The 57671-nt window shown below is 39.7% G+C and carries 44 protein-coding genes (1 of these 44 running past the window's edge); 40 read left to right on the top strand and 4 right to left on the bottom strand.

Features of this window, described 5'->3' with window-relative positions:
* The 16 genes from ABS917_RS10460 to prfB all read left to right on the top strand — a co-directional run.
* Nucleotides 1-205, top strand: the end of a protein-coding gene (locus tag ABS917_RS10460; protein WP_350478918.1) for an NAD-dependent 4,6-dehydratase LegB. Its footprint begins 791 nt before the window's first position; the window shows 205 of its 996 coding nt (coding positions 792-996); the start codon falls outside the window, past its left edge; it ends in the stop codon at nucleotides 203-205.
* Nucleotides 202-1356 carry a LegC family aminotransferase gene (locus ABS917_RS10455; RefSeq protein ID WP_350478917.1) on the top strand — a complete coding sequence of 385 codons (1155 nt, stop codon included), beginning with the start codon at nucleotides 202-204 and terminating at the stop codon, nucleotides 1354-1356. The genes ABS917_RS10460 and ABS917_RS10455 overlap by 4 nt, the downstream gene beginning before the upstream one ends.
* Nucleotides 1357-2490, top strand: a complete 1134-nt coding sequence (gene neuC / locus ABS917_RS10450) for a UDP-N-acetylglucosamine 2-epimerase (RefSeq protein ID WP_350478916.1) — start codon at nucleotides 1357-1359, stop codon at nucleotides 2488-2490.
* Entirely contained in the window at nucleotides 2487-3551 is a 1065-nt protein-coding gene (gene neuB / locus ABS917_RS10445) for an N-acetylneuraminate synthase (RefSeq protein ID WP_350478915.1), read from the top strand. Before neuC ends, neuB begins: the two co-directional genes overlap by 4 nt.
* The gene (locus tag ABS917_RS10440) at nucleotides 3544-4173 is read left to right on the top strand and encodes an acetyltransferase (protein WP_350478914.1); all 630 of its coding nucleotides are present in this window, start codon (nucleotides 3544-3546) and stop codon (nucleotides 4171-4173) included. The genes neuB and ABS917_RS10440 overlap by 8 nt, the downstream gene beginning before the upstream one ends.
* Before the next feature lie 3 nt (nucleotides 4174-4176).
* Entirely contained in the window at nucleotides 4177-5223 is a 1047-nt protein-coding gene (locus ABS917_RS10435) for a nucleotidyltransferase family protein (RefSeq protein ID WP_350478913.1), read from the top strand.
* A complete protein-coding gene (locus ABS917_RS10430) occupies nucleotides 5220-5912 on the top strand; it encodes an acylneuraminate cytidylyltransferase family protein (RefSeq protein WP_350478912.1) in 693 nt (230 codons plus the stop codon). Before ABS917_RS10435 ends, ABS917_RS10430 begins: the two co-directional genes overlap by 4 nt.
* 191 nt (nucleotides 5913-6103) lie before the next feature.
* Nucleotides 6104-6493, top strand: a complete 390-nt coding sequence (locus ABS917_RS10425) for a flagellar protein FlaG (RefSeq protein ID WP_350478911.1) — start codon at nucleotides 6104-6106, stop codon at nucleotides 6491-6493.
* 27 nt (nucleotides 6494-6520) lie between these two features.
* A complete protein-coding gene (gene fliD, locus ABS917_RS10420) occupies nucleotides 6521-9052 on the top strand; it encodes a flagellar filament capping protein FliD (protein ID WP_350478910.1) in 2532 nt (843 codons plus the stop codon).
* Nucleotides 9053-9070: 18 nt separating this feature from the next.
* Nucleotides 9071-9430 (top strand): flagellar protein FliT, encoded by a 360-nt coding sequence (gene fliT, locus ABS917_RS10415; protein WP_350478909.1) that lies wholly within the window; start codon nucleotides 9071-9073, stop codon nucleotides 9428-9430.
* 29 nt (nucleotides 9431-9459) lie between these two features.
* The gene (gene fliS, locus ABS917_RS10410; protein ID WP_350478908.1) at nucleotides 9460-9864 is read left to right on the top strand and encodes a flagellar export chaperone FliS; all 405 of its coding nucleotides are present in this window, start codon (nucleotides 9460-9462) and stop codon (nucleotides 9862-9864) included.
* A gap of 632 nt (nucleotides 9865-10496) precedes the next feature.
* Complete coding sequence (locus tag ABS917_RS10405) at nucleotides 10497-11039, top strand: competence protein ComK (protein ID WP_350478907.1); 543 nt, start codon at nucleotides 10497-10499, stop codon at nucleotides 11037-11039.
* Nucleotides 11040-11277: 238 nt separating this feature from the next.
* Nucleotides 11278-11655, top strand: coding sequence for a PilZ domain-containing protein (locus ABS917_RS10400; protein WP_350478906.1), 378 nt, complete (start codon nucleotides 11278-11280; stop codon nucleotides 11653-11655).
* Between the two features lie 284 nt (nucleotides 11656-11939).
* Nucleotides 11940-12497, top strand: coding sequence for a ribosome hibernation-promoting factor, HPF/YfiA family (gene hpf, locus ABS917_RS10395; RefSeq protein ID WP_350478905.1), 558 nt, complete (start codon nucleotides 11940-11942; stop codon nucleotides 12495-12497).
* A gap of 154 nt (nucleotides 12498-12651) precedes the next feature.
* On the top strand, nucleotides 12652-15162 hold the full coding sequence (gene secA, locus ABS917_RS10390) for a preprotein translocase subunit SecA (protein ID WP_350478904.1): 2511 nt from the start codon (nucleotides 12652-12654) through the stop codon (nucleotides 15160-15162).
* 317 nt (nucleotides 15163-15479) lie between these two features.
* A protein-coding gene (prfB, locus tag ABS917_RS10385) for a peptide chain release factor 2 (RefSeq protein WP_350478974.1) occupies nucleotides 15480-16584 on the top strand; the annotation gives its coding sequence in 2 pieces (ribosomal slippage) (nucleotides 15480-15551 and nucleotides 15553-16584; 1104 coding nt in all).
* A gap of 296 nt (nucleotides 16585-16880) precedes the next feature.
* On the opposite strand, the gene ABS917_RS10380 is transcribed toward prfB, so the two are convergent.
* On the bottom strand, nucleotides 16881-18212 hold the full coding sequence (locus tag ABS917_RS10380) for a hypothetical protein (RefSeq protein WP_350478903.1): 1332 nt from the start codon (nucleotides 18210-18212) through the stop codon (nucleotides 16881-16883).
* A gap of 110 nt (nucleotides 18213-18322) precedes the next feature.
* Between ABS917_RS10380 and ABS917_RS10375 the strand changes: the two genes are divergently transcribed.
* The 4 genes from ABS917_RS10375 (at nucleotide 18323) to ABS917_RS10360 (ending at nucleotide 23119) form a co-directional block, all read left to right on the top strand.
* A complete protein-coding gene (locus tag ABS917_RS10375) occupies nucleotides 18323-19843 on the top strand; it encodes an AbgT family transporter (protein WP_350478902.1) in 1521 nt (506 codons plus the stop codon).
* An 18-nt stretch (nucleotides 19844-19861) separates the two neighbouring features.
* Complete coding sequence (locus tag ABS917_RS10370) at nucleotides 19862-21136, top strand: amidohydrolase (protein ID WP_350478901.1); 1275 nt, start codon at nucleotides 19862-19864, stop codon at nucleotides 21134-21136.
* A 14-nt stretch (nucleotides 21137-21150) separates the two neighbouring features.
* Nucleotides 21151-22602: a M20 family metallopeptidase gene (locus ABS917_RS10365; RefSeq protein ID WP_350478900.1), complete on the top strand. Its 1452-nt coding sequence runs from the start codon at nucleotides 21151-21153 to the stop codon at nucleotides 22600-22602.
* A 163-nt stretch (nucleotides 22603-22765) separates the two neighbouring features.
* Nucleotides 22766-23119: a YhjD family protein gene (locus ABS917_RS10360; protein ID WP_350478899.1), complete on the top strand. Its 354-nt coding sequence runs from the start codon at nucleotides 22766-22768 to the stop codon at nucleotides 23117-23119.
* 5 nt (nucleotides 23120-23124) lie between these two features.
* On the opposite strand, the gene ABS917_RS10355 is transcribed toward ABS917_RS10360, so the two are convergent.
* Entirely contained in the window at nucleotides 23125-23616 is a 492-nt protein-coding gene (locus ABS917_RS10355) for a competence protein ComK (protein ID WP_350478898.1), read from the bottom strand.
* A gap of 187 nt (nucleotides 23617-23803) precedes the next feature.
* On the opposite strand from ABS917_RS10355, the gene ABS917_RS10350 reads away from it, so the two are divergent.
* From ABS917_RS10350 to ABS917_RS10320, 7 genes are all read left to right on the top strand, one after another.
* Nucleotides 23804-24043: an IDEAL domain-containing protein gene (locus tag ABS917_RS10350; protein ID WP_350478897.1), complete on the top strand. Its 240-nt coding sequence runs from the start codon at nucleotides 23804-23806 to the stop codon at nucleotides 24041-24043.
* Nucleotides 24044-24399: 356 nt separating this feature from the next.
* Nucleotides 24400-26382 carry an excinuclease ABC subunit UvrB gene (uvrB, locus tag ABS917_RS10345; protein WP_350478896.1) on the top strand — a complete coding sequence of 661 codons (1983 nt, stop codon included), beginning with the start codon at nucleotides 24400-24402 and terminating at the stop codon, nucleotides 26380-26382.
* A 5-nt stretch (nucleotides 26383-26387) separates the two neighbouring features.
* The gene (gene uvrA, locus ABS917_RS10340; RefSeq protein WP_350478895.1) at nucleotides 26388-29255 is read left to right on the top strand and encodes an excinuclease ABC subunit UvrA; all 2868 of its coding nucleotides are present in this window, start codon (nucleotides 26388-26390) and stop codon (nucleotides 29253-29255) included.
* A gap of 85 nt (nucleotides 29256-29340) precedes the next feature.
* Complete coding sequence (locus tag ABS917_RS10335; RefSeq protein ID WP_350478894.1) at nucleotides 29341-30555, top strand: DUF4097 family beta strand repeat-containing protein; 1215 nt, start codon at nucleotides 29341-29343, stop codon at nucleotides 30553-30555.
* Nucleotides 30556-31070: 515 nt separating this feature from the next.
* Nucleotides 31071-31757: a cell division ATP-binding protein FtsE gene (ftsE, locus tag ABS917_RS10330; RefSeq protein ID WP_350478893.1), complete on the top strand. Its 687-nt coding sequence runs from the start codon at nucleotides 31071-31073 to the stop codon at nucleotides 31755-31757.
* Complete coding sequence (gene ftsX / locus ABS917_RS10325; protein ID WP_350478892.1) at nucleotides 31747-32643, top strand: permease-like cell division protein FtsX; 897 nt, start codon at nucleotides 31747-31749, stop codon at nucleotides 32641-32643. The genes ftsE and ftsX overlap by 11 nt, the downstream gene beginning before the upstream one ends.
* 122 nt (nucleotides 32644-32765) lie before the next feature.
* Nucleotides 32766-34076 carry a murein hydrolase activator EnvC family protein gene (locus tag ABS917_RS10320; RefSeq protein ID WP_350478891.1) on the top strand — a complete coding sequence of 437 codons (1311 nt, stop codon included), beginning with the start codon at nucleotides 32766-32768 and terminating at the stop codon, nucleotides 34074-34076.
* A gap of 24 nt (nucleotides 34077-34100) precedes the next feature.
* Here the strand turns inward: ABS917_RS10320 and ABS917_RS10315 are convergent, their stop codons facing one another.
* The gene (locus tag ABS917_RS10315; RefSeq protein WP_350478890.1) at nucleotides 34101-35801 is read right to left on the bottom strand and encodes a diguanylate cyclase domain-containing protein; all 1701 of its coding nucleotides are present in this window, start codon (nucleotides 35799-35801) and stop codon (nucleotides 34101-34103) included.
* Nucleotides 35802-36433: 632 nt separating this feature from the next.
* On the opposite strand from ABS917_RS10315, the gene ABS917_RS10310 reads away from it, so the two are divergent.
* The 10 genes from ABS917_RS10310 to ABS917_RS10265 all read left to right on the top strand — a co-directional run bounded on the left by ABS917_RS10310 (nucleotide 36434) and on the right by ABS917_RS10265 (nucleotide 52973).
* Entirely contained in the window at nucleotides 36434-37006 is a 573-nt protein-coding gene (locus tag ABS917_RS10310) for a peroxiredoxin family protein (protein ID WP_350478889.1), read from the top strand.
* A 117-nt stretch (nucleotides 37007-37123) separates the two neighbouring features.
* Nucleotides 37124-38551, top strand: coding sequence for a S41 family peptidase (locus ABS917_RS10305; RefSeq protein WP_350478888.1), 1428 nt, complete (start codon nucleotides 37124-37126; stop codon nucleotides 38549-38551).
* Nucleotides 38552-38627: 76 nt separating this feature from the next.
* A complete protein-coding gene (locus ABS917_RS10300; RefSeq protein WP_350478887.1) occupies nucleotides 38628-39905 on the top strand; it encodes a PDZ domain-containing protein in 1278 nt (425 codons plus the stop codon).
* A gap of 139 nt (nucleotides 39906-40044) precedes the next feature.
* Nucleotides 40045-40668 carry a TVP38/TMEM64 family protein gene (locus ABS917_RS10295; RefSeq protein ID WP_350478886.1) on the top strand — a complete coding sequence of 208 codons (624 nt, stop codon included), beginning with the start codon at nucleotides 40045-40047 and terminating at the stop codon, nucleotides 40666-40668.
* Nucleotides 40669-40795: 127 nt separating this feature from the next.
* Nucleotides 40796-44437 (top strand): helicase-exonuclease AddAB subunit AddB, encoded by a 3642-nt coding sequence (gene addB / locus ABS917_RS10290; RefSeq protein ID WP_350478885.1) that lies wholly within the window; start codon nucleotides 40796-40798, stop codon nucleotides 44435-44437.
* The gene (gene addA / locus ABS917_RS10285; protein ID WP_350478884.1) at nucleotides 44412-48131 is read left to right on the top strand and encodes a helicase-exonuclease AddAB subunit AddA; all 3720 of its coding nucleotides are present in this window, start codon (nucleotides 44412-44414) and stop codon (nucleotides 48129-48131) included. The genes addB and addA overlap by 26 nt, the downstream gene beginning before the upstream one ends.
* A gap of 11 nt (nucleotides 48132-48142) precedes the next feature.
* Entirely contained in the window at nucleotides 48143-49321 is a 1179-nt protein-coding gene (locus tag ABS917_RS10280) for a DUF418 domain-containing protein (RefSeq protein ID WP_350478883.1), read from the top strand.
* 139 nt (nucleotides 49322-49460) lie between these two features.
* Complete coding sequence (locus ABS917_RS10275) at nucleotides 49461-50363, top strand: fumarylacetoacetate hydrolase family protein (RefSeq protein ID WP_350478882.1); 903 nt, start codon at nucleotides 49461-49463, stop codon at nucleotides 50361-50363.
* Nucleotides 50364-50565: 202 nt separating this feature from the next.
* The gene (locus ABS917_RS10270; protein WP_350478881.1) at nucleotides 50566-50934 is read left to right on the top strand and encodes a YisL family protein; all 369 of its coding nucleotides are present in this window, start codon (nucleotides 50566-50568) and stop codon (nucleotides 50932-50934) included.
* A 596-nt stretch (nucleotides 50935-51530) separates the two neighbouring features.
* Nucleotides 51531-52973, top strand: a complete 1443-nt coding sequence (locus ABS917_RS10265; RefSeq protein WP_350478880.1) for an alpha-amylase family glycosyl hydrolase — start codon at nucleotides 51531-51533, stop codon at nucleotides 52971-52973.
* A gap of 59 nt (nucleotides 52974-53032) precedes the next feature.
* On the opposite strand, the gene ABS917_RS10260 is transcribed toward ABS917_RS10265, so the two are convergent.
* Nucleotides 53033-53839, bottom strand: a complete 807-nt coding sequence (locus tag ABS917_RS10260) for a Cof-type HAD-IIB family hydrolase (RefSeq protein WP_350478879.1) — start codon at nucleotides 53837-53839, stop codon at nucleotides 53033-53035.
* A 111-nt stretch (nucleotides 53840-53950) separates the two neighbouring features.
* Between ABS917_RS10260 and ABS917_RS10255 the strand changes: the two genes are divergently transcribed.
* The 3 genes from ABS917_RS10255 to ABS917_RS10245 all read left to right on the top strand — a co-directional run bounded on the left by ABS917_RS10255 (nucleotide 53951) and on the right by ABS917_RS10245 (nucleotide 57377).
* On the top strand, nucleotides 53951-54706 hold the full coding sequence (locus ABS917_RS10255) for a serine aminopeptidase domain-containing protein (protein WP_350478878.1): 756 nt from the start codon (nucleotides 53951-53953) through the stop codon (nucleotides 54704-54706).
* A gap of 61 nt (nucleotides 54707-54767) precedes the next feature.
* On the top strand, nucleotides 54768-55076 hold the full coding sequence (locus ABS917_RS10250; protein WP_039966323.1) for a metal-sulfur cluster assembly factor: 309 nt from the start codon (nucleotides 54768-54770) through the stop codon (nucleotides 55074-55076).
* Between the two features lie 171 nt (nucleotides 55077-55247).
* Nucleotides 55248-57377: an ATP-dependent Clp protease ATP-binding subunit gene (locus tag ABS917_RS10245; protein ID WP_350478877.1), complete on the top strand. Its 2130-nt coding sequence runs from the start codon at nucleotides 55248-55250 to the stop codon at nucleotides 57375-57377.
* The last annotated feature ends 294 nt before the right edge of the window (nucleotides 57378-57671 follow it).

Here is a 57671-nt window from a genome sequence, read left to right as displayed (position 1 = left end):
TGAAACGGATGAACAACGTCTACGCCCAGATAAAAGTGAAGTAGAGCGTCTGTGGGCTGAAAATAAAAAGGCAAAAGAACTGCTTGGCTGGGAACCGAAATACGGTGGAAAAGAAGGTTTCCGCAAAGGTTTAGAAGAGACAATCGAATGGTTTACAAATCCCGAAAACTTATCTCAATATAAGGCAGATGTTTATAATATATGAATGAACAATGGATACAATTTGCAGAACGTGTGAAAGAAATGTACGGAAAGGATTTTGTTCCTTTACATGAACCGACATTCAACAAAAAAGAAGTAGAATATGTTACAGACTGTGTCAAAACAGGGTGGGTTTCTTCTGTAGGTGCTTATGTAACTCGTTTTGAAGAGGATTTAGCGAAGTTCGTTGGAGTGAAGCGTGCTGTAGCGGTTGTAAATGGTACAGCAGCACTGCATATTGCATTAAAGGTGGCGGGGGTAAAGGCAGATGACGAAGTGCTGATGCCGTCGCTTACTTTTATTGCAACTGCAAATGCGGTGAGCTACTGTGGAGCTATTCCTCATTTTGTTGATGTACATGAGGAAACTTTAGGGATGGATCCGTTTAAGTTAGATGCTTATTTAGCAGATATATCAGAAGTGCGTAACGGGGAGCTTTATAATAAAGAAACGAAACGACGTATAAAGGCGCTAGTACCCATGCATACCTTTGGCCATGCTGTACATTTAGAGGAACTTTTAGTTTTAGCGGAAAAGTATTATCTAGTAATAGTTGAAGATGCTGCAGAATCTTTAGGGACATATTATAAAGGAAAGCATACAGGTAGTTTTGGTAAAATAAATGCCATGAGCTTTAATGGCAATAAAATCATTACAACTGGCGGTGGCGGTGCGATTTTAACTGATGATGAAGCGCTTGCTGATTATGCAAAGCATTTAACAATAACAGCTAAGGTTCCACATAAATGGGAGTATGTTCATGATGAAATCGGCTATAATTATCGAATGCCAAATATAAATGCAGCACTTGGTTGTGCCCAGCTTGAAAAAATTAGTGAACTTTTAAAGCACAAAAAACAACTGACGTCTAAGTATGATAAGCTTGTCGCTAATTTAGATGGCGTATGTCTATTTAAACAGCCTAAGCATAGTGATAGTAACTATTGGTTACAAACATTGGTTTTAGATGAATCATTAAATCGTGAGGAGGTCTTAACATTTCTGAATGAAAAGGGTGTAATGAGTCGTCCGATTTGGCGCCCTATAGATAAGTTGGAAATGTACAAAGCTTGTCCGAAAATGGAGTTATCGGTGACGGATATATTGAATAAGAATATTGTTAATATTCCAAGTACGCCTATTGAGGTGAATTAAATGAAACGAAAAATATGTATAGTAACTGGCACGAGAGCAGAGTATGGTTTGCTTTCTAATCTGATGAAGTTAATACAAAATGATGAACATTTTGAACTTCAAATTCTTGTAACAGGTATGCACTTATCGCCAGAGTTCGGCCTTACATACAATCAAATTGAGGTAGATGGTTTTCACATTAACGAAAAGGTTGAAATGCTGTTATCAGCAGATACTTCAACAGCTGTTGCAAAATCAATGGGACTAGCCACAATTGGTTTTGCGGACGCATTAGCAAGATTAAATCCAGACTTACTTATTATATTAGGAGATCGTTTTGAAATGCTAGCTGTTGCACAGTCAGCGTTAATTATGCAAATTCCAATTGCACATATTCATGGGGGAGAATGTACATTCGGTGCGTATGATGATGCGATTCGTCATTCGATTACGAAGATGGCAACATGGCATTTTACGAGTACAGAAGGACATCAGAAGCGCGTTTTACAGCTAGGGGAGACTCCAGAACGCGTATTTAACGTTGGCGCGATTGGCATTGACAATACGCTTCGATTAAATTTAATGAGTCGTGAGATGATATGTAAAGAGTTAGCAATAGTTGATGATAAGCAGTTCTTTTTAATTACGTATCATCCGGAAACAAACGGTGAATTTGGTGGAATTGTAAATTTATTAGAGGTGCTAGCTAGCTATCAGCAACAGTACCATTTAATTTTTACAAAATCAAACGCGGACAATGGTGGTAGGGAAATTAATGAGCGTATACTACAATTTGTAGCAGCGAATCCACAAACAGCGCAGCTTTATGATTCACTAGGCCAAATACGTTATTTAAGTGCAGTTAAGGAGGCGGCACTTGTTGTCGGTAATTCATCAAGTGGTTTAATTGAAGTGCCTTATTTACAAACTCCGACGATTAATTGCGGTGATAGACAAAAGGGAAGAGAGCGTCCTGCATCTGTCATTGATTGTGAGTTATCTACTGGGTCAATTAAAAGTGCTATTGATTATGCTTTATCGGCCAATATAAAATATGAGAGAATATTTGGTAACGGAGATACTGCTAATAAAATTTATGAGCAAATAAAAACAATTCCAAATTTTAAAGTTCAAAAGGAGTTTTATGACTTATGAAAACATATATCATAGCTGAAGCTGGCGTAAATCATAACGGCTCTTTTGAAATGGCTATGCAGCTTATAGATGTGGCAAAAGAAGCAGGTGCTGATGCAGTAAAATTTCAGACATTTAAAGCAGAAAATTTAGTGACAAAGAATGCAAAGCAAGCAGATTATCAAGTAGAAAATTTAAAGGAATCAACTTCTCAATTAGACATGTTAAAAAAGCTTGAGCTAACTTTTGAAGAATTTGCATTACTTAAGCAATATTGTGAGGATAAAGGAATAGAGTTTTTATCGACACCTTTTGACTATGAAAGTGTCGATTTTTTATTCGATGAATTACAAATTAAAACTGCAAAGATTCCATCGGGTGAGCTTACAAATGCACCTTTTATATATGCAATTGCTAAAAAGAAAAAGCCGATTATTTTATCTACAGGAATGGCTACTTTAGAAGATATTCATGAGGCACTGTCCTATATTGTTTTTGGGATAGCAAATAAAAGTGAGATGGAGCAGGCTCAAGCATTTTATCAAACTGACGAAGCAAAGCAGCTACTTCAGCAATATGTGACAATTTTACATTGTACAACGGAATATCCCGCACCGTTTGATACAATCAATTTAAAGGCGATGGCTACTTTACAGCAAGAATTTCAAGTTCCTGTGGGCTTGTCCGATCACTCATCAGGCATTGCCGTTCCAACAGCTGCGGTAGCACTTGGTGCAAAGGTTATAGAAAAACACTTCACATTAGATAAAACACTGGAAGGACCAGATCACGTTGCTTCTTTAGAGCCTTTTGAACTAAAACAAATGATTGAGCAAATTAGACAAATTGAACAAGCTTTAGGTAATGGATTTAAGCAGCCTTCTTATGTCGAATTAAAGAATCGAATTCCTGCTCGAAAAAGCTTAGTAGCAAATAAAGCAATATACCCGGGAGAAACCTTTAGTGCAGAAAACTTAGTTGTTAAGCGTCCAGGTAGCGGAGTAGCTCCTTCGAAATATTGGGATTATATTGGAAAAAAAGCGCAGTATTCATATGATAAGGATGAATTAATTCATGAGTAAATCTTTAATCATACTTGGAAATGGTGGACATGCTTCTGTTTTAATGGAAACTTTACTAAAGCAAGAGCAAGGCTATGAAATAATAGGTTTTACAACTCCAATTATGGAGGACAATGTTTTTGGATTAGTATACTTAGGACCTGACGAAGTTATTTACAATTATAACCCTGAAGAAGTAAATCTTGTTCTTGGATTAGGTATGCTTGGACCATCCTCTGCACGTGAAAAAACCTTTAAACATTTCAAAGAGAAAGGCTATTACTTTAAATCAATCATTCATCCAGCCGCGATTATTTCACCTTCTGCACAGTTAGGAGAAGGTGTTCAAATAATGGCAGGTGCAATTGTTCAAACGGGAACAAGTATTGCCGATAATACTATTATAAACACGGGCGCAATAATTGATCATGATGGTCAAATTGGTGCAAACGTACATATCGCACCAGGTACAAAAATCTCAGGTGCTGTTAAAATTGGAAATGGTACACATATCGGTACAGGCACAACAATTATTCAAGGTATTCATATTGGCGAAAAATGCTTGATTGGAGCTGGATCTGTAGTGGTGAAAGAATTGCATCATCATGCAAAGGCGTATGGTGTACCAGCAAAGGAAGTGTAATAAATGATTAAATGGGAAAATATCGTCCTTCATACCAGACAAACGTTGTTTGAAACAATGAAAATTATTGATGAAACATCTTTACAATTTGCGGTGGTTGTAGATGAAGACAATCACTTACTTGGTACAGTGACAGATGGTGATATTCGACGAGGTATTCTACGTGGTGAGGGGCTTGAAGTTCCGATAAATTTGATTATGAATTCTAACCCATTTAGTGCGAAATATGGGCTGAAAACGAATACTTACAAACAATTGATGAAATCTAAAAACCTAAAGCAGTTACCAATAGTGAACGATCAAAATCAAGTCGTTGATATTTTATTTATTGATCATTTACAAACACCTACAAATAAAAATCAAGTCATTCTAATGCTTGGAGGGTTAGGAAAGAGATTACGCCCGCTAACAAATGACATTCCAAAGCCGATGCTTAAGGTTGGAAATAAGCCGATTGTTGAATCAATTATTGAGGGATTTAAACAGTATGGCTATACAAATTTTATTTTCTCTGTGAATTATAAAAAAGAAGTTATCCAAGACTACTTTCAAAATGGTAATATAATGGGCATTTCGATTGACTATATTGAAGAAAAAAAACGCATGGGGACAGCCGGTGCATTATCATTACTTGAAAACCGCCCAACAGAGCCGTTTTTTGTGATGAACGGTGATTTACTAACTCAGGTAAACTTTGATCAGTTAATGCAGTTTCACCAAGAGCAAAATGCTGTTGCAACGATGTGTGTACGAGAATACGAATATCAAGTCCCTTATGGGGTTATTGAAACTGATGGCGTAGAGTTAATATCGATCAAAGAAAAGCCAATCAATCGAAGCTTTGTAAACGCTGGGATATATGTGTTAAGCCCAGAAGTGTTTGAGTACATACCTGTAGATACATTTTTTGACATGCCATCGCTTTTTGAAGCATTAATTAATCAAGGAAAAAAAACATCAGTTTTCCCAATTCATGAATATTGGTTAGATATTGGGCGTGTTGATGATTTTAACCGTGCTAATGAGCAGTATAAGGGGCTTGTAGAATGAATTCGAAAATTTTAGCAATTATCCCAGCCAGAGGAGGATCTAAAGGTATACCACGTAAAAATATCCGTGAGCTTGCTGGAAAGCCTTTAATTGCATGGACGATTGAAGAGGCTAAAAAATCCAAGTATATTGACCGCTTGATTTTGTCGACTGAGGATGATGAAATTATTGAAGTAGCAAAACAATACGGATGTGAAGTACCATTTAAAAGACCCATAAAGCTAGCCCAAGATGATACACCTGGAATTGATCCAGTACTACATGCTATTGAGCAATGCCCAGGATATGATTATGTCGTTTTATTGCAGCCAACATCGCCATTAAGAACAGTGGATGATATTGATGGTTGTATTGAACAGCTTTTATCAAGTGATGGTACTAATTTTTGTGTTTCAGTAACCGAGCCAGAGAAATCCCCTTACTGGATGTATACTCTCGAAGATGAAAGAATGGTACCTTTATTACCGAAGGATACGTTAGTGACTAGACGTCAGGACTTGCCAAAAGTTTATGCGCTGAATGGTGCGATTTATGTGGCTAAAACAGAAAAACTGATTGAAGAAAAATCACTTTTATCAAGTAATACATCGGGATATATTATGCCGCAGGAGCGGTCTTTTGATATTGATACTCTTATTGATTTTTCTATTTGTGATTTGTTAAAAAAAAGAGGTTTATTAAATAGTTAAAGTGTAACTTAACAGACTTGTTTTACCAATTTATGGATAATATTTTCTAAAGTAACTCTTATCCTAATACAAAATTAAACTTTGAATTTCAGTATTCCATTCATTTGATTGTGTTAAAACTGAAATTCTTTTTTTTCTGTCCGATATTAAAACTAACAATGCATTTAATGAATTCAAGGAGGATGGAAAATATGCGTATTTCAGGAAATGCTAATATTGAAACAACTGTAACGAACAAAGCTAACTTAATAAATAGCGTTACTAAAGAATCTCTAGAAAAGCAAGTGAGCGACAATACTACTAGAAAAGAAATAGCTTTAATTGAGCCTATGATGCAATTTAAAAATTTAGATGAAACTAAGACGAAAGTCCAAGAGGCTGTTAATAAGATGAACGAGATGCTTGAAGTAAATAACAGTACTTCTAAGTTTATGTTCCACGAAGGACTTGAACGCTATTATGTAACAGTTGTGAATAGAGATACGGAAGAAGTTGTAAAAGAAATTCCTCCGAAAAAATTGCTAGATGCTTTCTATGAGATGCAGAAAATGCTTGGAATGGTAGTGGATGAAAAAATTTAAGTGAGATAATTAGAGGAGGAAATAAAAATGGTTATGCGAGTTGGGGGATTGGCATCAGGTATGGATATTGATGCTTTAGTAGAAAAATTAATGAATGCTGAACGGGCACCTTTAAATAAATTGACACAAAAGAAACAAACATATGAATGGCAACGCGATGCTTATCGTAGTGTAAATACAAAATTAAAAACGTTTGATACGTATATTGCAGATAATTTAGTATTAAAGTCCTTAAATTCTAAAACTGCTTCAACTTCAAATTCTAATCTTGTTAGTGCAACAGCAACAGGTTCAGCTACTGGTTCACTATCGATTGAAGGGGTTTCACAATTAGCAACTTCAGCACGAGCTGTAGGGAACCAAGTAAGTGCAGTAGGGTCAACAAAAATGAGTGACTTAATTGGTACGGGAACTAAAACAATCGAATTGAAGGCAATTAAAGCTGATGGGACAATGCCTTCTGAAGCAACGAAAATTGAAATCACTGATGGTATGACGGTTAATCAATTTGTGAGTAAAGTAAATGCTAGTAATGCTGGAGTATCAGCCGTATTTGAAAATGGGCGTTTCTCATTTACAGCTAAAAATTCCGGGGATAACAAAGCCGGGGAAGAAATTAATGTTGTAAGTGGGAAAGATATTTTTACGAGTTTAGGTTTTTACCAGCAAAAGGATGAATTGGGTAATGTAATCGACAAATTTCAAACAACAGATGGAAAAAATGCAATTTTCCAAGTAAACGGCATTGCGACAGAGCGCCCTTCTAATACCTTTAATCTTTCAGGATATAACGTTACATTAAAAGATACATTCAATTCCACTCAAACAATTGCAGACAAATATAAATCCGCACAAAAGGAATTGCAATTGGCGACAGAAAATGAAGCAAACAAAGCTTTAGCTCTCACAAATGCGCTTTCAGCCTATTATGGAGATGGTTCAAGTGATACACCAAACTATACGAACACACATAACAATAGTTATAATGCAGCATTTGGAAATACGTTATCATTAACAGAACAAGCAGAATACCGTAAACTAACTACGTCAGACTGGAAAAACTTGACGGCTGAAGAATTTGAAACAGTCAAATTGGCAAGCTCCAATAGTAAAGAAGATGTAATAGCTGCAATAGACGCAAGCAACTTATCGGATGAATCAAAAACAAAGCTAAAAGCATTTTCTGCTGAAAAATTACAAACAGTCTACAAGGCTTCTGAAAATGAATTTGATCATTTTAAAGTACAGGCAGATTATGTTTCATTTGGCGGCTCGAAATTAAAGGATTTATCGGGTGAAGCTATTACAGCTTTAAAAGGTCTAACAATCGATGAAACAACCGATTTAAGTGAAATTCGTACAGCTATAAGTGAAAATGAATATTTCTCTGATGATCTAAAGTCAGCTTTAAAGGCATTAGACAAAGAAACACTTTCAGCACTGCAAAATTCAGATGAGGCTATACTTAATGAATATGCTGCAAAAGCGCAGTCCGATGAATTAAAATCTCAGTACAGTAAATTAGGGGATGCAAAAATTTTAGAAGTGATTGCAGATCCTTCAAAAGTATCTTCATTAACAGAGGAACAACAAACAATTTGGAATAGCTTATCTGCAACTGAGCAAACAGCATTTAAAAATTTGGCTGAACAAAACCAACTGCGATCTGCTTATAATACTGCAAAAGCTGAAGATACTGCGGCAGATGCACGATTGGCAAATGCAGTAAGTTCTTTAAACACGGCTAAAGCAGATGCTCAAAACGCAGGATTACTCAATGGGGACGGTACGGTTAATGATGATTTAGTTAATGCAGCGCCATCAGCTCAACCGGTAACAATGTCATCCACTACAAACGTAGACGATATGGTGAACAAAATTAAAGAATTCGTTACGACATACAATGGTTTAATTAAAGATTTAAACGATCAAACAAAAGAGACAAAATATCGTGATTATGCTCCACTTACACCCGAGCAGAAAAAAGATATGGATGAAGATGAAATAAAGCTCTGGGAAGAAAAGGCAAAAAGTGGCTTGCTTCGTAATGATTCGGTAGTGCGCAATGGCTTATCAAATATGCGATCACTTATATACCAGTCAAATCCTGGCTTAGAGGGTACAAAATATAATACATTATTTAATATCGGTATCACTTCTTCTAAGAGCTATAATGACGGTGGAACACTTGAAATTGATGAAGCTAAGTTACGAAAAGCAATAGAGGAAGATCCAGATGCAATAGAGCGATTATTTAAGAACAGTGGTGGGCAAAAGTCGGATCCTACTTATGGTGGTTCAGATACTCGTGGCTATCTCGAAAAACTACGTGAATCAATGAAATCATTAGAAGTTAATATAGAGAAAAAAGCTGGTCGTTCTACAATGACAGATGCACAATATGCAATTGGTAAAAGCTTAATTGATAACGAAAAGCGAATTGATACATGGCAAAATAAATTGAAAAATATCGAAGCTCGATACTGGAAACAATTTACAGCTATGGAGACAGCAATCAATAAAGCGAATCAACAGTCTTCTATGTTCATGCAAGGCTAAGAGTTGGAGATGAGTTTTATGGAAAATATACAGCAGTTACTGCAAATCTCAGCGAAACTTTATCAGCATTTGGCAATCATTCCAGAGGGAGAACAGAGAGATGCTTATATCGAAAAAACGAATAACTTATTAGATGAGCGCGGTATTATCATTGGAAAGATGCAACATGATGGTTTTCAGGTTGATATGCGACAGAAATCCCATGCCATGTTAGTTGAGTTAGATAAAGGAATTCGCGAGCGTTTAAATAGTACAATGAAAGTAATAAAAAACGATTTAAAAGATCTGCAATATTCCAAAAAGAATGAGCAGCAATACATGAATCCGTATGCAAATGTTCAGGTAATGGACGGCCGTTATTATGATAAGAAGAAGTAATATTAACAGTAATAAAAGGAGTGTCTTCATTGACAGTACAAGCGAATGCATTTAATGCATATAAACAAAACAGTGTGACAACTGCCTCCCCTGGTGAACTAACGCTAATGTTATATAACGGGTGTTTAAAGTTTTTGAATAAAGCGAAGCAGTCTATTGCCGATAAAAATATAGAAGAGCGCAACAATTACATTCAAAGATCTCAAGCAATTATCGGTGAATTAATGTCCACACTTAATATGGACATCGAAATTTCAAAACAAATGTTACCGCTATATGAATATATGAGTCATCGATTAACGGAGGCGAACATAAAAAATGACCCTGCCATCATCGTAGAAGTCGAAGGTCTCGTAACAGAATTCCGCGACACATGGAAAGAAGTTATCAAAATTACACGTCAGCAGCAATATGGTACAGCTGGACAAGTTTAAAATATAGAAGCCGATGTGAGGAGGAGGATCCAATCTTCTCACATCGGCTTTTTCATATGTAACTTTTCTCCCTATTTCGACTTCTTTATTTATAAAATTTAAAATAGTCAAAATAGTATTGATTATATTGTACTATTTTGTATAATGTAAATAATTAGCAATTTTTACTTGGGAACATCTAGTTTAGATTAAACAAACATAACCCATAGACCGCCATTAATCTAAAAACATCCTACGACCGTCAGCATCAATAAGTTAATATTCGCCTTTTACTAAATAGAAAACGGTAATATTAAACCCCAAAATACCACTACATCCTATGAATCCAAAAATTCCATCCGTTTTCCAATACATAATCAATCGGTTAGGCATCTATCACAATTCTGTTCCGTTTCGGTATTGTTTTTGTCTGGAAAAATTCTATTACTTTTATTCATCGAAGAAAGCGGTTACCAGATCATGTTAACCGGTAAAGGGGGTGAGTGAGTATGTGAAATGGCAAATTAAAAACCCCAAGTGAGCATCCTGCATAGATATCACCTGAGGTTTGGTTGGTCGGAGTATACCGACATATTGTTAGTATACTCCTTTTTACTAAAAATGATAACTACAAATTGGAAGGAGTATGGAAAATGTATAGAAATTCCTTGTTAGATGCGTGTGTATTAAAGCCTCAATTTGATCAGTTCAATAATCTTTATACGCTTATGATTACTCCGAATGGTTATAAAAAAGTCCCATTTACACCGATGCAATTCCTGGATATGGAGCTGAAACAACATGGGTCAAGCCTAAAAGGGGCGAAGGAAGCGGCAAAAGCGGTCCTTAAGTCCAATTCGGTCAATCCAATCATGATTCCAAGGTCTCCGCTTGTTCATATTTGGTTTCCGACAGAGGCGATGCGCAATAGTGGGCATTGTATGTACTTTGCATTGCATCATGTCGAAGATGTTAAACCGTATATGGAAAATCGTTCTATTGCCGTTTTAACGAATTACGAAGAAATAAAAGTTCCTGTACCTCACAGTAAACTGAAAAAACAATGGAGTAAGGCGAAAGATTACTTATCGACCGCCTTATTAAAACAATTTTACAAGGATCCTTTATATTCTAAAGCCGAGCAACAAATTATGTTAAAATGTGCAGAAATAAATGAAGAGTATGTAATCAATTAACAAGCATACAGTTTTACGCAACGGAGCAACCCAATGTGTGAAACTCTTTTTGTTTCTCAATTTTTTATCGAATGCTCAATCTTTTATTGCAAGGGGAAAAAATTCCGGTTCATTTGTCATGAGTTTGAAGTCACAAATTCTTCTTAAAATAGCAATTAAGCACATAGACATTCAATCATGTAATGCATCATAATGTGGGTATATAAATCGTAGCACTGAATGGCTAGGGGGAACAATTATGGCGTTTAAACGCACAGAAGGATTTCGCTTTACTTTTGGGGTCCCAATCGAAGCAAATTTTACCGAATTGATCAATGGAAAACAGGAACAATTAGAGGTGATAAAATACCCTTGTGAAATCATCGATGTGAGCCCGCATGGCATGAAAATGTTTTCTTCTCGGGAAATTGGTGAAAATAATAATAACCTGGTGCAGTTGGAACTGGAATTCATTTTAGACGAGGTATTGATTAAGGCCATTGGAGACATCGTATGGAAGAAGAAATACGGCGATAAGTTTCAATATGGTTTGATCTTCGAAAATCAGCCAGGTATTGAAGAACTGATCGTCAGTGAATTGAAAGTACGCCGCAGAAAAGAAGTCGGACGTAAATAAAATTGGTTGGTTACCATTGAATTTTCCCGCATTAACGGGTAGTAAGACTCCCGCTTCTTGGCGGGAGATCAACTACCCGTAAAAGCCCGATTGGTTCAACTAACAATCAGTGGGGATGAAGAACCCCCACTGATTGAAGTTTCACTTTATATAACGATGCGATGTCTTTCTTATCAATATGTAGGACAACTTGTCGAAATATGAAAAAAGTTTCAAGTCGTAACAGGATTTTATTGATGTATGTAGAATTAGATAAGTAGAGCAGTAATGAAGGAGGAGTTCACATGCTAAAGTTTAACATTCGTGGTGAAAATATTGAGGTAACTCCAGCGATTCGTGATTACGTGGAGAACAAAATTGAAAAGGTAGAACGCTATTTCAATGAAGATCTGAACGCGAACGCTAACGTCAATTTGAAAGTTTATAATGATAAACAAACAAAAGTAGAAGTGACGATTCCGATGAAAAATTTAACATTGCGTGCAGAAGAGCGTCATAATGATATGTATGCGGCAGTTGACTTAATTGTCGACAAGCTAGAGCGCCAAATCCGTAAACATAAAACAAAAGTAAATCGTAAATTCCGTGATCGCGAAGGTACAGGTATCTACTTCGCCAATGTGACATCCCAAATGGAAGCGAACGCAGATTCTACAGAGGATGAGTATACAATCGTCCGTACGAAGCAATTTGATCTGAAACCGATGGATCAGGAAGAAGCTGTTCTACAAATGAACATGCTTGGCCATGATTTCTACATTTTCACAGATGCTGAAACAGACGGCACAAATATCGTTTACAAACGTAAAGACGGTAAATACGGTTTAATCGAAACTAACTAAATGATTGGCTGCAAGCGGATTGCCTTAAATAGGCAGTCCGTTTTTTGATTGGATTGTTCCTAAAATTACCATTTTGCTGCAGTCTATTTGCACCACCGGTATATATAATGCTAAAATATACTTTGAGACTATTTATTGGGAAGTGACCAATTCGATGGCAAACATATTAAATAAATTATTTGATTTCAATAAAAAAGAAGTAAAGCGTTTAGAAAAGATTGCAGATAAAGTAGAAGCATTGGCGGGGCAGTTTGAAAGCCTTTCTGATGATGCGTTAAAAGCGAAAACAGAAGAGTTTAAAAACCGTTATCAAAATGGCGAAACAGTGGACTCATTGTTGCCAGAAGCATTTGCGACTATTCGTGAAGCATCCCGCCGTGTTCTTGGCATGTTCCCGTTCCGCGTTCAGATTATGGGGGCGGCTGCATTAAATGAAGGTAATATCGCGGAGATGAAAACCGGTGAAGGTAAAACTTTAACATCGACAATGTCCGTTTATTTAAATGCGCTTACTGGTAAAGGTGTTCATGTCGTAACGGTCAACGAATATTTAGCAAGCCGTGACGCGACTGAAATGGGAGAGTTATATAATTGGTTAGGCTTAACGGTCGGACTGAACCTGAACAGTCTTTCAAAAGACGAAAAGCGTGAAGCTTATGCTGCGGATATTACATATTCGACGAACAATGAGCTTGGTTTCGACTATTTACGTGACAACATGGTGCTTTACAAAGAAGACCGTGTACAGCGTCCGCTTTATTATGCGGTAATCGATGAGGTTGACTCGATTTTAATCGATGAAGCGCGTACACCGTTGATCATTTCCGGACAAGCAGGGAAATCTGCACAGCTTTACGTACAGTCAAATGCATTTGCCCGTATGTTAAAGCAGGATGAAGACTACAACTATGAAGAATCAACAAAAGGCGTAACGTTGACAGAGCAAGGAATCGAAAAGGCGGAGCGTGCGTTTGGCATCGACAACCTATTCGATTTAACACATGTCCGTTTAAACCATGCGATCAACCAAAGCTTAAAAGCACATGCATCAATGCATAAAGATGTCGACTATGTTGTGCAGGATGGGGAAGTTGTAATCGTTGACGGCTTTACTGGTCGTCTAATGAAAGGCCGTCGCTATTCGGATGGCTTACACCAGGCGATTGAAGCAAAAGAAGGCCTTGAGATTCAAAATGAATCGATGACAATGGCAACCGTTACTTTCCAAAACTATTTCCGTATGTACGAGAAACTGTCTGGTATGACAGGTACAGCGAAAACAGAGGAAGAGGAATTCCGAAACATCTACAATATGCAGGTTGTAGCGATTCCGACGAACAAACCGATTGCGCGTGATGACCGTCCTGACCTTATTTTTGCAACGATGGAAGGCAAGTTCAAAGCTGTTGCGGAAGATATTGCAGAGCGTCACCGTTTAGGTCAACCGGTACTAGTTGGTACGGTTGCAATCGAAACATCTGAAATTATTTCAAAATACTTAACGAAATTTAAAATTCCGCATAACGTTTTAAATGCGAAAAACCATGAACGTGAAGCAGAAATTATTTTAAATGCCGGTCAAAAAGGTGCCGTAACGATTGCGACAAACATGGCCGGTCGTGGTACGGACATTAAACCGGGTGAAGGTGTACTTGAAATCGGCGGTTTAGCGGTAATTGGTACAGAGCGTCATGAATCCCGCCGTATCGATAATCAGCTTCGTGGTCGTTCTGGTCGACAAGGGAACCCGGGGGTAACGCAATTCTATCTTTCTTTAGAAGATGAACTAATGCGTCGCTTCGGTTCAGATAAAATGAAGTCGATGATGACAAGACTTGGTATGGACGATACACAGCCGATCCAATCGGGCATGGTTTCAAAAGCAGTGGAATCAGCGCAAAAACGTGTTGAAGGGAATAACTTCGATGCACGTAAACGACTACTACAATACGATGATGTACTTCGTCAGCAACGTGAAGTGATTTACAAAGAGCGTGAAGAAGTATTGGATTCGGAAAACATGCGTGCACTAGTAGAGTCGATGATTTCTCAGGCAATCGAAAATCAGGTAGCCCTTCATACACAAGGCGAGAAGGAAAACTGGACACTGGATGCACTTGAAGACTATATCGCAGCAAATCTTTTAGATGAAGGCGATATTACGAAAGAACAGCTTGAAAATAAATCACCTGAAGAAATGATCGCGATCATCTCACAAAAAGTGACAGCACGCTATGATGAAAAAGAAGAAGCGATGACACCAGAGCGTATGCGTGAATTCGAAAAGGTTATTTTACTGCGTTCAATCGACTCGAAATGGATTGATCATATCGATGCAATGGATCAGTTACGTCAAGGGATTCACTTACGAGCTTACGGTCAAAACGATCCATTACGCGAATATCAGCAAGAAGGTTTTGCAATGTTCGAAGACATGGTCGCAGCGGTACGTGAAGATGTGGCGAAGTACGCATTAAAAGCGGAAATCCGCAGTAACCTGCAACGTGAAGAAGTAGCAAAAGGCCAAGCTGTTAACCCGAAAGAAGAAGGCGCAGCTAAACCGAAAAAACTACCGACACGCAAAGCGGAAAACATCGGACGCAACGATCCATGCCCATGCGGCAGCGGCAAGAAATACAAATCATGCCACGGCGTAGGCCAATAAAAGCAATAAAACCGAGGTCATTGAAACTATGCTCAATGACCCGGTTTGTTTTATAAGGATTTATAATGAACTAGCGTAAATAAAGAAATGGTTTATTCAATTTACTCTAGTTGGTCGGAGTGGAAGGGTGGCGACTCCTGGGGGAATAGCGTGACGCCTGAGACTAGGAACAAAAGCTAAGAACGCCACGTCCTGTGGCAACGCTTTTGTGACCAACATCGTATTGGCCTCACGCCCCAGGAAAGCGTCCGCCGAAACGGAAATCAACTTTATGAGAAGACCAAACTTTAACACCCAACTACGGAGGAAAATATATGATGGAATTAGCAGATGTGCGCAATGCACTCGAAAATACAGCTACAAAACTAGCGGACTTCAGGGGGTCTCTTTGACTTAGAAAACAAAGAGGCTCGCATCCAGGAACTAGATGAACTTATGCTTGAACCCGAATTCTGGAACGACCAGAACGGTGCACAGGCAATTATTAACGAAAGCAACGGCATTAAAGCAGTTGTCAATGAATACAAAGAATTAGTCGATACACAGGAAAACCTCGAAATGACGCTGGAGCTTTTGCGTGAAGAACCAGATGCAGAATTGCAGGAAGAACTAGGCAAAGAACTTGTTGAATTCCAGACAAAAATGGAAGAGTTCGAACTGCAAATGCTTTTATCAGAACCATACGATAAAAACAATGCCATTCTGGAACTGCATCCAGGTGCAGGCGGTACAGAGTCACAGGACTGGGGCTCGATGTTATTACGTATGTATACGCGCTGGGCAGAGAAGCGCGGCTTTAAAGTTACGACAATCGACTATTTGCCTGGCGATGAAGCCGGCATTAAATCGGTTACACTGCAAATTTCTGGTCATAATGCATACGGCTATTTGAAAGCGGAAAAAGGCGTACACCGCTTAGTTCGAATTTCACCGTTCGATTCTTCAGGCCGCCGCCATACATCGTTCGTATCATGTGATGTTATGCCAGAGTTTAATGACGAGATCGAAATCGATGTGCGAACAGAAGATTTGAAAGTCGATACGTACCGCGCAACTGGTGCCGGTGGTCAGCATATTAACACGACCGACTCTGCAGTACGTATTACCCATCTTCCAACAGGTGTCGTTGTACAATGTCAGTCTGAACGTTCGCAAATTAAAAACCGTGATGCAGCAATGAAAATGCTGAAGTCGAAGCTGTATCAGCTGGAAATTGAAAAGCAGCAAGCACAGCTGGATGAAATTCGTGGAGAGCAGAAGGAAATCGGCTGGGGCTCGCAAATTCGTTCATATGTGTTCCATCCGTATTCAATGGTAAAAGATCACCGTACAAGTGCAGAAACAGGGAATGTAGGCGCTGTAATGGACGGCGATCTTGATATATTCATTACTGCCTATTTACGATCTAAAATTTCATATTAATATTTTAAAGCCATTCGGAACAATTTTTTAGTTGTTCCGAATGGCTTCGTTTTTTATTTTTCAGGTAATTTTTTAATATCGCATTGTGGATCGTCATAAGTAGAACCCGCTGTTTTTATTAACCAATGCGGGTTCTAAAGTAGAATCTTCTTTGTCGAAAGTGGAACGTTTCCCATGAAATGTAGAACCTTTCATGCATAAAGTAGAACTCTTCCCATCAAAAGTAGAACCCGCTGCTTCTATTAGCCACTGCAGCTTCGAAATTAGCCCCTTTTTATCAGCGTGCCACTATTATCCTAATCTGTTTCATCTAGTTGTTCGAGACGTAGATCAAACAAGTTTTTGGGACGCCCCTTTCCTGATGGGGTCGCTAAAGTTTCGATAATTACTGCATAGGAATATTCGGTCAATTTTTTCAATAGCCGGTTCGCTGTGCGTGTTGAAACCGATAAATGTACACTCACTTCTTCTGCTGTGAATGTATTTTTATCGTAAGTCCGCATCATATCGTATAGTTTTTCGAGCTGGAAAACTGAAATATTTGTTTCTTTGGCGATTTCTTCAAGGAAACTATGTGTCTGTTCCACAATAGAGGATACATTCGTGCCATCGAGTGGTCCGAGTAGTTTATCTTCTTTATTGATGCGATAGCTTTCTGTAAATGGTTTTTGGCAATAGCTTGAAGCTTTTTCCGCCTGTGCTTGGGCAATGGCCAATGTTTTGCCGATCCCCCAGCCGATTTTTACTTTAAATGGGACATGTTCATGTAAGAAGGAGGCCAATGAGCATTTTGTTTCATCATTCGTAATGCGTATGTAATCCGAAAAGTTCGTAATAATTTCATTGTGTAGTGATGAGCGATAAATAAGTAGTGAATAGCCGTACGTGCGGTTGAAATCCAGAATGGCTTTATAGAGCGCTACTTGGCGGTATTCATTTTCCAAAAGATCATTTTCAACGAAATTAAATTGCAAATGCCCACATACAACCTGACTTTTTGTTAAGCTATGCACTTCCACTTCTTTTAATAGTTTTTGTACGGCCGCTTCCATGCTTTTTAACGAAGGCGTCACTAAAATTGGGATGACATCATTATGTGAGAAATACGTATTTAAATTTGTTAAACGTGTAAAGCAATATTTGATTTTCCCTTCTTCCAGCAATTCCAAGTGTCTTTTCGCTACGAGTTCATAGGCGTTCGGTTCACCAAATACCTGAATGGATGTGCTTAAAGTGTAAGGGAAATCTTCTTCAGGCAACCATTCTTTCAGGCTTAAATAATTGTTTTCCTCGTACAAAAAGTCGATCAGCGCGTCTCTAAAACGAAAGCCTGGGTTTTCATATTGTACCTTTGTCAAAGTAAAATATAAATCTCGCTCTGTAATGTCAATAAACTGCGAGGGCATTGTTGCAAATTCTGCAGGGCAATATTTTTTGATATGTAAATAAGGAATTTGTCCGCTAAATAACACAGCCGTATATTTTGTATAATTTTCTCTGAAAACCTCGGTTAAATGGGGCAAATCTTCATAAAACACGATATCATATTCCACATTTTCGATTTGTAGCTGGTGGATGTTTTGTAGCCAGCTGTAAGAATAGTTTGTTGAAAAAACACAGATCTTCAACGCAAATCCTCCTTTTCTCTAAAAAAAAATATTGTCATATTTATCAGTTTATTATAATCTTTTATTTAAGGACAGTGAAATAATTTGTCTTTAAATAAGGGGGCGAACTAATGGAGCAAGTAAAAACGACTAACAATGGGGCATTTAATAAATTTTTAAATGTGATTGAGCGGGCGGGTAATAAGTTACCACATCCTTTCATGCTATTCTTTTATTTAACACTAGTTTTAATCGCAGTATCGTTGGTGCTGGGTACGATGCAAGCAGCTGTTATGCATCCTACTACAGGGGAAGAAGTTGTTGTAAAAAGTCTGCTTTCTAAAGAAGGTATACGATACATATTAACTAATACTTTAACAAACTTTACCGGCTTTGCGCCATTAGGTTTAGTATTAGCGATGATGCTCGGAATCGGGCTTTCTGAAAAAGTCGGGCTGTTTTCTGCTGTGATGACAAAAGCGATTTCAAAGACACCGAAACGCATCGTATCATTTATGGTTGTGTTTATCGGTATTTTAGGAAATATTGCATCCGATGCAGCGTTTGTAGTTATTCCACCATTAGCGGCACTTGTGTTTTTAGCTTTAGGTCGCCATCCGTTAGCTGGTTTAGCGGCAGGTCTTGCAGGGGCGGGGATTGGTTTTACTGCCAACATTCTGGTTGCAGGAACAGATGCATTGCTTTCGGGTATTACTACGGAAGTTGTTAAAGGGCTTGACGATACACTTATTGTGACACCGTTGGATAACTGGTTTTTCATGATTGCATCTACATTTTTATTAGCATTTTTAGGTGCGATTATTACAGATAAAATTGTTGAGCCGCGTCTTGGCACATATAAAGGTGATCAAATCGCAAAAAGCACGGATATTTCGGAGCTTGAAGGAAAAGGGTTGCGTAATGCAGGAATTGCGGCGCTATTATACATTGCATTTATCGTTGGATTAATACTCATGCCAAACTCGGCACTATTGAACGATGACGGAACGATTTTACGTTCACCGTTTTTATCTGGGATTATACCAATCATTTTAGGGTTCTTTATTGTTGTTGGGATTACATTCGGTGTAACAACGAAAAAAATCCAGAAAGCTGCCGATGTACCGAATATTATGGCAGAAGCGATTAAAGATTTATCGAGCTATATCGTTTTGATTTTCATGATCGGTCAGTTTATCGGGTACTTTAACTGGTCTAACATTGCGACATGGATGGCTGTACATTTAGCGGACTTCCTGGCAGCAATCAATTTAACGAATATTTTTGCGATTATTCTGTTCGTGCTGTTAGTAGCTGTCTTAAGTTTATTTATTATTAGTGGTTCGGCTTTATGGTCGTTGGTTGCACCAATTTTCGTGCCGACGTTTCTAGTGCTGGGGTACCATCCGGCATTCATTCAGTTAGCGTATCGTATTGGGGAATCTTCGACGAACATGGTCACACCCTTAAATACTTACTTTGCGATCATTTTAGGATTTATGCAGGTGTATAATAAAAAGGCTGGAATTGGAACATTGATGTCATTAATGATTCCGTATACTATCATTTTCTTGATTTTCTGGATTTTGCTAATGTTAATTTTCGTAATTTTCAATATACCGATTGGGCCGGGTATTTATTACAAATTATAAATGGAATGAGGGAAACAGATGATTGACATATCAAATTCATATTTACAAAGACTGATAGGCTGGCGTAGAGAGTTCCACCAATATCCGGAACCAGGGTGGCTGGAATTTAATACGACGAGCAGCATTGCGGACTTGCTGGAAGAATGGGGATACAAACTGTATGTCGGTAAAGAGCTGAATGTGTCGGAACGGATGGGATTACCGAGCGAGGCGATGATCGAACGATTTTATGATGCAGCCAAAAATGCCGGTGCAAATGAAAAATGGCTGTCGAAAATGGAAGGCGGCTATACAGGTGTATTAGCAGTTCTGGAAACAGGCAAGCCTGGTCCGACCGTATGTTTCCGTGTCGACATTGATGCACTTCCTATTTTCGAATCAACGGAAGCAGATCATGTACCGAATAATTTAGCGTTTCGATCGCAAAATGACGGGTTCATGCATGCATGCGGCCATGATAGCCATATTGCGATGGGCTTAGGATTAGCGGAACAAATTATGCAGCATCGCGACCTGTTCAGCGGTACGATTAAAATTATTTTCCAGCCTGCTGAAGAAGGGGTGCGCGGGGCGGCTTCTATCGTTCAATCACCTTTGTTTGATAACATCGATTATTTCTTTGCGCTTCATATTGGAACAGGGGTAGAAGCCGGAAAGTTTATTGCAGGTTCGGCAGGATTTTTGGCTACATCAAAGTTTGATGCGACAATTACAGGCGTAGCAGCACATGCGGGAGGTGTTCCAGAAGAAGGAAGAAATGCATTGTTGGCAGCTGCCCAGGCAACAGTCGCGTTGCATAGTTTGCCGCCGCATAGCAAGGGAAGTCACCGAATCAATGTCGGAACATTGCATGCAGGTCTTGGCCGCAATGTTATTCCGTCAACGGCGCAGATGGAGCTGGAAGTGCGCGGCGAAACGACAGAGGTTAATGCGTTTTATGAAAATGCGGTCAAGCAGATTTTTGCTGGGATCGAAACAATGTATGGTGTTCGTGTCGCATTGAAAAAAGTAGGGGAAGCGATGAGCGTTCCTTCAAGTAAAGCGCTAAGTGCGATTTTAGCTGATGTGGCCAATGATCTGCACATTCCGTATGAGGAATACAGCGACTTTAATTCAGGTTCTGAAGATGCCACATTTTTTATGGATCGCATTCAAAAAAATGGCGGTTTGGCAACCTATTCGATTATCGGTACAGATCTTGCGGCAGGGCATCACCACGAAAAATTTGATATTCGCGAAGAAGACATGCTTCCAGCGTTAAAAATATGGCTCAATACATTATTAAAACTGTAATAGGAGATGACAAGATGAACAGTACCGTCCGGGAAAACAGAATTGAACAATTAGTTATGCAATACGAGCAGCAGATTATTGCACTGTCAAATTCGATTTGGGATATTGCGGAAACACGCTTTCAGGAGCAGAAGTCGGTAGAACTATTAACTGAATTTTTACGTCAGCACGGGTTCCAAGTGACAGAAAACATTGCAAACATGGATACGGCATTTGTTGCTACATATGGAACAGCTGGCCCTGTTATCGGAATTTTGGGGGAATTTGATGCGCTCCCGGGATTAAGCCAAGTGTCGCAAAGTGCAACGCGTCAGGCGGTTATTGATGGCGGGAACGGACATGGCTGCGGACACAATTTATTAGGAACAGCAGGCATTGCGGCAGCACTTGCATTAAAAGATTTAATTGAGCGCGGTGAATTACAAGGACAAATTCGCTATTACGGCTGTCCTGCTGAAGAAGGCGGCTCCGGGAAAACTTTCATGGTACGTGAAGGTGTATTTAACGATGTTGATATTGCACTTACATGGCATCCGAATTCATTTGCAAGTATTTTCAGCTTCTCGTCGCTTGCAAACTATCAAGTATATTTTGAGTTTGAAGGCGTGGCCAGCCATGCTGCAAATGCGCCTGAATTAGGACGCAGTGCGCTTGACGCAGTAGAACTGATGAATGTTGGAGTAAACTACTTGCGTGAGCATGTTCCGTCAAATGTTCGCATGCATTATGCCGTAACAAATACGGGGGGCCTTTCGCCAAATGTCGTCCAGGCAAATGCAGAAGTGCTTTATTTAATCCGCGGAAAAGACATTCAGCAAGTGGATGATATTTATAAGCGCATTGTAAAAATTGCGGAAGGTGCGGCTTTAATGACGGAAACTAAATTAACAGTGAAGTTTGACAAAGCATGCTCGAATTATATACCGAACGATCTATTGAACCGTCTACTATTTAAAAACTTGCAGCAAGCAGGATTGCCGGCATACAGCGGTTCTGAAATGGACTATGCGAAAGAAATGGTTGGTACGCTTACGGCGGATGAAATCGCAGCAGCCAAAAATGAAGTAACGACATTGGCCGGATCTCAATCTTTTGATTTAGAACAAGCATATGTTGATGGTGTATTTTTAAATGAAATTGTACCGTATGAAGTGTCCAGCTATACAATGGCGGGTTCGACTGATGTAGCAGATGTAAGCTGGGTTGTACCGACAGGGCAATTTTTCGCTCCTTGCTTCGTATTCGGCACACCACTGCATACGTGGCAGCTTGTATCGCAAGGCAAAACGTCGCTTGCACATAAAGGGCTTTTATATGCAGCGAAAGTGCTGGCTTTAACAGCGGTGGATTTACTTGAAAATCCTTCGTTAATTGAAGAGGCGAAACGCGAGCTCTTGGCGGAAACGAAAGGTGCATACGTCAATCCGATTCCGGCGGGTATTCGTCCGAATGCTCATCAGAAATAAGTATTTCGTAACTGAAAATAGCCGTGCCCTAGTATTGAAATGCTAAGGCGCGGCTTTTTTTAGTGAAATTTAAGCTAAGTAATAATTTTCCACTTGTCAGATTTAAAAAAATATGTGAAAATACATATACGAACAAACGTTCTTATTAATTGGAGGTATTCGTATGCTGCAAATTCCTTCTAAAACGATTCCGTATTATGAGGCTGGGATTTATTTGCCGTTGCTGTTAATTATTCTTGGGAAGGATTACTCAATTGTGGAGCAAAGTCCGTTCAAATTTAAAAATCCCTATTTGCAATTAATCGATGCTGTACGTATCAAAATAGAGCATGACTTAAAAGAAACGAAGGACTATTTTAAACTTCATCAGATGCGCTTAGTAAGAGGCAAAACGGATGATTTGTTTACCGAGTATCATTTTTACTTTGGGGGAATCATGGAGTGCAGAAGATATTCGAATATTCGCCTTCGTAATCAAAGTGAGTTACTTCTTGCTGAATATTTTAAAAATAGCTGATGCTCTTATAAGATGGCATTGCGCTGTAACAGCAGATATTTATAGTACATCGCAGCGCGTACATATTGCTGGTTGAAGGATTTCATATTGATGTCCAGACTAATTTCAGTATTATCCACAAAAGTTACGAGCGTTTTATCACCATCTTCACTAATATTAATAATAGGATTCAAGGATAACCAAATATTTTGAGGTGAAAACGGCGAAAATAGCGGGAATAAAATGCACGGATCCCCGAAATCATAGGCCACCATTATCGGCAATTTATGTTTATTCTCTCCGAAAAATCGCCTCGACTGATATTTGCTGGCATCATAGGAACTTCCATGCAGACGACACGTATCGCGGATGATTTTTAAAGGTTTATACGGAGAAGTAGATTGGCCGTACTTGTCCAATATGGCAGTGTGAATTTTATCTCGATGCTGATAGGACTTCAAACAAAAGGTGGAGTTAGAAATAATGTAATTGGATTTTTGTGTTAAATTACTAATCATTTTGTATCCCCTATCTTTCCTACTTTTTTAATCGCTTAAATTTTCACTATACATCTAAACTACTGCATAATTTGCTAAAAATCAACATTATATTTAGAAAATTCTGTCATATGATAATTTTTCAGAATATATTGCAAATTATATGATTTTTAACTTATAATGGTTAAAAGAGGTCGAGGTGATATCGATGGATAAATATTATTCGTATACAGACTTTTTAAAAGCGGTTAGTCAGCAGTCCACTGAACATCATGCAGAGAAGCTATTGAATGAAATTTATTTAGATTTATTTATTAGTCGGTTGCAGCGGATGCAACGTATTGAACAATTAAAGTTACTTATCGATACATCGTTAGATCAAAAGAACGAACAAGCATTTCACAGCTATACTACAGAGTTAAATGAGTTATTGGAAACCGTTTCCTAAAAGCCGACCTATTCCAGGTGGCTTTTTTTTATGGGCAAGCGGCGGGTTGTAGTTGTTTTCTAATAAGTGATGGAAAGTTTCTAATAAAATTAAAATAGTTCCAATAAATTGGTTATTTTCTAATAAAAAGGATAATTCTTCTAATAAGTGTTCAAGAGTTTCAAATAACCGGTCCCAATCTTCAAATAAGTCACCGCACTTTTCTAATATCCGCCACCACAGCTCTAATAAACACAGCCAACCTAAAAAAACTCAACCACACAAAATTCGAATGTACGTTCGCAATTTTATCGTAAATTAAAAACGGGTATGTTAAAATAGAAGATAATATAAGCGACAGAAAGGACAATCTGAATATGACAGAAACTTTTACAATAAAGTCCGCCTATCAGCCTGCCGGGGATCAGCCGGAAGCGATTAAACAGCTCATACAAGGGGTTAAAGAAGGCAAGCGTCACCAGACATTGCTTGGGGCGACAGGTACGGGTAAAACATTTACGATTTCCAATGTAATTAAAGAAGTGAATAAGCCGACGCTCGTGATGGCACACAATAAAACACTGGCCGGCCAATTATATAGTGAGTTCAAAGAATTTTTCCCGGACAATGCGGTTGAGTATTTCGTCAGCTACTATGACTATTTCCAGCCGGAAGCATATGTACCGCAAACCGATACGTACATTGAAAAGGATTCAAGTATTAATGAAGAAATCGATAAATTGCGCCACTCGGCAACGACTGCGTTATTTGAACGGAAAGATGTCATTATTATCGCATCCGTATCGTGTATTTACGGTCTCGGTAATCCGGAAGAATATCGTGAAATGGTCGTTTCCATTCGTACAGGGATGGAAATCGAGCGCAATCAGCTACTGCGGAAACTAGTTGACATTCAATATGAACGTAATGATATTAACTTTACACGCGGTACTTTCCGAGTACGCGGGGATGTTGTCGAAATTTTCCCGGCTTCACGCGATGAACACTGTATCCGTATCGAGTTTTTTGGTGATGAAGTTGACCGTATCCGTGAAGTGGATGCACTGACAGGCGAAATTTTAGGGGACCGTCAGCACGTAGCCATTTTCCCGGCATCCCACTTCGTTACCCGCGAAGAAAAAATGAAAGTCGCCATTGAAAATATCGAAAAAGAGCTGGAGGAGCGTCTTACAACATTGCGTTCGGAAGACCGATTACTGGAAGCACAGCGCTTGGAGCAACGGACAAACTACGATTTGGAAATGATGAAGGAAATGGGCTTTTGCTCAGGTATCGAAAACTATTCGCGTCATTTAACATTGCGTGAAGCAGGGGCGACACCATATACATTACTGGATTACTTCCCTGAAGATTTTTTGCTTGTTGTTGATGAAAGCCATGTTACATTACCGCAAGTACGTGGTATGTATAATGGGGACCAGGCTCGCAAAGGGGTATTGGTTGAGCATGGTTTCCGTCTGCCGTCCGCACTGGATAACCGCCCGCTTATGTTCGACGAGTTTCAGTCTAAAGTTAGCCAGGCGATTTATGTATCGGCAACACCGGGCCCATACGAATTAGAACATACACCGGACATGGTGGAGCAGATTATTCGTCCGACAGGGCTGCTTGATCCGACAATTGATATCCGTCCGATTGAAGGACAGATTGATGATTTGATCGATGAAATCCATGAGCGTATCCGCCGTAATGAACGGACACTCGTCACGACATTAACGAAGAAAATGTCTGAAGATTTATCGAGCTATTTAAAAGAAATGGGCTTGAAAGTCGAATACTTGCACTCGGAAATCAAAACACTGGAACGGATCGAAATTATCCGGGAGCTTCGTAAAGGAACATATGATGTGCTGATCGGCATTAACTTATTACGGGAAGGTCTAGATATTCCCGAAGTATCACTTGTCGCGATTTTGGATGCGGACAAGGAAGGGTTCCTCCGTTCGGAACGTTCGCTCATTCAAACAATTGGACGTGCTGCACGTAACTCGAACGGTCATGTCATAATGTATGCCAATAATATGACGGATTCAATGACAAAGGCGATCGGTGAAACGAAGCGCCGTCGTGAAATTCAAATGGCGTATAATGAAGAGCATGGTATTACACCGAAAACGATTATTAAAAAGATTCCTGATATTATCCGCGCAACACAAGCTGCGGAACAGGAAGAAACATATATTACAAAAGTGACAGGCGGTAAAAAGCTGACGAAAAAAGAGCTGGAGAAGCTTGTTGAAACATTGCAAGTTGAAATGAAAGAAGCCGCAAAAGCGCTTGACTTTGAACGCGCGGCTGAACTACGTGACATGATATTTGAATTGAAAGCAGAAGGGTGAACAATGTGAAAAATACAGAAATTGTCGTACAAGGTGCACGAGCGCATAATTTAAAAAATATTGATGTCACAATTCCTCGCGATAAAATTGTTGTTGTGACAGGGCTTTCAGGTTCCGGTAAATCTTCATTGGCATTCGATACGATTTATGCGGAAGGGCAGCGTCGTTACGTCGAATCATTGTCTGCATATGCACGACAATTTTTAGGGCAGATGGACAAGCCGGATGTCGATACAATTGAAGGGCTGTCACCGGCGATTTCGATCGACCAGAAGACGACGAGCCGTAACCCGCGCTCGACTGTCGGAACAGTAACAGAAATTTACGATTATTTGCGACTGCTTTTTGCGCGTATCGGAAAACCGTATTGCCCGACACATGGGATTGAAATTACATCACAGACGATTGAACAAATGGTCGACCGTCTTATGGAATTTCCGGAGCGCACGAAAATGCAGCTGCTTGCCCCTGTTATTGAAGGGAAAAAAGGAACGCATGTAAAACTGCTTGAAGACTTGAAAAAACAAGGCTTTGTGCGGATCCGTGTAAACGGGGAACTGCGTGATCTCGATGACAATATCGAGCTCGAAAAAAATAAAAAACACACGATTGAAGTAGTCGTGGACCGTGTTGTCGTAAAAGAGGGCAATGAAACACGTTTAAGTGACTCCCTTGAAGCAGCGCTCAGAATTGCGGATGGCCGCGTTCTGGTCGATGTCATCGATCATGAGGAGCTGTTATTCAGTGAGCACCATGCATGCCCGCTATGCGGCTTTTCGATTGGTGAACTGGAGCCGCGCATGTTTTCATTCAACAGTCCATTCGGTGCTTGTCCAACATGTGACGGCCTTGGAAGTAAAGCAAAGGCAGATATTGACCTGGTCATTCACAACTGGGATTTAACATTGCTTGAAAATGCGATTGCACCATGGGAATCCGTATCATCCAACTATTACCCGCAGCTGTTGGCATCGGTATGCAAGCACTACAATATTCCAATGGATGTGCCGGTAAAAGATATTCCTAAGGAAAAAATGGACAAAATTTTATACGGTTCTGGAAAAGAGGAAATTCTATTCGAATATACGAATGATTATGGCAGTGTGCATAAGAAAAAGATCGAATTTGAAGGTGTCATCGCGAATATCGAGCGCCGCTTTACTGATTCTTCTTCGGACTATGTGCGCGAATCAATGCAAAAGTACATGACTGAACAGCCTTGTGCTACTTGTAAAGGGCACCGTCTGAAAAAGGAAACATTGGCAGTAAAAATTAAAGACCAGAATATTTCGGAAGCGACACGCCACTCCATTCAGGAAATGTATGAGTTCTTTAGTTCAGTAGAATTAACGGAAAAAGAACGCCAGATTGCGAATTTAATTATTCGTGAAGTTATTGAACGACTGAAGTTCTTATTGGACGTTGGTTTAAATTATTTAACGCTTGCACGATCTGCTGGAACATTATCCGGCGGGGAAGCACAGCGTATTCGACTGGCAACACAGATCGGCTCCCGCTTAACAGGTGTCCTTTACATTTTGGACGAGCCATCAATCGGTCTGCATCAGCGCGATAATGACCGTTTAATTAATACACTTGTAAATATGCGCGACCTCGGCAATACATTAATTATCGTCGAGCATGATGAAGATACGATGATGGCAGCGGACCATTTAATCGATATCGGACCGGGTGCCGGTGTACATGGCGGTCAAGTCATTGCACAAGGGACACCAAAACAAGTAATGAAAAACAAAGAGTCGATTACCGGTCAATATTTAAGCGGGAAGAAATTTATTCCGCTTCCGCTTGAACGCCGTAAATCAGACGGCCGGAAAATAAAGATTAAAGGCGCTTCTGAAAATAACTTGAAAAATGTCAGTGTCGATATTCCATTAGGGCAGTTCATCGCCGTTACAGGTGTGTCCGGTTCCGGTAAATCGACATTGATAAATGAAATTTTATATAAGTCACTCGCATCAAAACTGAACCGGGCAAAAGTGAAGCCGGGCAAGCATAAAACAATAGAAGGTTTAGAACAGCTGGAGAAAGTAATCGATGTGGACCAATCGCCAATCGGCCGTACTCCGCGTTCGAACCCGGCAACGTATATTGGCGTATTCGATGATATTCGTGATGTTTTTGCGATGACGAATGAAGCGAAAGTGCGCGGCTATAAAAAAGGACGTTTTTCGTTCAACGTAAAAGGCGGACGTTGCGAAGCTTGCCGCGGGGATGGCATTATTAAAATCGAAATGCACTTCTTGCCGGATGTTTATGTGCCGTGTGAAGTTTGTCACGGGAAGCGTTATAACCGTGAAACACTGGAAGTAAAATATAAAGACAAAAATATTTCCGATATTTTGGAAATGACGGTAGAAGATGCATTGGAGTTTTTCGGGAACTTGCCAAAAATCCAGCGTAAACTGCAAACGATTGTCGATGTCGGTCTTGGCTATGTGAAGCTTGGTCAGCCTGCGACAACATTATCCGGCGGTGAAGCACAACGTGTAAAATTGGCGTCCGAATTGCATCGGCGTTCAACCGGCAAATCATTTTATATTCTGGATGAACCAACGACCGGTTTGCATGCGGATGATATTTCCCGTTTATTGATTGTACTGCAGCGCTTAGTTGAAAACGGGGAGACTGTGCTTGTTATTGAGCATAATCTCGATGTGATCAAAACAGCCGACCATATTATTGATTTAGGTCCTGAAGGCGGCGAAGGTGGCGGTACCATTTTAGCGACAGGTACGCCGGAGAAAATAGCCGAAGTGAAAGAAAGTTATACGGGACGCTACTTAAAACCGATTCTGGAACGTGACCGTGAACGTATGGAATCGAGAATTAAAGAAGCGCAAAATAAATAGATTGAAAAACTAAGAGCGCAAACGAAACTTTTCGTCCTCCCTCCTCGTATAATAACTATATACGAAGCAGAGGGAGGAATTTTTTATGCAAGAAGAACGTAAACGCATTTTGAAATTAGTTGAAAGCGGTACAATTACGGCAGAAGAGGCGATTGTATTACTTGAAAAATTGTCGTCGGAAAAGGAATCCACTCCATCACAAGCAGCACCAGTAGAACAACCGGTTTTTGAAGAAAAGTATGAGGAAGAGCCGCATAAGGCAGAACCAATTTTTGAAGAGCAAAAAGAAAAACGTAAAACAACAGGATTTGAAGATATTTTCGGCAAGTCATTTAACGATAAAGAATTCAATAAAAAAATGGACGAGTTTATGGGCGATATTAAGCAGGATTTATCGCAATTCAGCACACGCATGACAGGGTTAGTCGGTGCTGCCTTATCGAAGTTTAAAGAGCTTGATATTGATACACCGTTTGGAGAAAAAGTGGATTTCACTAAAACGTATGCTTACCCTGTAGCTGATGTTAAAGGGGTAGAGCTTGAAATCGCCAATGGTAAAGTCGATATCGTACGTGCTGCGGATGATTTAGTTACTGTGAATGTGACAGGGAAAACACCATTAAAAGGTACTGAGGAAGAAACGATTGCACAGGCAACGGAAAATATGTCGAAGCTGACAAATGACAAATTGTTTATTCAGTCAACAAATAAATTTGCGCAAGTGAAAGTACAAGTAGCTATTCCAGAAAAACATTATGATGTAGTCATTGCGAAATTATTAACAGGCAGTGTTTCAATCGAACAGGTTGATGCAAAGCTTGTAAAAGCGCGTACACATAATGGCATAATCCGTCTGGAAAATGCAACATTTGATCATGCGGAACTGCAAACGAGCAATGGTGCAGTAGAAGCCCGCGATATTAAAGGTCAAGATCTGGAAATCGGGACAGCGAATGGACGTATCTACGTAGACGGAGAATTAAATGAAGTCGAAGCTGAATCGATGAATGGACATGTTGTCATTACCACAACGAGTGCAGAAGCACATAAAATCAAGGCACGTGCACTATCAGGTTCAGTAGAAATTTATGTTCCGAAAACAGTCGCACTGGATGGCCAGGTTTTCTCGAACTTCGGAAAAGCGGATATCGGTTTAAGTGATGTCCTTGTTACAGAAGAAGAGGAGCAATTCCTGTCAAAATCAGTCCGTTTCACAAAAGAACTGGAAGGTGCGAAACTCCTGAAATTAGTAGGGGAATCTCGTACAGGTACAGTGTTGGTACGTTATACGCTGCAATAGGCATAGGATTTAAATACAGCTTTTTGGGGTTCGATTTGCTAAAGCAGCAACAAACTCCTATATAAAATCAGGCATCCATCTTCTCACAGAGAATTTGGATGCCTTTTATTTTTGTTTTCCGCCAAAACCCCAATAAAAAGTCATAAATTGCCGTATTCCTACATGGAAAAATACTCTTTCTAAAAAACCCCCTAAAAGTACTATAATAATCCAAATGTTGAGAAGGGTTTTCACTGAAAACGTCGAATAATTAAAAATAGTGTAGAGTATTTTATTATATTAAGAACATTTCATAATTTAACAAACACATTACGAAAACCAAAAAATAAGTGTATTTCTATGAAAATTTAGCAACAAATGATTTTTTGTAATGTTGTCATGGCGGTGCAGAGAGCTTGGAAACGAGGCGGGGCTTACATTGAAAAGAAAATGTAATAAAATTTGAGCTTGAAAATGCTATAATGGGTAAGACTAAAATTTAAAATACTAGAAATTGAGCTTAGGTGGTTTCGTGAATGATTGAAATGAATAATGTAGTGAAGAAGTATCCTAATGGGGTCGTCGCCGCAAACGGGATTACGGTTCATATAAAAAAGGGCGAATTTGTATATATAGTTGGCCCGAGTGGAGCAGGTAAATCGACATTCATTAAGTTGATGTACCGTGAAGAAAAACCGACTTCCGGCGATGTGATCATCAATGGCATTAATTTGAGAACGCTAAAAAATAGTCGTGTACCTCATTTGCGCCGTCATCTTGGTGTTGTCTTCCAGGACTTTAAATTATTGCCGCGCTTAACAGTGTATGAAAATGTAGCGTTCGCGATGGAAGTAATTGAAGAACAGCCAAGTGTCATCCGTAAACGGGTAATGGAAGTACTCGAACTGGTAGGCTTAAAGCATAAAGTGCGAATGCTGCCGAATGAGCTGTCAGGTGGAGAACAGCAACGCGTTGCAATTGCCCGCTCGATTGTGAACCGTCCAAAAGTGATGATTGCGGACGAGCCTACAGGAAATTTAGACCCTGAAACTTCGTGGGAAATTATGAATATTTTCGAGGAAATCAATCGCCAAGGTACGACGATTTTGATGGCAACACATAACCGTGAAATCGTAAATACTGTGCGTAAAAGAGTTATTGCCATTGAAGGCGGAATGATTGTCCGTGATGAGTACGGAGGTGACTACGGCTATGAAAACTAGAACAATTGCCCGTCATTTCCGTGAGAGTTTTAAATCATTAGGCCGTAACAGCTGGATGACAATCGCTTCAATCAGTGCTGTAACGGTCACATTATTATTGGTCGGTGTATTTGCTGCGATTATGATGAATTTAAACAAAGTCGCGTCCGATTTGGAAAACGATGTTGAAATCCGCGTCATGATCGATATTATTCCGGAAGCGGAAGAAGCAAAACTGGCAGAAGAACAGCTTCTTGACGAGATTCATAATATGCCGGATGTCGAGGAAGTTACATATTCTTCAAAAGAACAAGAATTAAGTAAGTTAATCAAAGATTTTGGCGATGAACTAAGTTTATTCGAACAGAACAACCCGTTATATAATGTGATGTATGTTAAAGCGGTCGATCCTTTGAAAACAGCTGATGTCGCAAAGCAGATTGATAGCTTAGACAATACTTTTGAAGTAAAATATGGCGAGGGTAAAGTAGAAAAACTATTTAACTTCTTAGAAATCGCTCGTAATGTAGGACTCGTATTAATTTTAGGACTGCTGTTTACAGCAATGTTCTTAATCTCTAATACAATTCGCATTACGATTATTGCACGTAAAGATGAAATCGAAATTATGAAGCTTGTAGGGGCTACAAATTCTTTCGTCCGCATTCCATTTGTATTGGAAGGAATGTGGCTTGGTTTGATTGGATCGATTATTCCGGTCGCAGCCGTTACAATTGCTTATTACAATATTTATGATTTATTGGCACCTCGATTAAAAGGGGAGTTGTTCCAATTATTAGAAGTAACACCGCTTATGTACCAGGTGAACGCATTAATTATTTTCATCGGGATGTTCATCGGTATATGGGGAAGTTTCATGTCAGTTCGTAAGTTTTTAAAAGTATAACTTCTTTCAGCGACTGTCACACATTGCCAAGGCAGATTTGACAATGACGAAAATAGTGGGAAGTGGCTCGTTTTTGAGACAAAAAGAGCCACTATTACCGATGCATTTAGGGGGAAAAGTTTTTGAAGAAGCTAACGACGCGTTCATTTAAAACCATTGCAGCAATACTTGCGCTAGTGCTATTTGTTCAAATACCGGCAGCATCTGCAGCATCATTAAGTGAACTGAAAAAAGAGCGCAGTCAACTCGAAGCAGAAAAAAAATCAATAAATAAATCACTTGAACAAAAAACAAATGAGATTCAAACAAATCAAAACAGACAGCAAAAAATCATTTCGCAGCTGGAGCAACTAGGTGCAGAAATTAATGAAACGAATCATAATATTGCCGTTGTCGAATTGGATATTGAAATTGCAAACGAAGAGATTTCTATTTTAGAAGATGAAATTGCAGAATTAAAAGAGAAAATCGAACAGCGTAATGAGCTATTGCGTGAACGTGCTCGCGCGATTCAGTCATCAGGTACAGTAAGCTATCTTGACGTCCTGCTTGGAGCAAATAGTTTCGTAGACTTCATCGATCGTTTTTCTGCTGTAAGCACACTTATGGACGCTGACCGTCAAATTATGCAAGAGCAAAAAGAAGACCAGGAAAAGCTTGAAGTTCAAAAGCTGGAACTTGTGAAGAAGAAAGAAAATCTTGAAGCCAATAAAGCAGAATTAAAGAGTTTGATGGCTTCATTAAATAAACAAAAGAAAGAAAAGAAACGGTTAGTAGCAGAGCTTGAAAAAGAAGAAGCGAAATTACGAACTGAGAAAACAGAACTTAAAGCTGAATATGATGATAAAGTAGAATTAAGTAAAGAGCTGGAAGAGAAGTTTCTTAAAGAACAGCGCCGATTAGCTGAAGTTGCCCGTCAAAAGGCATTGGAAGCTGCGGCAGCTAAAAAGAAAAAACAAAACAGCAGCAGTAGCAGTAGCAATAGTGCTGTAAGTTCCGGAAACTTGCCGGTTGTTTCGGCAGGAAATTGGACAAGACCTGCAGCGGGCCGTTTTACATCAGGGTTCGGCGGACGTGATATTGGTCCGATCGGAAGTAAGAATCACTTAGGAATTGATATTGCCAACTCAATCGGCACACCGGTTGTTTCAGCAGCGGATGGTGTTGTTTCGTATGTTGGTTCGATGAATGGTTACGGTAATGTTGTCATGGTTACTCACTCAATTGAAGGACAATTATTCACAACAACGTATGCCCATTTAAGCGGATTTAATACGAGTGTTGGAGCATCTGTTTCAAAAGGTCAGCAAATTGCACGACTTGGGAATTCAGGTAACTCAACAGGACCTCATGTACACTTTGAGATTCATGTCGGTGAATGGAACGGCAGTCGTTCAAACGCCGTTAACCCATTAAATTATATTTCACTGTAACATAGAGAAAAGACCAAACTTTAATTAAAGTTTGGTCTTTTTATTTGTGTATGAAGAAGGAGTGGGACAGTTATCGTTATATAATTTATAGCAATTTTTCCCGCTTTTTTTAGCCTCGTATAAAGCAATATCAGCTTTTTTCATTAAACTGGATTCAGTAAAAATTAATTGACTAGGTGCCGTTGCGATTCCCATGCTTGTTGTAACCGTTAAGGTATGACCGTTCAGTTTCCATGGAAGCTGGATAGTATCGTTGATTCTTTCTGCAATTTCTATAGCATTGTTAGAGCTTTGAATGTTTGAGAGTAGAATTACGAACTCATCTCCGCCTAATCTTGCCACCATGTCATGATCACGGATAGTTGATTTAATACGAGAACCAAATTCTTTAATAACCGCATCTCCTGTGTCATGACCATAAGTATCGTTAATCAGTTTAAAATAATCAATATCTAAAAGTATTAGAGCAAGAGGGGTATTACTAGTTAGAAATTGCTCTTTTGCCAAGGCAAATTGTTCTTTAAAAAATAATCGATTTGGAAGATTTGTTAAACTATCGTGATAAGCAAAATATTTCAATTTGGCTTCATATTCTCTTCTTAAGGTTATGTCTCTAGTGAGTACGACCAGATGCTGAAAGTTATTGTTATGGTTGAATACAGGGTTTCCGATGGATTCACACCAAATCATATGTCCTTCAGCATTTTTTTGTCTGAATTGAATAGTAAAAGGTTCACCTGAACTGATCGAATTTTGGACAATTTCCAAGAAGCGTTCTTGATCATCTGTATGGACATTATGAAGGAAACTTTTATTAAGATATTCTTGCTGGTAGTAACCTAAGATATTTTTATAAGATGGAGAAACATATGTAATTTCTCCGTCTTTGTTAATAAGTGTAATTAAGTCATGGGCATTCTCTGCAATAATGCGAAAACTTTTTTCACTTTCTTCCAGCTTGTTAATGCTTTGTATCTGTTCAGTGACATCTTTCAAAATTCCGTATAATCCAATGATTTTCTCATCGATGAATAGTGGGATGATTTTAAAAATGATGTTAACTTGCTCGCCATTTTTATTGTTAAAGAGTAAATTTCCACTTTGATTAGTTCCTTTAACCGCTTCGTTTATCAGATTATCAAAGTTGCCTGTATCTTCTTTGTCTATTATCTCTTTAAGTGATTTTCCAAATAACTCTCTTATTTCATATCCGGTAATATGTTCACTCGCTTCATTGCCATCTGAAATAAAACCCATTTTATCTAAAATGAAAATACCATCTGTATTATGGAAAAACAAAGAATGATACCGCTCATTACTTTCAGCCAGTTCATTTAACATTTCCATTGCATTTGTAAAAGTATTCCTTTCATGTGTAATATCTCGTACAACTGCTATGATTTGATCAACTGTACCTTTTTCATCAAAAAAGGGGCTTAAAACAGTTTCAGCATAATACTTTTTACCATTCTCCTCGTAAACATCTTCATAAGTATAGCTATTTTGAATTTCAACAACTTTGCTGTATTGATTATATAAAAATTTTGCTTTTTCCTTTGGTTCAATATCCATAATGCTTGAGCCAACAATTCGCTTAGACAAATTTAAACGCTCCATTGCAGCGGTATTAATAAACTGAAAACGAAAATCATCGTTTACAACTTTAAGTATAAAGACCATATCTTTAATACCGTTCATTAAAACTTCTTTATAAAATTTCTCCATAAAAGTTCCCCTTGTTTTAACTGGACTAAAATTTATTTCTTCTGAAGTAAGTATGGGCATCTTCATAGATAAATTCAGTGTTTGGAATTTCATCATTATTCCTAAATATGGTACTTAATTTATTTATAATAGAAGCTAATCGATTTTCCGTCAATTGATTCATTTTTCTAGGCACTCCGTAAGAATAGACTTGCGCAAACTGTTCATTTATCCATTTTAATTCGCCATTTAATTCAAATTCTTAGTCCAGAAGGGTGAAACTAATATGAAATTTCATATCCATATTGATGGGAAGTTTTAAATTTGATAATATGTTCAAACCCCCAAGTCTTATATTCTTAATTAAAATAGGCGTTTTACTTAATTGGACCGGTTTACGATTCAGGATTCAATCGTCTAAAATATGTTTATAAATTGTAATGGGACCATATATCGGGACTATGTATTTAGAACAAAATATATATGTTATAAATACCCGTTTTTTAAAATAAATAAACAAATTGGATAAAAGCAAATTTGTATTATTTATGGTCATTCAATCGTTGACTATTCAAAAGAAATTTATCTAGTTTGAATAATTACCTGAAAGTTATGATAATGTACTAGTAAGAAGAAACGGCGGGGTGATGTTGATGAAAAAAAATATTGGAATCGGTATTATTTTAGTGCTGGTCATCACAATGCTTGGCGCTTATATAAAAGCTGAAATCAATCAAAGTACTGCAATCAACGAAAATGCATTAGGGAAAGAAGTTGAACTGGGCGAAGAAGTAGGCCTCGAAAAAGGTCAATTTGCACCGGATTTCACATTATATAATTTAAAAGGCGAGCCGCTGACACTTTCGGAGCTGAGAGGGAAGCGGGTCGTACTGAATTTCTGGGCAACATGGTGTCCGCCTTGTGAAGCGGAAATGCCGCATATGCAAAAATACTACGAAAAATACCGTAAAGAAGATAATGTTGAAATTGTCGGTGTCAATATGACGTATGCAAATGAAAAGCTGGAGCGTGTGGAGCAGTTTTTAAAAAGCTATGATATCACCTTCCCGATCGTACTGGAACAAACAGAAGCAGTCGCCTATCAATATGAAATTTTGACAATGCCGACAACATACATGATTGATTCAGCAGGGAAAATACAAAAGCAAATCATTGGCCCGCTGGATTTGGATTCATTGCGGGAAAATGTGAAACAACTTGATTAAGCATGGGGAATGCACAGACCGCCATCTTAAATTCTTCATTTTGTGACGTATAAATTCGACTTTATAAGTATGAAACTTTCATTCGCTTCATAAATTTTATGGAACGGAGGAGAATTCGTGCGGAAAAGTCGGATTTTTTTATTAGTAGTTGTGATGGTATGCATCGGTATAATTGTTTATGGTGTTATGAAAATCAAGGCACAGCCACAAGAGGAACAGGCAGATTTTGCAGTAGTCAATGAACTGCATCAGTTAATTACGAGCGAATCAGTTTATGATATCAACTCTGAAAAATTGGTGGAAGGTGCACTGAGAGGTATGGCAAATGCAATAAATGACCCCTACAGTACGTATTATTCGGAACAAGAAGCAGCATTACATAAACAAACGCTCGCAAGTGAACGAATCGGAATTGGTGTTGAGTTGGCAGAAGCGAATGGCAAGATTATTGTCGTGGCCCCTATTAAAGCATCGCCTGCAGAAAAAGCGGGTATTCGACCATTGGATGAGATTATACAAATTAATGAAGTACGACTTGACGGAAAATCTATGGGGGAAGTTCGTAAGTTGATGTATGGCAAGGAAGGGGAAGCAGTTGAACTTGTCATTTACCGACCGGAACTGGACCAGCATTTAAAGTTAGTCATGAAAAGAGAACGTTTGAAAAATGATACGGTGGAAGCTGAAGTTCTCGAAGTAGAAGGGAAAAAACTCGGCTATATAACGATCAATCTATTTGGTGAAAAAACAGCAGAAGAATGGAAACAAGCTCTTGATGGGGTAATTAAGGAGGAAGTAGAAGGATTAATCATTGATGTGAGGGACAATCCAGGTGGCTATTTACATAGTGTTGCCCAAATGATGAGCATGTTCGAGCAAAAGGAAAAAATCTTTGCGTATATGCAAAATCATGATGGTGTAACAGAGCCACTGAAAACAAAGGAAGTGGAACAGTTCCAGCCTTATGCAAATTGGCTGCGTGACACGCCTTTAACACTTATCCAAAATGAAGGAAGCGCGTCAGCTAGTGAAGTGTTTGCGGGTGCCCTGCAGGACTGGAAACGTTCGGTCATTATTGGGGTGACGAGCTTCGGTAAAGGAACGGTTCAGCAAACATGGGATCTTCAAAATGGCGGAGAAGTAAAATTATCGACGAATAAATGGCTTACACCTTCTAAAAAGTGGATCCATGATGTCGGGATTGAACCGGATGTGGAAGTGACGCAGCATCCTCTTTACAGTGTAGAAACAAAAATACTGAAAGGGCGCTATGAAGAGGGAGAATACAGTGAAGAAGTTGCCTACAGCCAGCGTATTTTAAGTGAACTGGGCTATGCTATCAGCCGGACAGACGGATTCTTTGATGAGGATACAGCACAGGAAGTAGAAAGCTTCAGAAAAAAGCATGATATTGCAGAAGGAAAATATATGGATGAAGTATTTTTCCATGAATTAACGAAAGAACTGCAAACATTCAAACAGTCAAAAGTAAATGATATGCAGCTGCAGATGGCGATCAGTTATATTATGCATCAGTTTGAGTGATGGACTATTTCATTTGTAAATCAATACCCGAGTAAGATGGTGAATCCTTTATAAAGCAATTTTAATAAAGAGGGCGTTGTCGAATTATACAAGTTCGACAACGCCTTTATTTCATTTCCGGTACAAATGGGACTACGCATTCCGTAAAGGATTTGGTACAATTATTCGTACGGTAGGTGAGAATATGGATGGAACAGTTTTGATTGAAATTTTAAAAGGGATTGGCCGATTTTTTATAAATCCTTTGTTTTATATCGCCATCATTTCCGCAGTTTATTTAGGATATCGCCGAGTGAAGCGCGAACGAAGGTATTTTAACCGACGGATACTAGGTGGCTGGTCCGAGCTGAAAAATATGCTTGCGATGGGCTTTATGCTGTCCGTTATTATTTCCTTATTTAGTCTTGTAATAGGCTTAACAGTATCACTCGAATTATTGACAATTGTATTTATTGTAAGTTTCGTAGGTTTGATCATTTATATGTATCAATTATTATCGCCGGCGATTGTAATGGCGATTGCTTTTTGCGGAATCGTTTGGATGCAATGGCAAGATTGGTCATACACAATCGGAACTATTGAACTGGCAGGAAGAAATGTTACGGACGAACTTGTTATGACCGTTCCGATTATGACAGGGCTCTTGCTGATGGCAGAAGGGATTCTGATTCGCCGTTATGGTGCCCGTTTTGCTTCACCGATTGTTGAGAAAACAAAGCGTGGATTAAATGGGATAGGCTATTTTAGTAAACAGCTTTGGATTTTACCTGTCTTTACTATTATTCCGGGTGAAGGCATTCAAAATTTTGCGCCTTATTGGCCACAATTTACGATCGGAGCAGAACAGTTTTCGATCATTGTTTTCCCGTTTATTATCGGATTCCAGCAAATGGTGCGCCAAAAGCTGCCGATGAATGTATATCCTCAAATGGGACGTTCGATTATCATGATAGGGCAATTTGTGCTGATCGTCGGATTGGCCGCTTATTTCCTGCCGGTGCTAGGTGCTGCTGCATTAGCATTAGGGGCAATTTCCCGTACGATTATCGGCATTCATTATAGTCGCTCAGAGGACCGTAACAGTTACGCCGTTGTACGCAGTGATAAAGGTGTTATGATTGCCGGCATTTTACCGGATTCTCCTGCAGAGAAAATGGGACTTGTTGCAGGTGAAATTATTAAGCGTGTAAATGGACAAGATGTTTTTACAGAAGAAGATTTGTATAAGGCATTGCAGATCAATGCTGCCCATTGTCGTTTGGAAGTGCTTGATCATTCAGGCGAATTACGTCTTGCCCAGCATGTGGTCCATCGTGATGATAATCACAAAATTGGATTATTAGTTGTTAGTTAATTTCAAAAGAATCTCGGTAATACGAGGTTCTTTTTTTTGGTTAAAACGGGTATAAACAAATTATGTTAAGATTAAATTGTACTAGACAGCATTGTATAACTTCAGGAATTTTTATCGTTTTTGGTAGGGGTGATTGATTATGTTAGATTGGCTGACAATCGATAATATAGAAACAATTGTAGAGAAATATAAGTTATTAGGCCCGTTTTTCGGAATTTTATTAACATTTTTAGAATCATTTATACCGATATTGCCGCTGTTCGTAATAATTATTGCCAACGCCGCAGCATACGGTTTGTTTTGGGGATTTTTACTGTCCTGGCTTGGAACGGTAGCAGGATCATACATGTTCTTCCTCATGATTCGCATGTTCGGAAAGTACCGTCTCTTCCGCCGGATTAAAGAACAGAAACAAGTTAAAAAACTGATTAACTGGGTGGATATTAGAGGATTTACACCACTGTTTGTTCTGCTATGTCTGCCGTTTACACCTGTTGTCGTTGTCAATACGGTTGCTGGTTTATCCAATATTAAAAAGAAATATTATTTTTTGACACTCCTTATTTCAAAACCCATTTTAATCTTTTTAATTAGCTATTTAGGCAGTGATTTACGTGATATTTTAACCTCTCCTGCAAAACTTATTATTTCAGCTGTCATTATTTTAATCATTTGGGGAATCGGCAAATTGATTGAAAATATTTTAAATAAGCGTGTGGAAAGAGATTTGCGAGAGATCGGGAAGTTACGAAAACATAAATGAAAAACTATAAGTCTTGGCTTTTTACAAATAGTGAAAAGACAGGGCTTTTTTGTATGATTGCAATTAATGCACGAACAAGTATTCTTATATTATAATAGAAGGAAGATATATAAGTGAGGTGGGAATTGTGACGTTACGAGTTATAACAGGACGGGCAGGCACGGGGAAAACAACGTTGATTCACCGTGAGATTGTCGATGACTTAAAAACAAATATATTTGGACATCCAATTTTTATATTAGTTCCTGACCAAATGTCGTTTACAACGGAATATGAGCTGACGACGAATTATGACATTGAAGGAATGATGCGTGCACAGGTTATGACATTCAAACGGCTGGCCTGGTTTGTGCTGCAAAATGAAGGCGGTATTGCCCACGAACGCATTGACGGCACAGGGTACCGCATGCTGTTACGACGTATTTTGGAAGAACATCAGGAAGAGTTCCTGCTATTTAGACGAGCGGCAGGTAAACCCGGTTTTACGAAAGAAGTCGAGCAGATTTTAAAAGAATTCAGTCAATATCATATCGATGTGGAAACAATTGACCCGCTGATTGAATCATTAAAATTAAACGGTGCAAGTGAAGTACTGCTTCATAAATTGCATGATCTGAACATTATTTTAAAGCAGCTGCATGAGCGCATCGGGATCGAATATATTGATGGAGCTGGCTATTTCCCGCTGTTAATTGAACGTATTCCGAAAATGGAAAGCTTGCGAGATACCCACATATATTTGGATGGATTTGTTTCATTTAATGGACAGGAATTTGCCATTTTAAAAGAGCTTCTTATTTATGCAAAACGTGTAACAATTGTACTACCGATGGAAGACCCGCAAATGGATTTACTGGAAGGCTCCGTGTTTTACAGAGCTGCGATGACTTACGATAAAATAAAGAATGAGCTGCAGAAATTACGATTCGAACGAGGAATTGATATTGAAGAGGAGCCGCGAGTTCATTTAGAAGTAAACTACCGTGCGACAAATCGGGACTTGCTGCATATTGAACATTGCTTCGACAAAATTACGGATACACCAGTCGAATCAACGGGACATACGAAAATATTGGAAGGTGTAAACCCGCGCGCAGAAGTGCAAGGTATTGCCCAGGAAATTAAACAGCTTGTACTGGAAAAGGGGCTTCGTTATAAAGATATCGGGATAATGTACCGCCAGGCAGATGTATATGATGCAATTATCGGAACGACCTTTACCCAATACGAAATTCCGTTCTTCTCAAATGAGAAGCGGTCGATGCTTTATCACCCGCTTATCGAATTCAGTCGATCCGTACTGGAGATTATTACGACAAACTGGAAATATGAGCCGGTTTTCAGAAGCATTAAAACCGATCTGTTTTTCCCTTATGGAGCTAATTTAGTCGCAATGCGGGACAGAGCGGATATTATGGAAAACTTCGTCATCGCAAAAGGAATTGTCCATGACCGCTGGATGAAAGATGAAGTATGGCATTATCGCCGTTTTAAATCACTGGAAAAAGTAAATGCGGTTCAGACAGAAGATGAGCTGGAGCATGAGCAACTTTTGAAATCAGTACGAGACTTAATCAGGGAGCCGGTACTGGCATTGCAGAACCGGTTGAAAGGCAAAAAGACAGGCCGTGAAATTGTAGTGGCACTGTATGAGTTTATGGAGCATCTTGATATTTATAAGAAGCTGCTAAAAATGCAGGAGCAGGAAGAGCAGACCGATTCACTTCATCAGTCCCTGGAGCATGAACAGGCTTGGAATGGCTGGATTCATATTTTGGAGCAGTTTGACCTTATGTTCGGCGATAAAGTTATGCCGTTGGAAGAAGTAGCACAAATTTTGGATGAAGGTTTTGAAACACTTGAATTTGCAAGTGTGCCGCCGACATTGGATGAAGTGACCGTTTCAACTGTCGAGTTTGCCCGTTTTGACAATAAAAAGGCAATTTTCGTAATCGGTGTTAATGACGGGGTATACCCGATGCGTATGGAAGCGGGAGGACTGCTGTCTGATGACGAACGTGAAACATTTGAGAAAATCGATGTAGAACTCGCACCGGGTATAAAAAGCAGACTTCTGCAGGAAAGCTTCCTGTTTTACCGTGCGATTTCTTCATCGACACACTATTTATATATTACGTATGCAGATGCAGATGAGGAAAGTAAAAGCAAGCTTCCATCGCTTTATATTAACCGCCTGCACAGCATGTTCGAAATTATCGGAAATCGAGGCACGCCAGAGGAAAAAACAGTTCGTACACTGCCGCATAGGCAAATTGCAATGGACCCGCTTGACGAACTTCAAAAAGACAATGTGCTTAATTATATACAGCATCCGTCACCGGCAATCGGCTTCTTAATGACCCAGCTGAAGCAGGCACAGCACGAGCGACGTCCGCTTACCGAAGAATGGGCGGCGTTAAAAGCATTTTATGAACGGGAACATCGCTGGAAAGATGTACTGAATGTCGTGGAAAAACCTTTGTATACGACGAATGAAGCTGAACCGCTAACTGAAGACATAGCAACAGCATTGTATGGGGAAGACTTTTTGGCAAGTGTATCGCGTATTGAACGCTTTTACAGCTGTCCGTATTCACATTTTGCATCCTATGGGCTGAAACTGCAGGAGCGTACGGAATTCAAGCTGGAAACATTCGCGATGGGCGATCTTTTCCATGAGGCAATCCGGACAATTTTATCCGAGAAAGAGCCATCGATCCCTCTTACGACATATGTAGCTTGCTATAAAAAGGCGAATGAAACCATTTCAAAACTGGCGGATTATTTCTCGTACAGTATTTTAAAAAGCAGTCACCGCTTTGAATATATTAAAACGAAACTTGTGAAAATCGTGGCACGTACAATTTATGCACTCATCAATCAAAGTGAGCTGTCCAAGTTTAAAGCAATTGCCCATGAAAAGCCGTTTGGGAAGCGCGACGACAAAAATACAGAACAGGATGACCGCAATCCGCTGGAAGCACTGAAAATCGATCTGGAACATAACCGGAAAATGTATGTGCGCGGGCAAATCGACCGTATTGATGCATATAAAGATGCGGAAAATCTGTATTTGCGTGTTATTGATTATAAATCAAGCGGCCGCAAGCTTGATTTTACCGAAGTATATAATGGAATCTCGCTGCAGCTGTTGACGTATTTAGATGTAGCGATGAAAAATATCCCGATTATTGCACGTGAAGGAAAATTCATTCAGGATTTATCAGAGCTGGAGAATATCATTGTCCAGGCGGCCGGGATGTTCTACCTGCATGTACACAATCCTCTAATTCCGACAGAGGATTATGAGCAGTATGATCGCGTTGAAAATCTTCGTCAGGAGAAGTTCAAGTTAAGCGGCTATATGGTAAAAGATGTGGAAGTGGCACAACTAATGGACAAGTCACTTGAGCCGAGTAAGACATCAATTATTGTACCAGCGGCGTTTAAAAGCGGAGAGAATCCGGAATTTAACAGCCGTTCCTCAAAAGTGATCGAACAGGAGCAGATGGAAAACTTGCAGGAATTTGTGCATTATAAATTCCGTCAGGCGGGCAATGAAATTTACCGCGGAAATACGGAAATTAAACCGTACAGCTTGGGCAATCAAAAGGCTTGCACGTATTGCAGTTTTAAGTCGGTTTGCCAGTTCGACCAGTCGGAAACAGGCAACAGCTTCAACGAAATCAAGAAACAGCCTGAACAGGAAGTATTTGAAAATATTAAAAAGGTGGTATGTGCAGATGACAATTCCAGCGAAGCCGAGTGATGTTCAATGGACAGATGTTCAGTGGAAAGCCATCTACGCATCCGGTCATGACATATTAGTGTCGGCAGCGGCCGGTTCAGGAAAAACGGCGGTATTGATCGAGCGACTTATCCAAAAGATTTTAGCGCCTGAAGACAAGCGCATTGATGTGGATGAGCTGCTCGTCGTAACGTTTACAAATGCCTCGGCTGCGGAAATGCGAAACCGTATGGCAGAAGCGCTTGAAAAGGAACTTGCCCAAAATCCGAGCAATCATTTTCTGCGCCGTCAATTAAGTTTATTGAACAAAGCGCAAATTTCAACGCTGCATTCATTCTGTTTATCGATTTGCCGTGAGTATGCATACACGATTGATCTGGACCCTGGTTTCCGTCTGGCAAGTACAGAGGAAGCTTCGTTATTGCAGGATGATGTGCTGATGGATGTGCTTGAAAAGGCATACCGGGGCGATATGGAAACTTTATTTACGAAAGAGGAGCTTTACACATTAGTCGACAGCTTTGCATCTGACCGCAGTGATCAGGCGATTGAATTGTTGCTGCAGGAAATGTATAAAGTGTCGCGTGTACAGCCAAACCCGTATGAATGGCTGCGTGCATTGCCGGAGAAATACGATATTGACCCGGAAAGTCCGATCGATGAACTGGTCATTGCGCAGGAAGTCCGACCTTTTATTATCGGAAGCCTGAAAGAAATTGCCACTCGTCTAGAAAAAGGCTTGCAAATTGTGTCTGTTACACCTGCTTTAGAGAAAAACAAGCCATTGTTTGAAGCAGAATATACCGGGGTTAAGCATGTACTTGAAGCGATGGAGGAAGGCTCATGGGAACAGGCTTATGATCTGATTCCTGCTATTGAGTTCGGACGTATCAAGCCGTTGACGAAAAAGGATACCGAGGAAGATAAGCAATATTATGCGGTAGCGAAAAATCATCGCGATACGGCAAAAGAAATGCTGACGGATTTAAAGGATACATTCTTTGCGCGTCATCCAAAGTTGTATGTTCAGGAGATGGCGGCGACGAAGCCTATTTTGGAAACGCTCGTTAAACTGACGATTGAATACAGTGAAGCGTTTAAAAAGGCGAAGCAAGAACGAGGCCTGCTTGATTTTTCGGATTTGGAGCATTATGCATTGGAAATTTTGACAGATGAAGAAAGTACAACAAATCCACCCCAGCCATCCGATGTGGCATTGAATTTCAAGAAGCGTTTCAAAGAAGTGCTTGTCGATGAGTATCAGGATGTCAATTTCCTGCAGGAAACAATTTTGCAGCTTGTGAAAAACGGCGGTGAGCAGGACGGAAATATGTTTATGGTCGGCGATGTGAAACAGAGCATCTACGCATTCCGACTAGCAGAACCGCGCCTTTTCCTAGATAAATATAAACGCTTTGAAGAAGACCCGTCCGGCACAGGAATGAAAATTGACCTGAATGCCAATTTCCGCAGCCGTTCGGAAGTGCTGGAAGGTACGAACTATGTATTTGAGCAAATAATGGACGAAGAAGTCGGCGAAATTGCGTACGATGAACAGGCAAAACTTAAATTCGGGGCGAGCTATGATGAGCAGCAAGTACCGATTGAATTAGTATTACTGGAAGGTGATTCAAAAGCGCAAATTATTCCAGGAAGCGAAGATGGTTCCGACGAAGAGAGTATCAGCTCGGCACAGCAGGAAGCACGTTACATTATTCAGCGCATCCGTGATTTAGTCGATCATGGTGGACAAGTGTACAATCCGAAAACGAAATCAATGCGTCCTGTCAGCTACCGCGATATTGTCGTATTGATGCGTTCCCGCACATGGTATACGACGTTTGCAGAGGAATTCAAATTGGCCGGCCTGCCGCTCTACGCCGAAACGGATGGCGGCTATTTTGAATCGCTTGAAGTGATGATTATGATCAACACATTAAAGGTCATCGACAATCCGTATCAGGATATTCCGCTCGCTTCTGTACTGCGTGCGCCATTTATCGGGTTAACGGAAAACGAACTGGCAAAAATCCGTTTAATTAACGGGAAAGTACCTTTTTATGAGGCATTAAAGCAGTATAAAGAAGAAGCAGCGGGTGACATGCCAATTGAAACAGAGGCTAAGCTCGATAAGTTCTTTACAATGCATCAGAAATGGCGCCAGTTCTCCCGTCACGGGGCATTGGCCGATTTAGTATGGCAAGTGTATTTAGATACGAATTACTACGAAATGGTCGGAGCGATGGCGAACGGCAAGCAGCGCCAGGCGAACTTACGGGCACTGCATGACCGTGCATTAAGCTATGAAAAATCATCATTCCGCGGATTATTCCGCTTCCTGCGATTTATCGACCGGATGAGTTCACGTGGAGATGATTTAGGGATTGCGAAATCGACGAGTGAAGCGGACGATGTCGTCACATTGCTCACAATCCATAAATCAAAAGGATTAGAATATCCGGTCGTATTTGTAGCGGGGATGAGCCGTACATTCAATACGAAAGACTTAGGCAGCCGCTATATTTTCGATCAGGATTTCGGTTTGGCGATTAAATCAGTGAATCCGGATCTAAATATCATTTCGACATCCTTACCGCATTTATATGTGAAGGAGAAAAAGCTTGCGAAAATGAAGGCAGAAGAAATGCGCGTTTTATATGTGGCGATGACCCGTGCAAAAGAGCGCCTCATTTTAGTAGGATCGATTAAAGATTGGGAAAAGCAGAAGGAAGAATGGGCATTTTATCAGGAACTGGAGGATACGGTGCTCCCTGCATACATTCGTTCGAAAGCGAACAGCTATTTAAGCTGGGTCGGTCCGGCTGTTGCACGTCATAATGATTTCCTGTTTGCCAATTACGGCTATTCGAAAGAAGCGGCCACAACAGAGAAATGGACGGTCCGCATCATTCCAAACCGTGACTACTTGCTTGCCAATGAAGCGGAAACGGTGGAGCATGAAGTGGTTGAACAGGCAGTGAATGAAGATTTGGTTCAGCTGCTGATGAAACGTTTCACGACACCGTATCCATATGCAAATGCGGTTACGAAGAAATCAAAAACGTCGGTATCAGAGCAAAAGCGTCTCGAAAGTTTGCAGCGGATGGAAGAAGAGCAGCTTTATAATATGGAAGCGAAGCGCTACGTAAAAACCGATGTACCGAGCTTTATGCTAAAAGGGAAAAAAGAACGGAAGCTTTCGGCAACCGAAGTCGGTACAGCTGTCCATGCCGTGATGCAGCATATCCCGCAGCAAGGCTTTACATCGATTGAAGAGACGGAAAGTTATATCCAATCGCTTGTAAATCGTAAACTGCTGCAGCAAATTGAAGCGGATGCAGTTTCAGCGGAAAAAGTATTTGCCTTTTTCCAAACGGAAGTCGGAGAGCGTTTTAAAAAAGCAACGCAAGTACTAAGAGAAGAACCATTTACACTTAGTTTGAAAGATCAGGAAGGGGATGCCCAAATAGTACAGGGTGTCATCGACTGCATTTTTGAAGATGAACATGGAAACTGGGTGCTTCTCGATTATAAAACCGACTATATCGAACAGTATTTATTAGGCGATTTAGAGAAAATTAAACAAAAAATGACAAAGTCGTACCAAATTCAATTAAACTATTATCAGCATGCTGTCCAATCAATTAAGCGTATTCAAATAAACGAACGCATTTTATATTTATACAGTATTGGACAAGAAGTGAAAATAGATTAGGGGGATTGACGGTGGATTTTCGCCCAGTAGGTACGAACGAGCGTGTTGCAACACTCGATATATTGCGCGGGGTAAGTTTACTCGGCATTTTATTAGTTAATATGTTTGGGTTTTATTTACCGATGCCGCATATAGCGGATTTGAGCAGCTGGTTTAATGAAGTTCAGGATATAATACTCCAACAGCTTTTGGATATTTATGTACAAAGCAGCTTTTATCCGTTATTTTCTATGCTGTTCGGGTATGGATTAGCAATGCAATATGTAAAAGCAAGTGAGACGGGCGCAGATTTTTACCGGTTTGCGCCGAAGCGTCTAATTTTATTATTTTGCATTGGGATGTTTCATGCGATTGTCATCTGGTGGGGCGATATTTTGGCCACGTACGCATTTTGCGGAGTATTTTTAATCGCGCTAATTCGTATTAAGGCAAAATGGCTTCTGATGGTGGCGGTTGCGGTGAATGCTCTGTATCACGGTTTTAATTTAAGTTTATATGTCGCAGCAGGTTTTTTTACGGCATCAATGGATAGTTTCTCTGTCGATATTGAAGCAATTCAAAGTGCCTTAACAGCATATGGTATCGGGAACTGGACGGATGCATTTATGCAGCGTCTTGATGATTTATCGATTCAGATGAGTGTCATGATGTGGATTTCGTCTTTATTTACAATATTACCTTATATGCTGTTTGGCGCGGCACTTGCAAAATGGCGTATAATCGAGCAGGCAAAAGAAAAAATCATTGTTTGGATCATTTTGGCTGTTGCTGGTATTGGCTGCGGACTTTATTTGAAGAGTTTGCCGATATTCGGTGACCAAACATTGGGCAATGAATACTTGCAAGTTTATATCGGCGGACCGCTGCTTGCGATTGGCTATATGGCAGCTATAACATTGCTGACACAATTACCGGTCATAGTAAAACTGCTGACGCCGATTGCAAAGGCTGGCCGTATGTCTCTCACGCTTTACCTGATGCAGTCAGTTATTTGTACGGTACTGTTCTACAATTGGGGGTTCGGTTTATACGGAAAAGTGGATGTGCAGATGGGGATTTATTTGGCGGTAGGAATTTTCGTTATCCAAGTACTATTTGCGGAAATCTATTTCTCAAAATACAAACAAGGACCGATTGAAGCATTACTGAAAAGATTTACTTACGGTAAACCTGCAGAACGTAAAACGTGAACTAAGAATGTGGTATTGTATAAAATTTTATGCACCGAACGCTTAGTTTTACGTATTAAGGCCCTTTTTGTCAGAAAAGTAAGGCAATTGTTTATATTTTAATGTATGATGTAAAAAAACAGAAGGAGTGCTCCACGTTATGAAATTGTTATCTTTTAAAGTAAACGAACAAGTAAAGTTTGGCCCAAAAGTAAAAAAAGAAGAGGCAGTTTGGGATGTAATCGAAATCCAAAACCAACTTAATGTACTAAAAGACTTTCCGAAAACAATTATTGACGGGATTGCACATGGCTACGAATTTGTTGAGCAGGTTCGTAAATTAGTAGAAGCAGCTCAAAATCATGAAGAGGGAGCCCAGTTTAAACTGGCTTATTCTGATATTGAGTGGCTGTCGCCAGTTCCTCGTACACCGAAAAATATTTTATGTGTTGGTAAAAATTACAGTGATCATGCCCGCGAAATGGGGGCAGAAAAGGCTCCGGAACATATCGTTGTTTTCACAAAATCACCAACTGCAATTGCCCCTGATGAATCGACATTACCTGTGCATGCAGATGTGACGGATTCCCTTGATTATGAAGGGGAGTTAGCTGTCGTAATCGGCAAGCGCGGAAAAAACGTTCCGAAAGCAATGGCATTTGACTATGTGTTCGGTTATACAATTGCCAATGATCTTACAGCCCGTGATGCACAGGAGAAGCATAAACAGTTCTTCTTAGGTAAAAGTTTGGAAGGCAGCTGTCCAATGGGGCCGTATTTAGTAACGAAAGATGAAATTCCTGATCCGCACACATTATCAATTGTGACGAAAGTAAATGGTGAAGTACGCCAAAATGGATCGACGAAAGATATGTTGTTCTCTGTTTCCGAAATTATTGAGACAGTTTCAAAATATGTAACATTAGAGCCGGGCGATGTAATTTTAACAGGTACGCCGGCCGGAGTCGGAAAAGGGATGAACCCGCCGAAATTCTTGAAAGCAGGCGATGAAGTGAAAATTGCAATTGAAGGAATCGGGACTTTAGCAAACCGATTTGCTTAATATTTTCATAGCTGCGGATAGCTAGATTCCGATATTAATAGGCAGTAGATTTTCAGTGATAGGGGAAATCTACTGCCTTTTTTGTAGAAAAATTTAGCTTTTATATGACAACTCATTGAACTTGGAAGATTCAATTGAATTTATATAGCTTTACATGGTAGGATATTGCCTGTAGAGAATAAATAGAAGAGGTGGAAAATTCGTGGATTTCTTAACTAGTACGACGCATATGCACATCACGACTTGGGTAATAGCATTAATATTATTCTTTATCGCTGCATTATCCGGCAAAAAAATGAAAGCAGTACACATGATTTTACGTTTAATGTATATTTTAGTGATCGTTACAGGATTATCTTTATTCCTGGAATGGCGCGACAAAATCACTGAAAGCGGCATGAACTATGACATGAAAGTGTTATTTGGTATTTTAGTAATCGGCTTTATGGAAATGGTATTAGTACGTAAAAACAAAGGCAAATCTGTCAATATGTTCTGGGTACTATTCGGTATCGTTCTATTAATCACATTATACTTAGGCTTAAGCATGGGTATCGGTGTAAACTTCTAATAAAGATTGAAGCGTGTAAAAAGTGGAGGTGGCTTTTTACACGCTTTTTTGTATGGAGTAGGGAGAATTCTACTTTCCAGGGATTCGTTCTATTTTTGTAGCGTTTTGTTCTACATTAGGGGAGAGACGTTCTACTTTATATTGGAGGTATTCTACTTTTCGGTTTCCTCTTTCCACATTTCATCCTGAAAGTTCTAATATCTCGGGTAGTTCTACATTCTGATGCATTTGTTCTACTTTTGAGGAGAGACGTTTTACATTAGGTTTTCATAGTTCTACTTTGCTGGCTCAACGTTCAACATTTCACCTATAAAGTTCTAATATCCCGGCAGTTTCAACATTCCCTGCTATTTGTTCTACTTAGGTGGAGAATCGTTCCACATTAAATAAGGTAGTTCTACTTCCCGGGCTCAACGTTTTACACGCAACCCTCTAATTAAAGACACCTTGCCTCAATTCCTAATTATATCAACCCCTCTATACACATTTCTGACACGTATTTGTTGAATTTCCTATAAATAACTATTTAAGCTAGCTACATTTATACCTTTTTTGGTAAAATGACGTTGGACTGTATTTGAAAGAGAGGGAAATGAATGGGATTTAATAAATGGTTTCGTACATTAGCTGCGGGTGTGCTGCTTTCGACTTCATTGTCAGTTGCTGCTGTTGCAAATGCGGAAGAGCGTACGATTGCAGATGAAAGTATATATGATGTTTTAGTGGACCGTTTTTTTAATGGTACCGGTAAAAATGATGATGATACAGTAAATGCGCAAGACCCGACGATGTTTACGGGCGGGGATTTCAATGGATTGCTGAAGAAAATCGATTATGTAGCAAACATGGGCTATACGATGTTGTCGATAGGCTCCGTATTTGAGACTGAAAAATATGATGGGTCGATGCCAACGAGCTATACAATGTTTGACCACCGTTTTGGAACAGCAGACGAATTTAAAAAAATGGTCGAGGCTTATCAAAAACGCGAAATCAAAATGATGGTTGACTTCCCGATTTCCAATGTTAGTCCGAACCATGAACTTGCTGAAAAACAAGGATTTGTGGCATCTGAAAATGATGGGAAAATACAGTGGGACTTAACGAATGAAGAAGTACAGAATGAGCTGATCAACAGTGCTGTACAATTTGTAAATACATATAAACTGGACGGGGTTCGTTTAACGAATATTGAACAGGCCGATACTGCTTTTTTAAATCGCTTTATCGAGCAGTTGAAAGCAGCAGGTGCCTATGTCATTGCTAATGCAGAAAGTGATGCAGATTTTGATGCGAAATTTTACGGTGATACTGCTTCCAACTTCACGAATGCTTTTAAAAATGTTGATTTAAATACGACAGTACTGGAGCCTCATATCGAGGAAATGCTTTCAGGAACTCCGGTATTATCGATGGCAGATACAATCTGGTCGGACCGGTTCACATTAGCGGCAACAGAGGAAGGCATGTATCCACCGACACGCAGTAAAATTTCCATTGCGAGCACTCTTTTACTTCCTGGTGTGCCGATCGTACAATATGGATCTGAAATTGCGATGAATGGGGAAGCGGGTGTTGAAGCGCACCAGTACTACAATTTTAAAACGGACTCGGAATTAGCCGATTATGTCGGAAAGCTACAGTCTTTACGAAATGATTCCGATACTTTGCGTAACGGGGAATTTAAATGGCTTGAAAATGAAGACGGCTATATTGTATTTGAGCGCAAATCGGATGAGGAAACATGGATTGTTGTCATTAATAATAGTAGTAAAACAAAACGTGTGCATATTCCGGTCGCTGAGCTAGGTGAGGGAAAAGAAGTTCGCGGGATGTTCAATAATGAAATCATACGTGAAAATAAGGACGGCAACTATGCGATTATTTTAGACCGCGAAATGGTAGAAGTGTACCAAGTGATTGAAGCACGTGGTATTAACACTTCTTACATTGTGGCACTTGGATTAGTCGTTGTGTTATACACAGCATTTATGATTGTTATTATGAAGCGCGGGAAAAAACGACGTGCAGAAAGTTAAATAAAATGAAACAGCCTGGAGAAGCATACAACATGCTTTTCCAGGCTGTTTATATTGTATTACAGTTTTAATCGGTCCTGCAGAAATTTCCCGATGCCGTCTTCATTGTTCGATAGCGTAATTTCATTGGCGATTGTTTTCAAATCGTCGATACCGTTACTCATCGCAACGCCAACGCCTGCGTATTCAATCATTTCCAAATCGTTGTCCTCATCGCCAAATGCAATGATGCGTTCTCGCGGAATGCCCATTTCTTTTGCAATATGGTCGATGCCTACTGCTTTACTTAACCCTTTGTGGACAATTTCAATAATAGGGAAAGGCGCTCCCCAACGTCGATGCTCGATCAGTTCAGCGTGAACATCCTGTAAATGCTTGCGGATGATCGGTGTATTTACATCATCTGCCTGAATAAGTAAACTTGTCGGATTTTCTTTTAATGTATTTTTCAGATCGCCCGTTAAAATATTTGGATTCCCCATGTGCAGCAACTGAAGCACACCTTCATCTTCACGGTGAAGGTACACATCATCCAATACTTCGGCGATTAAGTTGTCGTATTCGTATTTATGAACCGATTCTACAACATCATGGACTACACTTAAATCGACTGTAGTATGAATCGTTTGCCACATCGGATTTTTAGGGTGGTGGATGAGGGCTCCGTTGAAATTGACAATCGGAGTTGTTAAACTCAGCTCCTGATAATAAAGCTGACTCGCACGATACGGACGTCCTGTCGCGATCATCACCTGATGACCTGCTTCTTTTGCTTTCAACAAAGTTTCCTTTGTCAGCGCAGAAATCTTCTTCTCGTCCGTCAATAAAGTGCCGTCTAAATCTAATACAATTAAATGTTCGTTCATAAGAGTAAGCCTCCTTTAGCCTGGGTATAATTGTAACGTGCAAAAATAGCATTCGTCAAAGTTTTGAAACATCGACCAATTTTTGCTAATGTAAACAAAGAGGTGAGAAATTTGATAGTAGATAAAGAACAATGGAAGTCCATTCCATTACTGCATGTGTATGATAAAACGATGGATGAGCAGACACCGGTCGTTATTTTTCTTCATGGTTTTTTAAGCGCAAAGGAACATAATTTACATTACGCTTATCAGTTTGTGCAACAAGGTGTACGCGTTATACTACCTGATGCATTAATGCATGGAGAGCGCTCGAACCAATTGACAGAAGAGCAGATGAACTTTAACTTCTGGAAAATTGTATTAAAGTCAGTGGAAGAAGTACATACTATTTATGAAGAATTGAAGCTGAAAAACTTAGCAGGGAACAAGGTTGGTATTGCCGGAACTTCAATGGGCGGAATCGTCACTTCAGGCTGTTTAGCGATCTATCCATGGATTGAAACGGCAGGTATTTGTATGGGAACGACAAGCTATACGAAACTGGCTCTCCATCAAGTAGAGGATTTAAAGCAAAAAGGCGTAACATTTCCGTTGTCTGAAGAACAGCAAAACGGCCTGCTTCAAATGCTGCAAAAATTCGATATGGAGCAGCATGAAGATTTATGGGCAAACAAACCAATCATTTTCTGGCATGGTGAGCGCGATACGGTTGTTCCTTATCATATGAGCCGAGATTACGTTGAACAACTGGAAAAAGAAAAAAAAGCAGAACATATTACTTATTTGGCAGAACGAAAAGCAGGGCATGCAGTATCAAGAAACGGGATTTTGCAAGTCACGCAATTTATGGCACAATGTTTGGCATAAAGCATACGTTCTGCTATGATTAACAATAACATCATGGCGAAAGGGGAAATTTAAAATGGCAATTGATCACGATATGAAAGAAAGTATGTTAGGTGCATTGGAAAACGTAATTGACCCTGAGTTAGGCATTGATATCGTCAACTTAGGCTTAGTATATGAAGTGGATTTAACAGACGAGGGCTTAGCAATCGTTACGATGACATTAACATCAATGGGCTGTCCGCTTGCACCGGTTATCGTTGACCAAGTAACAACGGCACTTAGCGAATTACCGGAAGTAAAAGAAGTGAAGGTTGATATCGTATGGCAACCGGCATGGTCTAAGGACAATATGTCCCGCTATGCAAAAATGGCATTAGGTATCCGTTAATAATAAGTAAATAAAGATTGAAATTCGGTCATTTTGCGTATAAGCAAAGTGATCGATTTTTTTTAAGGAACTTTTTGCGAATAATACAGGGTAATTATTTGTTGTTTGACCAATTTTGACTTATAATTAAATTAATCAAAAAAGGTCAAACTTAATGAAAGGGTGCACTTTATGCAATTTAACCAAACACAAGATAATCGTCCGCCATTAGAACAATTTGGACGTAACTTAATTGAACAAGTAAAAAACGGTAAGATGGATCCGGTTATTGGACGAGATGAGGAAATTCGGAACGTTATTCGTATTCTGTCACGTAAAACAAAAAACAATCCGGTCCTCATCGGTGAGCCAGGTGTTGGTAAAACAGCGATTGTCGAAGGGCTGGCACAGCGTATTGTGAGACAGGATGTTCCTGAAGGATTAAAAGATGCGGAGCTATATGAACTGGATATGAGTGCACTGATTGCCGGGGCATCGTATCGAGGGCAGTTTGAAGAGCGGCTGAAGTCTGTATTAAAGCAAGTGAAAGATTCTGATGGGCGTATAATTCTATTCATCGATGAGATCCATACAATTGTCGGTGCAGGGAAAACGGACGGAGCGATGGATGCAGGAAATATGCTGAAACCAATGCTTGCACGCGGTGAACTGCATTGTATTGGAGCAACAACATTGGATGAATACCGCATGTATATCGAGAAAGACCCTGCATTGGAACGCCGCTTCCAGCAAGTAATGGTGCGAGAACCTTCTATTGAAGATACGGTCTCCATTTTACGCGGAATAAAAGATCGTTTTGAAGAACATCACCGTGGTGTTCGTATTCATGACCGTGCGATTATTGCTGCGGCCGAACTGGCGAACCGTTATATTACAGACCGCTTTTTACCGGATAAAGCAATTGATCTTGTCGATGAGGCATGTGCAATGATCCGCATAGAAATTGATTCAATGCCACAGGAACTGGATCAGTTAACGCGCCGTCTTACACAGCTGAAAATTGAGCAGCAGGCGCTGAAAAAAGAAAAAGATGATGCAAGCAAAAAACGTCTCGAAATCATTACAGATGAAATTGATACATTGGAAGTATCAATAAAGTCAATGAAGGAACAGTGGGAACTAGAGAAAAACGGCTTACAAATTGTACGCGATAAAAAAGATGAACTGAAAAAAATGGAAGCCGAGCGCGATGATTTATTTATTTCAGGCAATAATTTAGCGCGGGCAAGTGAGCTTCAATACAGTAAAATACCACAGCTTGAAAAGGAAATCGCCGAACTGGAACTGCAGTTGAAGCAGTCAGAAGGTAACCGGATGCTGCGTGAAGAAGTGACCGAAGAAGAGATTGCTAAAATTATTTCGCGCTGGACAGGTATTCCGGTAACGAAACTTGTTGAAGGTGAACGCGAAAAACTGCTCCGCTTAAAAGATACACTGCATGAACGGGTAGTCGGCCAGGACGATGCGGTAACTTATGTAACGGAGGCAGTTTGGCGTGCGCGTTCAGGTATTAAAGATCCGAATAAGCCGATCGGAAGCTTCCTGTTCCTCGGTCCAACCGGTGTCGGAAAAACGGAATTGGCAAAAGCATTGGCCGCACAACTATTCGATTCTGAAGACCATTTCATCCGTATTGATATGAGCGAGTATATGGAGAAACATTCTGTATCAAGGCTTGTTGGAGCTCCTCCAGGCTATATTGGCTATGAAGAAGGCGGTCAGCTTACAGAAGCGGTACGCCGTAATCCATATTCCGTTGTATTGCTGGATGAAATCGAAAAGGCGCATCTGGATGTTGCGAATATTTTACTGCAAGTACTCGATGACGGCCGAATTACCGATAGCCAGGGGCGGATCGTCAACTTTACGAATACCGTCATCATCTTGACATCGAATATCGGTTCACAATTTTTACTGGAAGCATCTGAAGAATCGGAACAGCTTGTCCAAGCGGCATTGCGCCAGCACTTTAAACCGGAACTGTTGAACCGGATGGACGATATTATTATGTTCCATGCATTATCGAATGAGCACTTCCATAAGATAGCCTGGAAATATGTAAAGCAGCTTCAAGAACGGGTCGCAGAACAGGAAATTACGCTGTCTGTTAGTGGAGAAGTTGTGGACTGGATTGTGAAGCACGGGATTGACCCGCAGTTTGGTGCACGTCCGCTCAAACGCTTCGTCCAACGCCATTTGGAAACGATTGTTGCCCGTGAACTGTTAAAAGGAGAAGTCACAGCAGGTGGAAGTTTATCAATTGCATTGGAAAATGAAGAGTTAGTTATAAAATCAAATTAAGTGTGAAGAAAGCTTGTGCGCGAGTGCGTACAAGCTTTTTTATTTATGCTGTAAATGTTCTAATAAGGATGGTTAAAGTTCTAATATAAATGAAAAAGTTCGTATAAAAGCCGGAAGTTCTAATATAAATGGAGGTTGTTCTAATAAGAGGTGCTACTGTTTAAAAAAAGGGGCCGACTTTTCTAATATCAAGTATAAAACTTCTAATATTACATGGAATTTTTCTAATAAAGTCGCCCATTCAAAATAGGCGGAAATAACAAGGGGCTGTCCAGTAGTTTTACCGGACAGCCC

Source organism: Solibacillus sp. (assembly GCF_040273735.1).
GTDB lineage: Bacteria > Bacillota > Bacilli > Bacillales_A > Planococcaceae > Solibacillus.
Note: the sequence above shows the minus strand (reverse complement) of the source record. Positions and strands in the feature narration are given on the sequence as shown.

What these genes read in the sequence shown, in the direction of transcription:
- ABS917_RS10455 (WP_350478917.1), top strand. Translation starts at nt 202, where the DNA reads ATGAATGAACAATGGATACAATTTGCAGAACGTGTGAAAGAAATGTAC.
- neuC (WP_350478916.1), top strand. Translation starts at nt 1,357, where the DNA reads ATGAAACGAAAAATATGTATAGTAACTGGCACGAGAGCAGAGTATGGT.
- neuB (WP_350478915.1), top strand. Translation starts at nt 2,487, where the DNA reads ATGAAAACATATATCATAGCTGAAGCTGGCGTAAATCATAACGGCTCT.
- ABS917_RS10440 (WP_350478914.1), top strand. Translation starts at nt 3,544, where the DNA reads ATGAGTAAATCTTTAATCATACTTGGAAATGGTGGACATGCTTCTGTT.
- ABS917_RS10435 (WP_350478913.1), top strand. Translation starts at nt 4,177, where the DNA reads ATGATTAAATGGGAAAATATCGTCCTTCATACCAGACAAACGTTGTTT.
- ABS917_RS10430 (WP_350478912.1), top strand. Translation starts at nt 5,220, where the DNA reads ATGAATTCGAAAATTTTAGCAATTATCCCAGCCAGAGGAGGATCTAAA.
- ABS917_RS10425 (WP_350478911.1), top strand. Translation starts at nt 6,104, where the DNA reads ATGCGTATTTCAGGAAATGCTAATATTGAAACAACTGTAACGAACAAA.
- fliD (WP_350478910.1), top strand. Translation starts at nt 6,521, where the DNA reads ATGGTTATGCGAGTTGGGGGATTGGCATCAGGTATGGATATTGATGCT.
- fliT (WP_350478909.1), top strand. Translation starts at nt 9,071, where the DNA reads ATGGAAAATATACAGCAGTTACTGCAAATCTCAGCGAAACTTTATCAG.
- ABS917_RS10405 (WP_350478907.1), top strand. Translation starts at nt 10,497, where the DNA reads ATGTATAGAAATTCCTTGTTAGATGCGTGTGTATTAAAGCCTCAATTT.
- ABS917_RS10400 (WP_350478906.1), top strand. Translation starts at nt 11,278, where the DNA reads ATGGCGTTTAAACGCACAGAAGGATTTCGCTTTACTTTTGGGGTCCCA.
- hpf (WP_350478905.1), top strand. Translation starts at nt 11,940, where the DNA reads ATGCTAAAGTTTAACATTCGTGGTGAAAATATTGAGGTAACTCCAGCG.
- secA (WP_350478904.1), top strand. Translation starts at nt 12,652, where the DNA reads ATGGCAAACATATTAAATAAATTATTTGATTTCAATAAAAAAGAAGTA.
- ABS917_RS10375 (WP_350478902.1), top strand. Translation starts at nt 18,323, where the DNA reads ATGGAGCAAGTAAAAACGACTAACAATGGGGCATTTAATAAATTTTTA.
- ABS917_RS10370 (WP_350478901.1), top strand. Translation starts at nt 19,862, where the DNA reads ATGATTGACATATCAAATTCATATTTACAAAGACTGATAGGCTGGCGT.
- ABS917_RS10365 (WP_350478900.1), top strand. Translation starts at nt 21,151, where the DNA reads ATGAACAGTACCGTCCGGGAAAACAGAATTGAACAATTAGTTATGCAA.
- ABS917_RS10360 (WP_350478899.1), top strand. Translation starts at nt 22,766, where the DNA reads ATGCTGCAAATTCCTTCTAAAACGATTCCGTATTATGAGGCTGGGATT.
- ABS917_RS10355 (WP_350478898.1), bottom strand. Translation starts at nt 23,616, where the DNA reads ATGATTAGTAATTTAACACAAAAATCCAATTACATTATTTCTAACTCC.
- ABS917_RS10350 (WP_350478897.1), top strand. Translation starts at nt 23,804, where the DNA reads ATGGATAAATATTATTCGTATACAGACTTTTTAAAAGCGGTTAGTCAG.
- uvrB (WP_350478896.1), top strand. Translation starts at nt 24,400, where the DNA reads ATGACAGAAACTTTTACAATAAAGTCCGCCTATCAGCCTGCCGGGGAT.
- ABS917_RS10335 (WP_350478894.1), top strand. Translation starts at nt 29,341, where the DNA reads ATGCAAGAAGAACGTAAACGCATTTTGAAATTAGTTGAAAGCGGTACA.
- ftsE (WP_350478893.1), top strand. Translation starts at nt 31,071, where the DNA reads ATGATTGAAATGAATAATGTAGTGAAGAAGTATCCTAATGGGGTCGTC.
- ftsX (WP_350478892.1), top strand. Translation starts at nt 31,747, where the DNA reads ATGAAAACTAGAACAATTGCCCGTCATTTCCGTGAGAGTTTTAAATCA.
- ABS917_RS10315 (WP_350478890.1), bottom strand. Translation starts at nt 35,801, where the DNA reads ATGGAGAAATTTTATAAAGAAGTTTTAATGAACGGTATTAAAGATATG.
- ABS917_RS10310 (WP_350478889.1), top strand. Translation starts at nt 36,434, where the DNA reads ATGAAAAAAAATATTGGAATCGGTATTATTTTAGTGCTGGTCATCACA.
- ABS917_RS10295 (WP_350478886.1), top strand. Translation starts at nt 40,045, where the DNA reads ATGTTAGATTGGCTGACAATCGATAATATAGAAACAATTGTAGAGAAA.
- addA (WP_350478884.1), top strand. Translation starts at nt 44,412, where the DNA reads ATGACAATTCCAGCGAAGCCGAGTGATGTTCAATGGACAGATGTTCAG.
- ABS917_RS10275 (WP_350478882.1), top strand. Translation starts at nt 49,461, where the DNA reads ATGAAATTGTTATCTTTTAAAGTAAACGAACAAGTAAAGTTTGGCCCA.
- ABS917_RS10265 (WP_350478880.1), top strand. Translation starts at nt 51,531, where the DNA reads ATGGGATTTAATAAATGGTTTCGTACATTAGCTGCGGGTGTGCTGCTT.
- ABS917_RS10260 (WP_350478879.1), bottom strand. Translation starts at nt 53,839, where the DNA reads ATGAACGAACATTTAATTGTATTAGATTTAGACGGCACTTTATTGACG.
- ABS917_RS10245 (WP_350478877.1), top strand. Translation starts at nt 55,248, where the DNA reads ATGCAATTTAACCAAACACAAGATAATCGTCCGCCATTAGAACAATTT.